Below are 56000 nucleotides of genomic sequence, written 5' to 3'. Positions count from 1 at the left end.
CGTCCGAAGCGGTCGGTGGGCCGATACTCCTGCCTTGAAGGAACCGATATGAAGATTGCCATGCTTGGTGCCGCCCTTGGCGCCGTGGTGCTTGCCGCGCCGTCCCATGCCACCACGCTCTCGGCGGCGGAATTGCTGAACCAGTTCAACCTGATCACCCGCGGCGATGTCGCCTCTACCTCGCATGTCGAGGGGCGCGCGCTGATCGGCGGTGATCTGTCGGGTACGTTCGAGACCGGGCTGAACACGCGGGCGGCGGATCTGCCGGTCTCGGAGTTCGACGCGCTTGTTGTGGTCGGCGAGCAGACCGGGATCGCCAAGGGGCTGAACGGCGGCGATGTGAGCATTGGCACCCTGTCGGGCATTGTCGATGTCAGCAGTGGCGGCACCCTGACCACCGGCGCGATCAACGTGCCGGAACGGTTTGCCGAGACGCTGGATGCGTTTTCGATCTCGCTGGCCGATCTGGAGGGCGGCAGCCCCGCGCTCTACGGGCAGACCCTGACGTTTCAGGCCGACCCGCTGAGCGATTTCACGGTGTTCGACATGCCCTTCAGCGCGCTGACGGCCGGGGTGAGCAGCATCGACTATGATCTCGCTGCGTCGGACACGATCGTGATCAACGTGTCGGGCACGACGGGCGCCTTTCCGAACAACAATGAAACCAAATCGCTGGGGCGTCAGGTGATCTGGAACTTCTTCGAGGCGACCTCGATCACGCTGGACCGCACCGTTGTCGGCTCGATCCTGGCGCCGTTCGCGGCGGTCACCGTCGGGACGCCTTATGAGGGCAGCCTTTACGCCGATCGCGTGCTCATGAACAGTGAAGGGCATTTGCAGCCCTTCAGCGGCGTGGTTCCGGTCGCGGCGGTTCCGCTGCCGGCGAGCCTGCCGATGATCAGCGGCGCGCTGGTGCTTCTGGGGCTGGCGCGGCGGCGCAAGGCCGCCTGATCTGACATGAAAAGACACGGATAGCGGCCTTCGGGCCGCTATTTTCGTTTGGGCGGATCAAAAAAGGCCGGAGACGAGGCTCCGGCCAGGAAGAGGTTACGTGACGGGGATCACGGCCTCCAGAACGGTTTTTCCGCTTCGCGCGAGACCTGATCGCGTGTCAGGCCGATGTCGCGCAGAATGGCATCGGGGATATGACCCAGGCGCTTGCGCGCGCGGCTGCGCTCATCCCACTGCATAAAGAGATAGGCCACGCGCACCGCCGCTTTCGAGGTTACCGGAAGAGTGGTGCGGGCCGCGAGCCGCTCCAGCAGGATCCAGGTCGAAGCGAGATAGTGTGACATTGGCGTATCTCCTTTATTGTATTGATACAAAACCTTTACTGTGCAAGTATCGCGTATCAAATTGTACTGAATGACGCTAGGAAAACATTGTAATGGATACAAACTGGCCGCCCGATCTGTCTTCGGCCTCCGGTTCGAAATACATTGTGTTGTTACAATCCCTGCGCGCGGCGATCCGGTCTGGCACCTTGCCGGCGCAGCACCGCCTGCCGCCGGTGCGGGAACTGGCCTGGCAACTCGGGATAACGCCCGGCACCGTTGCGCGGGCGTACAAGCTGGCCAATGACGAAGGCTTGCTGGATACGGCCGTGGGGCGTGGCACCTTTGTGGCGGGCGATGCCGACCGGGCGCCGGTCGTGGACGAGCCGTTGATCAACACAATTCAGGCCGATACGCTTGATTTCCGCGCCTGCCGGGTGGCCGATCTGGGGCAGGGGCGGGTGATCCGCGATATCCTGATGCGGATGGCGCAGGGCACCGGCAGCCGCTATACCGATTATCCGACGAGCGATACCGATCTGGCCGCGCGCAAGGCGGTGGTGGACTGGATCGGGCAGGACCGCGCCGGGCGGCTGGCGGCAGACGATATCGTGCTGGGATTTGGTGCGCAGAACGCGGTGATGATGGTGCTGCAGGCCTGCCTGAGCGGCCCGACGCCGGTGATCCTGACCGAAGAGCTGGCCTATCCGGGGGTACGCCACGCGGCGCGGCTGTTGCGGGCAAAGCTCGTCGGGGTGGCGATGGACCAGGAGGGTATCCGGCCCGACCGATTGGCCGAGGCCTATCGCACCCATGGCGGCCAGGTGCTTCTGACTGCGGCCGAGGTGCACAGCCCGACCACGACACGCACCAGCCACGCGCGGCGCCAGGAAATCGCTGATCTGGCGCGCAAATTCCAGCTTCAGATCATCGAGGACGATTGCCACCGCGTGGCCAACAGCGACATTCCGGGCTATCGCGCCCTGTGCCCGGAGCGCGGATGGTATGTGTCGTCGCTGACCAAATCGGTGTCGGCGACGTTGCGCTTTGGCTTTGCGGCCTGTCCTTCGGCCATGGCGCGGGCGGCGCGGCAGGTGGCGCAATCGTCCTTCTATGGCATGCCGCAGCCGATTCTGGACCTGTGTGCCGAGTTGCTGCGCTCTGGCGAGGCGGAGCGGATCCGGCAGGGGGTGGAAAAGATCAACCTGCAGCGGGTGCATCAGGCGGTGAACATTCTGGGGCAATGGGATATACGCTGGCGTTCCGATGTGCCGTTCATCTGGCTGCGCCTGCCGCAGGGCTGGCGCGGCTCCACCTTCGCCACCGCCTGCGAGGCGCGCGGCATCCGCATCAAGCCGGCCGATGAATTCGCGCTGCCCGACGGCGCCGCGCCCCATGCGGTGCGGCTGGCGCTGAACGCGATCGTGCCCCAGCCGCAGTTCGAGGCGGGGCTGAAGGAGATCGCCGCGATGCTGGCCAACCCGCCGCCCAACGTCGATCTCTAGGGCGCGGGGGTGCAAAAGCGGCGAATCCTCACCAATTTCATGGGGTAAAATAATACCGTAATTGCAAGCATCTGTTTTTCAATGATTAATCCGGCGCAAAGGCGCTTGACTGCGCGCGCGAAATCCTTAGAACACGTCCATCCTTGATACCGGGGGCCGTTTCGGCGCCTTCAGACCTTAGCCAATAGGGCACGACACATGAAAACCTTCTCTGCAACACCGGCAGACATCGACAAGAAGTGGATCCTGATCGACGCGGAAGGCGTCGTTCTGGGCCGTCTTGCGTCGATCGTCGCCATGCGCCTGCGCGGCAAGCACAAGCCGTCGTTCACGCCCAACATGGACATGGGCGACAATGTCATCGTCATCAACGCCGACAAGGTACAGATGACCGGCAAGAAGCGCGAAGACAAGAAATACTACTGGCACACCGGGCATCCGGGCGGCATCAAGCACCGCACCGCCGGCCAGATCCTGGAAGGCGCGCACCCCGAGCGTGTCGTGACCAAGGCTGTTCAGCGCATGCTGCCGGGCAATCGCCTGTCGCGCCAGCAGATGACCAACCTGCGTGTCTATGCGGGCGCCGAGCATCCGCATGAGGCGCAAGCCCCCGAAGTGCTGGACGTGAAGTCCATGAACCCGAAGAACACCCGGAGCGCATGATGGCCGACGAAATCAAATCCCTCGACGACCTGAACGAGGTTGTCTCTGGCACCAACGCCGCTGTCCTGATGGACATCGAGGCGCCGCGCGAACCCGTGCGTGACGAACTGGGCCGCTCCTATGCCACCGGCAAGCGGAAGGACGCGGTTGCCCGTGTCTGGATCAAGCCGGGTTCCGGCAAGGTCATCGTCAACGGCAAGGCGATCAACGCCTATTTCGCGCGTCCGGTGCTGCAGATGATCCTGCGCCAGCCGTTCACCGTTTCGGGCACCGAAGATCAGTTCGACGTGACCGCCACGGTCAAGGGCGGCGGTCTTTCGGGCCAGGCAGGTGCGGTCAAGCACGGCATCTCGAAAGCGCTTCAGCTTTACGATCCTGCGCTGCGCGCCTCGCTGAAGGCCGCAGGCTTCCTGACCCGCGACAGCCGCGTGGTGGAACGCAAGAAATTCGGCCGCCGCAAGGCCCGCCGGAGCTTCCAGTTCTCCAAGCGCTGATCGCCTCCGTACGGAGTGCACATTTACAAAGGGCCCGCATCATGCGGGCCCTTTTGCGTTTGGTCAGGCCTGAAATGCGCCCGTGCCGTGACAAGCCACAATATAGTCACAATTTTTCCAAAAATTTTCGACGGCTATCGCGCAGGGTGTGTCATAATACCGAACGGACAACTAGAGGAAGCCGGATGCGAATACTTGCAGTTGATGATGATGTTTTCATACTCGAACTGCTGCCGGTGGTTTTGTCGGATTTCGGATATGACGATGTCGCCGTAACGACCTCGGCCCAGCAAGCGCTTTCCATGATCGAGAGCGACGATCGCGGTTTCGATTGCCTGTTCCTGGACATCCACATGTCGGGCATGGACGGGATAGAGCTGTGCCGAAGGGTGCGGGCCATGCCGGGATACAAGACCACCCCCATCGTCATGCTGACGTCGATGACCGACAAGGCACATATCGACTGGGCCTTCGCGGCCGGGGCAACCGACTATGTGACCAAGCCGTTTGATGTCACCGAGTTGGGCGCGAGGGTGCGCGTCGCCGAAAAGCTGCATGCGGCCCATACCGCGGCGCTCGAGACCCCGGCGGAAGAGCCGGCCGAACCGGTGGAAGCCGGCATGGGGGGCAAGCCCGGCTTCGATGCGGCGCAGCGCCTGGAAGAGGTTGAGGGCACCGTCGAATCCGAGGCGCTGGCGAACTATCTGGGCCAGCTTTCAAAGGCGCGGCTCTATAATTCCAACATCTTCGCCATCAAGATCGACCAGGCAGAGGTCATTCACGCCCAGACAGGGCATTCCGAATATTACGAGGTGCTGAAAGCCGTTGGCGGCGCGATCGGCGATGCGCTCGGGCGCAGGGGGTTTTTCCTGATGTCCTACACCGGCAGCGGTGTTTTCGTGTGTATTTTTCAAAGCGAGCAGACCGAATCGCGCGATGCGCTCGAGCGTGATGTGCAGGACGCCATCGAACAGCGCGCCCCCGATCTGCACGGGGCCGTGGCGGCGCCGATCACCGTCTCGGCCGGCGAACCGCTGAAGCCGCATATCAGCTCGGCCAAACGGTCCGCACGCATCTTCCGGGTGGCGATCGCACGGGCCGAGGGTAAGCACGAAGAAAAAGCCGCGCTGCTTCAGGATCAGGCGTTCCGGCGCGTGATCTAGGCAGGCACGGGCCAAGCGCGCTATTGCGTGGCCAGCACGGTCGGCCCGTGGCCCAGGGCGGCGCCAAGGGCGGGGACAAGCCGATCGCCGAGATGCCGCGCCCCGACCGGGGAAAGGTGGCCATAATCGACAAGAAGCGTGGCCCCGTTCTGGATCGGGTCGCAGCCAACCCGGCCTGCGCAAAACAGCTGGCGCGTGTTCAGTACCGTCAGGTTTTCAGGCAGCGTGATCCCGGCGAGGGCGGAAAAGAACGCCGCGTCGGCGGTGTTGTCGCTTGATACGTGCGCTCCGGTATCCGCGCCGTGCCGGGCATAGGCCGTTTCGAATTTGGGAAATTCGGGCATGGGCGAAAACAGGATGACCTGATCGTAGCGTTCGGCCCAATAGCTGAACACGGCCTGAAGGTATGGGCCCTCAAGCTCATGCGGGTCCAGCCGGTTGGCCAGAAAGACCGTCCGGATGCCTCTCTCGCGCATGGCCGCGTGAAATTGTCGGAGCATCGGGGCGCAATAGGCAAAGGCGACCTTTTCGGGGATGAGCGGGCAGCCATTGGCGCTCATCTGCGCGACGCGGGCCCCGGCGGCGCGCAGCGCGTTGGCCTTGTCGGCCGCGTGGCTGTCGCCATAGACGGCGATGCGCGGCGTGCCCCCGTCCGGCGCGGGGCTGGTGCCGCAATCCCAGTTCTCCAGGAACCCGTCGATGCGGCTGTATTGCCCGCGCCCGCCGAAATGGCAGGTGCCGACGCGGATCTCGATATCGCGCTCGATATGCAGCGTCTCGATCTCTGTCAGGCGGGTGGCCATGTCTCCGGGCAGGCGAAAGCTCAGCCCGTGCCCCAGATGGCCGGCGGCGCCAAAGGCGATGAAGGCCGCGCCGATCACGCCTGACGCGGTGAACACGGCCCGGCGCGTCACCAGCGGCGCGGCGGATTTGTTGCGAAACGGCCGTTCGACAAAGCGCCAGCTGAGATAGCCGAGCCCGAGCGAGAGCGCCGCGAGCGCCGTCATCAGCGCCTGTTCCGGGGGCTGCAGGCTGCGGATGCGGGCAAAGGCGAAGAGCGGCTGGTGCCACAGATAGGCGCTGTAGCTGATCAGCCCGACACCGGCGAAAGGCGCCCAGGAGAGCAGCCGCGCGGCCCAGGTGCCGGGGGCGGCGAACAGGATGATCAACGCCGCGCCCAGAACCGGCACCAGCGCGTAGAAGGAGGGAAAGCGCGTGTGTTCGTCGAAGGCGAAAATGGCGAAGAGGATCATCGCCAGCCCGGCGAGCGAGAGCGTGCCGCTGCGCCTTTGCCCGGCGCCCAGTTGCACGAAGGCGCATATCGACCCGGCCAGAATCTCCCACGCGCGGGTCGGGGCCAGAAAGAAGGTGGCCACCGATTTCCCGCGCGAACCCCATTCGCTTAGCAGCAGGCTGACAAGGGCCATGGCGAGGATCGCGTAAAAGGCCGGCCTGCGGCCGAACCGCCAAAGCAGGAACAGCGCGGGCGGGAACAGCAGGTAATATTGCTCCTCCACCGCCAGGCTCCAGGTGTGCAACAGCGGCTTTTCCTCGGCCTCGGCCTGAAAATACCCGGTTTGCGACCAGAACAGCACGTTGGACACAAACAGCGTGACCGCGACCAGGCTTTGCGCGAATTCGTCGAACTGCCAGGGCAGCATCCAGGCCCAGGCAAAAGGGACGCAGGCCAGCATGACCACGAACAACGCCGGCAGGATGCGCCGGGCGCGGCGTTCGTAGAATCGCAGAATCGAAAACTCGCCTTCCGCCAGCTCTTTCAACAGGATCGTGGTGATCAGATAGCCCGAGATCACGAAGAACACGTCGACCCCGACGAAACCGCCGCTGAAGATGCTGAAGCCCGCATGAAACAGAATGACAGGAAGGACCGCGACAGCGCGCAGGCCGTCGATTTCGGGTCTGTAGTGCATTGAACCAAACCACCGGGCACAGAAAATTCTGTGCGAAGCTGCCGTGCCGAGGCGCAATGAGCAAGTCGCATGGCCGGTTGTATGGGGAACGGGCCGAGCCGGGGCGGGGATTGTTGAAAGATCAGACTCGAAGCGCCGGATTGTCGCAGATTGTTGCTGCCGCTGGTGGGCTCAATTGTCGGGCGGAATCAGCCCCAGTCCACGCAGATAGATGCCGATGCCGCTTTCCAGAAGCTCTTCGGGCGGGAAGGGCGCGCGCGCGCCGGGGGCGCCGCGGGCGTAAAGCTCGACCACACCGTGGCTCAGCGCCCAGATATGGGCCGAGAACATCGCGGCGGGCGGGCGCTTTTCCGGCGGGATGCGTTCCGACAGGTCGCTGGCGGCCTTCTCGAGGATGCCGTTGGCCCGGGCGGCGGCGCGCGCCAGTTCGGCATTGGCGTTGACCGAAACGCCGCTTTCGAACATCGCCATGTAATGGCCGGGGTATTTGCGGGCGAAGGCCAGGTAGGCGCGGCCCGTCGCCTCGAACGAGGCCAGCGCCGAGGGCTGGCCCTTGTCATAGGCAAATTGCATCAGATCGGCGAAAATCTCGTAGCCTTGTCGCGCGGCTTCGGCGATCAGATCCTCGCGGCCGTGGAAATGGCGATAGACGGCGGCCGGGGTGACGCCGGCGGCCTTTGCCGCCTCGGACAGGGTGAAACCCTGCGGACCCTTTTGCTCGATCAGCTCCAGTGCCGCCGCGACCAGCGCCTGTTTCAGGTTGCCGTGATGATAGCCGCGCTTCTTAGGCATCCCAGATCTCGGGCCCGCCACAGATTTTCGGATCGGGCGCGCCCACCACGGCGGCGTCCTTTCCGGCATAGTCGACGCAGGTCAGAACCTTGCGGATCGCGGCCAGCCGCGCCCGGCGCTTGTCATCCGAGCGGATGACGGTCCAGGGGGCGACGGGGCTGTGCGAAAATGCGAGCGTTTCCTGAATGGCGCTGGTGTAGGCATCCCATTTTTTCAGCCCTTCAACGTCGATCATGCTGAGTTTCCATTGCTTTAGCGGGTCTTTCTCACGCGAAAGGAACCGCCGCATCTGCTCGGCCCGCCCGACGTTCAGCCACAGCTTGACCAGATGGATACCCTCTTCGACAAGCATCGCCTCGAACTCGGGGAGCTGGGCAAAGAAATGGGCGCGCTGCTGCGGGGTGCAAAAGCCGAACACATGTTCGACGACGCCGCGATTGTACCAAGACCGGTCGAACAGCGCGATTTCGCCGCCGGCCGGCAGATGCTGGATATAGCGCTGGAAATACCATTGCGTCGCCTCTCGGTCAGACGGTTTGGGAAGCGCCACCACCCGCGCGACACGTGGATTAAGATTTTCGCGGAACCGCTTGATCGTGCCGCCTTTTCCGGATGCGTCGCGACCTTCGAACACAACCGCCACCCGCGCCCCGCTTTGCTTGACATGGGATTGCAGCTTTACCAGTTCGATCTGCAGCGCCTTCAGCGCATCGCCATAGGCGTCGCCGTCCATGCGTTCGTCATAGGGGTAGGTGTCGGACAGGATGTCTTTCTTGCCGCCGTCCAGCACGGCGCGGCGCAGGCTTTTGGGGGCCTCGTCATTGAAATATCTGCTGATGGCCCCGTCGAATGGCAGCGTCATTGTCTTCTCCTTGCCGTCATCGGGCCAGTATGGCGATTGGCGCGCGGGGCGCAATCGCCACGGCCGATGCGTCAGGCCGCGATCCGGCGGATATCGAACGGCGTGGTCTGGTAGATCTCGTTGATCCAGTTGCCGTACAGAAGATGCGCGTGGCTGCGCCACCGGTTCTGCGGCGGGCGCGCGGGATCGTCATCCGGGTAATAATTGTTGGGCACGTTGATCGCGGTCCCGGCGGCGACGTCGCGGTCATATTCCTGCTTCAGCGTGTCGCTGTCATATTCCAGATGGTTGAAGATATAAAGCGCCCGGTGCGCCGGATCCTCGACCAGGCAGGGCCCCACCTCATCGCTGCCGAGCAGGGTGGTCAGGCCGGGCGTGGCGTCGATCTCCGCCTGTCGGATTTCGGTCCAGCGGCTGACCGGGATCACGCAATCATCGGAAAACCCGCGCAGATAAGGCGAGGTGGGCGCGAGGTTGCGATGCCGGAAACAGCCGAAGGCCTTGTGGTCCAGCATGTGTTTCCGCACGCCGTGGAAATGGTTGATCATCGCCATGCCACCCCAGCACACGCCGAAGGTGGAATGCACATGGCCTTGGGTCCAATCGAAGACCTGGGTCAGCTCGTCCCAGTAAGTCACCTCTGTGAAAGGCAAATGTTCGATCGGGGCGCCGGTGATGATCAGCCCGTCGAACTTCTCGCCGCTGGCGCGCACCTCGGCGAAGGGGCGATAGAACGCCTCCATGTGTTCGGCGGCGGTGTTGCGGGTTTCGTGATCGCTCATCCTGATCAGGCTGAGTTCGATCTGCAGCGGGGTTGCCCCGATCAGCCGCGCGAACTGGGTTTCGGTCTGGATTTTCTTGGGCATCAGGTTCAGCAGCCCGATGCGCAGCGGCCGGATGTCCTGCAGCGCGGCGCGGCCCTCTTCCATCACCATCACCCCTTCGCGCGTCAGCACGTCGAAGGCGGGCAGGTCAGAGGGCAGCTTGATGGGCATGGAACCGGTTCCTGTTGCGGGGACATCGTCAGATAGGCCGAATCTCAGCGCGCCTCAAGGGCGCGGGCGATCATCGCCTCGAAATCCGCGGGCGAGCGGACATTGGCCACATCATGCGCGCAGACCTTCACGCCCCAGTGTTCGGCCATCGCCGCATAGCGCGGCTGGCGGTGGGCCAACGCGCGCGCATAGGTCCAGCGGACAAAGGCGTCCGGGTCAACGTCACCTTCCGAGATATTGTTTTCACTCAGGTATTCCTGCCAGGCGGCGTGGAGGAAATCGGGCTGGTAATACATCGGCTTTGGCGCCCTGTCGAACCGGCGGATCAGTTCTTCGGTATGGGCGGGGCTGCCTTCGATCCAGACCATCAGCAGGGTGTCGGACAGTGTTTTCAGCACCGCGTCGCCCGGATCTTCGGGGTTTGCGATCTCGCAGATCGAGCCGCCGGAATCGCAGACGAAATTGTCATAGCCATAGAGATCCCTGGCCCTCTCGATGAAATGGGGCGTGTCCAGCAGGGCTGCGATCTCGGCCGCGCGGTGCTGTTCCTGGCGTTTCATGTATTCGGCAAAGGGCAGGCCGCCCAGGTCCGGGTTGCCGGGCTTGCCCAGATAGGTGGAGAGCGGCGCCAGATTTTCGAAGGTGATGTTGGACTGGATGTAGACGCTGTCTGTCATCAGCAATTCGCGCAGCAGCGGCACGCGCATCGCCTCACGCTTGAAATTGTCGGCGATATGCTCGCCCATGTAGCGGGTGCCGATACGGTAATCGACCGAATAGTGAAACCAGCCGCCGGCCTCGCGCAGCATGTTCGACAGATGGGTCTTGCCCAGCCCCGACATGCCGAACAAAAGCACGCGCTTCTTTTCCGCCGCCAGCCAGTCTTTCGCCGTTTGATACACCATCACGCGCCCCCGTTTCCGTCCGGGTGTGGTAGCCAGCGGGGCGGGGGCGGTCAAATGATATCGCCCCCCCGCGCCCCGAGCGGCCCGAAGGCGGCTCAGAAGTTATAGGCGATCTTCATCCCCACCGCGACGGCGCTGTTGCCGCTGAATTCGCCAAGCGGCGCGCCGCTGACGACGGGGCTTTCCGTCGTCGCCTCGCCGATCCAGATGTAACGCGCGCCGCCGGTGATCTTCACGCTGCCGGTGCTGTAAGTGGCCGCGACCCCGAGGCTGGTGAACCCGTCGGTGGGGCCGAGGTTGCCGGCAAAGCCGCCCTGGGTTTCCTCGTATCCCAGCGTGACGGCGCCGGACCATGTGTCGTTGAACCGGCGGCCGAGGCCGACGTTGTAGGTGACCGTGTCATTGTCATAGGCAACCAGCGCCTCGCCGTAGTTGGCGGCATACACGTTGGGGGTGATGTCGAATGCGGTCCAGTCCACCCAGCGGATCTGCCCGAACAGCAGTGTGTCTTTGGCGATCCCGGTCTGGACGTCCAGATTGACCGATTGCGGAACCGTGGTGTCGAAAGAGGTATCGGCGGTGGCCACCCCCATCGCGGGATCGGTTTCCCGCGTGTTCAGCCCGTGGGTGATCTCGGAATTGTACGTCAGGGCGATGCGCATGGCGATCTCTGGCTTTTCCCAGGCCGCCCCGAGAACATATCCGAAATCAAAGGCGCGGTCGGTGTCGGTGGTATAGCCGTTGAACAGCGACACCTTGCCTGACACTTCCTGGCCCCGGATGCCGCCGATCAGGCTGACGTTCGACGGCAGGACATAGCGTATCAGCCCGGTGAGAGCGGCGGATTCGATTTCGGCATGGGAGCCGCTGCCGGAGCCGTAGATATAGGCAGGCGCCTCATAGGCGATATTCGCGCCGATCGGCCGATCAAGGATAAGCGCGACCGAGATGTTGGGCGACAGGTCGGACTTGAATCCCACTGCGCCGGTGTCATAGCCGCGGGCCACATCCCCGGTCGAGGCGCCGGCGGGAAAGGGCCCGATCGCGCTGGCCTGCGTGCCGCTGACATCGGGCGAGACATGGCCAATCGAAACCTCGGCATAGGTTCCCGGTTCGAACAGAATGGCGGTGGATTGCACCGATCTTTCCACGCCGCCCGCCCATGCGCTTCCACTGCCCAGAAACGCGGACAGCACACCTCCCATCGTTTTGTTCATTCAGTTCTCTCTCCCTGTTCGCAGAAGGACTTGTTCGTTGTCTGAGATTCGATTTGTCAATCAGTAACGCAGCGTCACCCCGCTGTCATGACGCTACGAACAGGCCGAAGAGTACAAAAATCAGGATTTTGAGCGGATGGGTCCATGCCCGGCGGCAAGAAGGGCCGCCACGGGGCGCGCGACGACTCGCGCTATCGCAGTGATGCGGAGACGACGATCAAAGCGCCAAGCAGAAAGGAGCCATACAGGACGGGGCGCTGGTGCAGCAGTTTTTTCGCGTAGCACTTTCCGCAATGGGCGCTCAACAGCCGCATTTTATGGCCGCAATACCGGCATCGGAAAACACGCGTGGTCAAGGCACACTCCCGCAGGCACGTTCTGTCACTCATCAAGTTTACCCGAAAGCCGGACCCGCATGCAAAGACCATGCACCGGCGCGGCGGGTGAATCAGCTCCTCTGCCCAAACAGGCTGCGCCGGGGCGTGAATTGTCGCATTAAGTTGCGGAGGCCCTTAGCCTCATTCCCATTCGATCGTGCCGGGCGGCTTGGAGGTGACATCATAGGTGACGCGGTTGATTCCCTTGACCTCGTTGATGATGCGCGTGGCGGTTTCGCCCAGAAACGCATGGCTGAAGGGGTAGTAATCCGCCGTCATCCCGTCGACAGACGTCACCGCGCGCAGGGCGCAGGCGAAATCATAGGTGCGCCCGTCGCCCATCACGCCCACGGTGCGCACCGGCAGAATGGCCACGAACGCCTGCCAGATCTCGTCATAAAGCCCGTGCTTGCGGATCTGGTCGATGTAGACCGCATCGGCCTGGCGAAGGATATCCAGCTTTTCGCGCGTGATCTCTCCGGGGCAGCGGATCGCGAGGCCGGGGCCGGGGAAGGGGTGGCGGCCGATGAAGCTGGCCGGCAGGCCAAGCTCATGGCCCAGGCCGCGCACCTCGTCCTTGAACAGCTCGCGCAGCGGCTCGACCAGCTTCAGCCCCATCTTCTCGGGCAGGCCGCCCACGTTGTGATGGCTCTTGATCGTCACCGAGGGGCCGCCGGAAAAGCTCACCGATTCAATCACATCGGGATAGAGCGTGCCCTGGGCCAGAAACTTCGCACCGCCCACCTCGCCGGCGTGTTTCTGGAACACGTCGATGAACAGCTTGCCGATCGTCTTGCGCTTGACCTCGGGGTCGGACACGCCATCCAGAGCGCCGAGAAACAGTTCCTGCTCGTCGGCATGGATCAGCGGCATGTTGTAATGGTCGCGGAACATGGTCACGACCTCTTGCGCCTCGTTCTGACGCAGCAGCCCGTGATCGACAAAAACGCAGGTGAGCTGATCGCCGATCGCTTCGTGGATCAGCACCGCGGCGACAGAGGAATCGACGCCGCCCGACAGCCCGCAGATCACCTTGGCATCGCCCACCTGTTCGCGGATCTGGCGGATCGCCTCGTCCTTGTAGGCGCCCATCGTCCAGTCGCCGGTGAAGCCGGCCAGCCGCACGAAATTCTCATACAGGGTCTTGCCGTTGGGGGTGTGATGCACCTCGGGGTGAAACTGCACGGCAAAGAAATTGCGGCTCAGATCGGCGGTGATCGCAAAGGGCGCGTTGGGCGATGTTCCGTAAACCTCGAATCCCGGCGCGATTTCCGAAACATGATCGCCATGGCTCATCCAGACCTGTTCCTTTTCCTCCAGGAACCAGCCGGTCAGCAGATCGATCCGCGCGGCCATAGGCGTGACATAGGCGCGGCCGAATTCGGCGGTGCCATGGCCGCGCTCCACCTTGCCGCCCAGCATCTGCATCATCACCTGCTGACCGTAGCAGATGCCAAGGATCGGCACGCCCAGATCAAACACGCTTTGCGGCGGGCGCGGCGAATTTTCGTCGATCACGCTGGCCGGGCCGCCGGAAAAGATCACGGCCTTGGGCGCGAAGTCCGCCAGAAAGGCGTCTGTCACCTTCTGAAACGGGTGGATTTCGCAATAGACATTCAGCTCTCGCAGGCGGCGCGCGATGAGCTGCGTAACCTGGCTGCCGAAGTCGATGATGAGAAGGCGGTCATGTGATGGGCTTGTCATGCTCCGGCTGATACGTCCGGGGCCGGATTCGCGCAAGGGGCACCGCGCCGCCGAAAAGGGGGCGCGGCACGCAAAACGCCTACCAGCGGTAGGTTACGCCAAGCGCGACCTCGTCTTGCGCCATATGCAGATCCACCGGCTGGCCCGGCGAAAGCACCGGGTTGGCGCCCGACACCGTGTTATCGAACGCATGGGTGTACGAGCCGGTGATGCCCCAATGCGCGTCCACCCTGTAGCTTGCCCCGACAGAGGCGTGCCATTGCGGCGTTGCCGGCGCCAGCACGTTCAAAAGCGCCTCTTCGCCATCAATGAATTGCGAGGCATAGCTGACACCGCCGCGCAAGGTCCATTTGTCGCTCGGGCGATAGACGCCGCCGATCCTGAACACATCCATGTCTTTCCAGCCGAAGCCCATGCCATCATCGCTGCCCAGCAGCGCGCCCAGCGCGGCGGCGGTTGCGTTGGTGTTGGAAATGGCGGCGACGTCGCCATAGAAGATCCGCTGATATTCGGCCGTCAGGGTCAGCTTGTCATTGCGCGCCGGTGTATAGGCCACCCCCAGTGTCGCCACGGCGGGAATGTCGAAATCGCCCTGTTCGGCGAACAGGCCGGAGTATTTCTCGAACGGTTCCATATACATGCGCGACCGATAGCCCAGCCCGATATCCCATTCCGGCGCCGGCTCCCACAGCAGGCCAAGGTTCAGGCCGCCGCCGGTGGACCAGTCATCGCCGTTATTGGTCACGCTGCCCGGATCGGATGAGAAACCGGCATTGTCGAACCCCTCCAGCCCGGTGGCGCTGAAGCGTTGCAGGGCGAAAACCGGCGCGATGCCAAGGGTCAGGGTTTCGTCCACCCGGTAGCTGTAGTTCATCGAAATAAAAAGCTGCTCGAGGCTCACCCCCAGCGGGGAGGTGCCGCCGAGGGCCGAAAAGACATTGCTTTCATATTCCGAATTCATGCCGCCGTTGCCGAACACGAAAAAGCCCAGCGAGCCGCGGTCGTTCAGTTAGAAATTCGCTCCGCCGCAGGGGATCACGAACACCGAGTTCCGGCTGTCATAGCTGCCATTGGCCAGCGGGCCGGTCCCCGAAGTCTCGAACCCGCGGTCGGGGGCGAACGTGGTCAGGCAGAAGCCCGCCTGATTTCCCACCTTCAGGCCCATCGCCGGGTTCCGGGCCAGGCCAAGCACCCCGGTCGGCACCGCGACGCCGGCCCCGGCCATGCCCTTGGAGCCGCCGCCATAGCCGTTGGCAATATAGCCGTTGGTGGCGCTGGCCGGGCCGGCCAGTATCCCGAGGGTGCAGCAAAGCCCTGCGGCGCGCGCAATATCTGCGCGCCGCGTATTGCGGATTGTCATCGTGGTCTCCTCCCTGAGTGCGGGCCTGTTTTTTGTGCCCGCTTCTTTTGGTCTTTCTAACGCAACTGCCGGTTTCGCCGGGGCCGCGATCTTCTCCCTGCCTTCAAAGATACACATTCGAATGTGTTATGTCATTCGTCTTGGCCGATGTCGCAGTTGGCCGGTATTGCGGCGCAAAATTTCCTTTGCCTGTCGGGAAATCCAAATAGACACTGTGCAGGCTGGGCGGCACGGGGATTGCGCAGCCGGATCTGCGGGAGCTGAAAAAGAGATGGCTGAGACCGAGGTGGCACGGACGGGCAGGCGCGGCCGGGGTGGCGGCGGGGCGGCACGGCGGGCCGAGCGCACCGCCGTGACAACCGATACCGCCCGGTTCATCGAGCGCAATATCCCGAATTTCGAGATCCTCAATGCCGAGGCGCTCGAGATCATCGAGGCCAATGCCGAAACCGTACTGGAAGAGATCGGCGTGAGCTTCTCGGAAAACCCCGGCGCGCTGAAGCTGTGGCGCGCGGCGGGGGCCGATGTGCGGGGCGAGCGCGTGCATATCCCGCGCGGGCTGGCGCGGCGGCTGTGCGCCACGGCGCCTGCGCGCTTTACCCAACATGCCCGCAACCCGGCGCGCAATGTCGAGATCGGTGGCAATTCGCTGGTGCTGGCCCCGGTCTACGGCCCGCCTTTCGTGCGCGACATGTCCGGCGGGCGGCGCTACGCGACGATCGAGGATTTCCGCACCTTCGTGAAGCTGGGCTATATGTCGAAATGGCTGCACCATTCCGGCGGTACCCTATGCGAACCCACGGATGTGCCGGTGAACAAGCGCCATCTGGATATGCTGCACGCCCATATGACGCTGTCGGACAAGCCGTTCATGGGCTCGGTCACCGAACCGTCGCGCGCGCAGGATTCCGTCGCGATGTGCGAAGTGCTGTTCGGCCGCGATTTCGTGGCAAGGAACACGGTGATGACATCGCTGATCAACATCAACTCTCCGCTCAGTTTCGACGCCACCATGATGGGCGCGCTGGAGGTATATGCACGGGCCAATCAGGCCTGCATCGTGTCGCCCTTCATCGTCGGCGGGGCAATGGCGCCGGTTTCGGTGGCCGGCACGCTGACACAGGTGCTGGCAGAGGTTCTGGCCGGGGTCGCCTATTCCCAGCTCGTGCGCCCCGGCGCGCCGGTGATCTTCGGCGCCTTCGTCGCCTCGATCGACATGAACTCCGGCGCGCCCACCTTCGGCACGCCCGAGGCCAGCCAGATCCTCTACGGCGCGGGGCAGCTGGCGCGGCGGCTGGGGCTTCCGTTCCGGTCGGGCGGGGGGCTGTGCGGTTCCAAGCTGCCGGACGCGCAGGCGGCCTATGAAACGGCGAACACGCTGAACGCGGCGCTTCTGGGCGGGGTGAATTTCATGCTCCACGCCTGCGGCTGGCTGGAAGGCGGGCTGGTGGCCAGTTTCGAGAAATTCGTGATGGATGCCGACCAGCTCGGCGTGCTGCACAAGCTGGCGGCCGGTGTGCCGGTGGATGTGCAGGCCCAGGCGATGGATGCGATCCGCGAGGTCGGGCCGGGCGGGCATTTCCTGGGCTGCGCCCATACCCAGGCGCATTTCAAGGATGCGTTCTGGCGCACCGATCTGCTGGATTACAAACCGTTCGAAACCTGGGACGAAGACGGCGCGCGCGATACCCAGGTGCTGGCCGCCGCGCGGGTGACGAAGCTGCTGGCGGATTACCGGCAACCTTCGCTGGACCCGGCCGTGGCCGAGGCGCTGGACGGGTTCGTCGCACAGCGCAAGGCCGCCCAGCCCGACGCCTTCGCCTAGGGGCGCGCGTCGGGGCGCGGCAACAGCCGGGCCTCTGCCATCAACGCGATCAGCACTTCGATATGGCGCGCGACCGAATAGGTCGCGTCGCCCGATTTGCGTGTCGCCTCCATCTGCTCTTCCTGCTCCAGCAGCGCGCCCAGCGATTGAAGCGGCGAGGGCAGGCGGACGCATTTCATCAGGCGCGAAAGATCCCGCTCGCGGCGATAGTCGGTCAGCCCGAACCGGGCGGCGCGGATCAGAAGGCGGGGGCGGCGGAGCGTCTTGAGAATGCTGAGCGGGTCGGACATGCGATACCTCTTTGAGTTCTGACCGCTGCAGAATGATACAACCTGGGCGCGTGTTGCATTTTGCGCCGTTTCACCGTTCGGAGGTTTCAGAGCCCTTTATCAATTAAATACAATCATAGGGATCGGCCGATTTGTTAAGGTTCTGGTAAGAAAGACAACCTTAGCGTGTATTTGGCTGATCTGAAGCCGGGCGTTGCCGCCAATCACAACCGGGGGAAATCTGTGATAGGGGACATCACGCATGACAGACCGCAGGCAATGCCCGGCCCGACCTGGGTGCCGGTTTCCGCCCAGTGGTACCTGGCGCATACCGTCGATCAGCGCCCGATCCGTGCCCTTGCGCGCGACAGCGGGCGCCACCCGTCGACGATCTTGCGGCACGTGCGTCGTATCGAGCAGCGCCGCGACGACCCTTTGATCGATTCCGCGCTGCTCCGGCTCGGCCGATCCCTTCTTTCCGTGGACAAATGTGAGGATGTCTCTGCCATGACAGCACCGATGCGACCTTCCAAAAGCCCTTCCGATGAAGCAACCGTGACCCGAGAGGCCAAGCGGATCCTGCGCCGCCTGTGCGAGACGGGCGCGTTTCTTGCGATCGCGCCGGATCTGGAAAAGGCGGTGGTGCTGAAGGAGGGTGCGAAGGGAGAGACGACGCGCATCGCCGTGGTGTCACGCGGGGTGGCCGAGGCGTTCGCGCTGAAAGACTGGATTTCGTGCCATACCCGCGGCCGGGTGACGACCTATCAGATCACCGGCGCCGGCCGGGCGGCGCTGAAGCGCATCCTGGCCGAAGAGCCGCGCGCGGTGGCAGGTTTTGCCGAGGCGCAGACCCCCTTCGGCGCACAGCACCGCGAATGGGCCGAGCGTCCGGTGATGGGCGCGGGCGATGAGGAGCCGCGCCAGCTGCGCTACAATCTGGCGGAATCGCCGCTCGCGCTGCTGGCGCGGCGCAAGGACAAGGGCGGCAATCCGTTCCTTACCTCGGATCTGGTCAGCGCCGGCGAACGGCTGCGTGAGGATTTCGAACTGGCCCAGATGGGGCCGCGCGTCACCCAGAACTGGGACAGGTTCCTGAGCGGCGGTGATCGCGGCGGTTTCGGCGGCGCGGGCGGCCCGGCGGACGGGCCGCGCGCCGCGCGCGACAGGGTGGCCGCGGCGCTGCGCGATCTGGGGCCGGGCCTGGGCGATGTGGTGCTGCGCTGCTGCTGTTTCCTGGAGGGGATGGAGGCCGCGGAAAAGCGCATGGGCTGGTCGGCGCGGTCGGGCAAGATCGTGCTGCGTATCGCGCTGCAACGTCTGCGCCGCCATTATGACGAGCAGAGCGGCGGGCGGGCGAACATGATCGGATAGGCTCAGCCCCCCACGATCATCCCGACCAGATAGGCGACAAGGGCGCAGACGCTGCCCACGGTCACGGTTTCGCCGATCGAGCGCAGCCGTGGCTCGCCCGTCGCGTTGCCGCGCAGCGCGCCCAGGGCGGCCAGCGCGGTCAGCGTCGCCAGCAGCGACAGGCGAAAGGTGTGATCCGTGGCCTCCATCAGGAAATAGGGCACGATCGGGATGACGCCGAAGGCGACGAAGGCCAGAAAGGTGACCAGCCCGTTCAGGGCCGGGGTCTCTCCGTCGGGATCGTTCAGGCCGGAGTCGTATTTCATGATCAGCTCGGCCATAAGCGTGGGCTGGCGCGCAATCAGCGCGCTGGCGGCATCGGCATCGCTCTGGCTCATGCCGCGCGCGTGTAGCAGCCGGCCGAGATGGGCGCGCTCGGCCGCCGGGTGGTCGGACATGCGGTGCAGCAGATCCGCCCTCTGGCCACGGTAGAGCTCACGCTGGGAGCGTGCGGACAGGAATTCGCCCAGCCCCATCGACACCGCATCGGCAAAGAGATTGGCCAGGCCGAAGATCAGCACCGCCAGCCCGCCGATCTGCGCCACGCCCTCGGCGCTGGCCCCGGCGAAACCGGCGACGATGGCAAAGGTGGTGACGATCCCGTCATTGCCGCCATAGACGATCTGTTTGAGGTATTCCTGAACCCGGCGCAGCGGCACGGCATCGGTCTGGCTTGGCATGGCTGTCTTCCACCGTTGGGCGCGCTCAGGATAGCCGATGGCGGGGGCGCGGCAAGATGGCTTCGTCACGCACGCGAAGGGCGCCCCGCGACGGGGCGCCCTTGCCGGCCTTCCGTACGCGCCTATTCGGCGGCGGCCCTTGCGCCGGCCAGTTCCCTCAGCGCCGCGCGGATGCCATCGCCGTAGGCGGGGCTGACCTTGTCATAATTCGCCAGCGCCCTGTCGATGATGTGCTGCGGCACGCCCTGCATCGATTCCGCGGTGTTCATGTAAAGCCGCGCGCGCTGATCGTCGGTCATCAGATCGTGCAGCGCCCGGGGCTGGCTGTAGTCATCGTTGCCGTCGCGGTGGTTATAGCGCGCCGCATCCCCCGAGATCTTCAGCGGCGGCTCCATGACCGACGGATCCTCTGTCGCGCCGCCCATCGAGTTGGGTTCGTAATAGGCATCCACCGCCCCGGTCTTCTGCCCGAAAAAGTTCATGCTGCCGTCCTTGTGATAGTGATGCACCGGGCATTTCGGCTGGTTGACCGGGAGCGCCTCGTAATGGGTGCCCAGCCGATAGCGATGGGCGTCGGCATAGGAAAACACCCGCGCCTGCAGCATCTTGTCGGGGCTGTGGCCGATGCCGGGCACAATGTTCGACGGGCTGAAGGCGGCCTGCTCGATCTCGGCGAAGTAATTGTCGGGGTTGCGGTTCAGCTCCATCACCCCGATCTCGATCGGCGGGTAATCGGCATGGGGCCAGACCTTGGTCAGATCGAACGGGTTATAGGGGGTTTTTTCGGCATCTGCCTCGGGCATGATCTGAACCTGCAGCGTCCAGCGCGGGAACTCGCCCGCCTCGATCATGCCGAACAGCGCCTCCTGATAGCCTTCGCGGGTTTTCCCGACGATCTCCTCTCCCTCGCGGTTGGTGTAGTGGCTGTGGCCCTGCTGGGTCTTGAAGTGGAACTTCACCCAGAACCGTTCGCCCGCGTCGTTCCAAAGCGAATAGGTGTGGCTGCCGTAGCCGTTCATGTTCACCGGGGTCCGGGGCAGGCCGCGGTCGGACATCAGGATGCTCACCTGATGCAGCGATTCGGGGCTGAGCGACCAGAAATCCCACATCGCCGTGGGCGAGCGCAGGTTGCTGCGCGGATGGCGTTTCTGGGTGTGGATGAAATCGGGGAACTTATAGGGGTCGCGGATGAAGAACACGGGCGTGTTGTTGCCCACCAGATCCCAGTTGCCTTCCTCGGTGTAGAACTTCAGGGCAAAGCCGCGCACGTCACGCTCGTGATCCGCGGCGCCCATTTCACCGGCCACGGTGGAAAACCGTGCCAGCATGGGGGTTTCCGTGCCGGGCTGCAGCGCCTTGGCGCGGGTATATGCCGAAATGTCCCCGGTGATGCGCAGCGTGCCGAAGGCGCCCCAGCCCTTGGCGTGAACGACCCGCTCGGGGATGCGCTCTCGGTTCTGGTGGGCCAGTTTTTCGAGCAGCTGGTAATCCTGCATCAGCAGCGGGCCATGGGCGCCCGCGGTCAGGGAATTCTGGTTGTCGGCGATCGGTGCGCCGGCTGTGGTCGTCAAGCGTTTGGTGTCGGACATGGGTGCCTCCCGGAACAAATTCGATGCCAGACTTGTGCCAGAGTTTAGCTATAATTAGAAATTGCATTTAATTACCGTTTTGATAACATATCATTATGAATATCACCTTCCGGCAGCTCAGCTATTTCATCGCCCTGGCCGAGGCGCGCAACTTCGGCCGCGCGGCGGCGCAGATGCATGTGTCGCAGCCGGCACTCTCGGTTCAGATCAAGGAGCTCGAGGCGCAGCTTGGCGCGCAACTGGTCGAACGGCAGCCGCGCAAGATCGTGCTGACCCCGGCCGGGCACGAGTTGTTGCGCCATGCCCGCAGGATCATGGAGGAGATGCGCGCGTTGCAACTTTCGGCGCGCTGGCAAAAGGGGCTGGCGGGCAAGCTGACGCTGGGCGTGATCCCGACGGTGGCGCCCTATCTCATCCCGGTGGCGCTGCCGCTGCTGCGCACGCGCGACACGTCGCTGGAACTGGGCGTGCGCGAGGCACGCACCGAACGGTTGCTGAATGATCTGGGCGAGGGGCTGCTGGACGCGGCGGTCATCGCCATTCCCAGCCATATGGATCATCTGGTCGAGGAGGCGCTGTTCGAAGACCGGTTCCTGCTGGCCGGATCAGAGGCGCAGCTTTCGGCGCTGGACGGGCAGACCGAGGGGCTGAAACCCACCGAGCTGAACCCGGACCGGCTGCTGTTGCTGGAAGAGGGGCATTGCCTGGCCGATCAGGCGCTGGAGGTGTGCGCGCTCAAACGGTCGCAGACGCGGGTCGATCTGGGGGCGTCGTCGCTGGCCACGCTGTGCGGGCTGGTGGCAGAGGGGTTCGGGCTGACCTTCCTGCCCGAGATCGGGCTGAAAAGCGAAACCGCCTCGACAGGGCACCTGGCGATCCGCCGGTTCGAAGAGCCGCAGCCGCGCCGCACCATCGGTCTTGTCCGACGGCGTTTGTCGCGTGATGACGGATGGTTCCGGGATCTGGCAGAGATTCTGCGCGAAGCGGGCGAGAGCCTGCTGGATCAGGCGCGCCGGGCCTCTCCGCCCGGCGCGTGATGGCGAAGGCTCAGGCGGCCTTTTCGCTGGCGTCGGATTTCAGCCAGTTCAGAACGGTCTCGGGCGAGGACACGCCATAGGGGTCTTCGCCGTGGTTGTCGCACAGGCCGGGCTCTTCGAACCATGCCTCGACCACGCCGTCATTGATGACGGCGGCATAGCGCCACGAGCGCATGCCGAAGCCCAGGTTGTCCTTGTTGACCAGCATGCCGACACGGCGGGTGAACTCGCCCGAGCCGTCGGGGATGACCTTGACGTTGTTGATACCCTGGGCCTCGGCCCATTTGTTCATGACGAAGCTGTCGTTGACCGACATGCAGTAGATCGCATCGATGCCCTGCTCGGCGAAATCAGCAAAGCCGTTCTCGTAGCCGGGAAGCTGATAGGTGGAGCAGGTGGGCGTGAACGCACCGGGGAGCGAGAACAGAACAACCCGCTTGCCCGCGAAATAGTCGGAAGTGGTCTTGTCTTCCCACTTGAACGGGTTGGGTCCGCCGATGCTGTCGTCGCGGACGCGGGTGTGGAAGGTCACTTCGGGCAGTTTGTAGCCGGGGTTCATGGCGGATCCTCTCTCAGTTGTTCCCTGCCGCGCGACTCGGTTCTGCGGGTGCAACGCGGCGCTGCGGCATTGATTAGAACGATTCCAACTAAGTCTCAATCTCTGTTCCCCGGTTTTCGCGGTTCAACCCGGCTATGCGAAATCGGGCGTTACATTTTGTGCAGGGACGGTTAAGTAAAGAGCAGCAAAGAGGTGTTTCATGCGCGATCTGAAAATCCCGGGGCAGCGTCATCCCGAAAAGGCGCACCGGCCCGATACCCAGCAGCCGCGAAAGCCTGATTGGATCAGGGTCAAGGCCCCCACCTCTCAGGGCTATCGCGAGACCCACAAGATCATGCGCGAGCACAAGCTCGTCACTGTCTGCGAAGAGGCCGGCTGCCCCAATGTCGGTGAATGCTGGTCGCAGGGCCATGCCACCATGATGATCATGGGCGAGATCTGCACCCGCGGCTGCACCTTCTGCAACGTCGCCACCGGGCGGCCCGACACGCTGGATGTGTTCGAGCCGGGCCGGGTGGCCGATGCGGTGAAAAAGCTTGGGCTGAATCATGTGGTGATCACCTCGGTGGATCGCGACGACGTGGATGATGGCGGGGCCGAGCATTTCGCCCAGACCATTCGCGCCGTACGCCGCCAGGCGCCGGACACCACGATCGAAATCCTGACCCCCGATTTCCTGAAATGCGACGCGCAAGCGCTGGAAGTGGTGGTCGCGGCCAGGCCGGACGTCTTCAACCACAATCTTGAAACCGTGCCGGGGCTCTATCCGCAGGTGCGCCCCGGCGCGCGCTATTTCCACTCGCTCCGGCTGTTGCAGCGGGTCAAGGAGATCGACCCGGCGATGTTCACCAAATCCGGCATCATGGTCGGCCTCGGGGAGGATCGCCAGTCGGTGCTTCAGGTGATGGATGACATGCGCGCGGCGGATGTGGATTTCCTGACCATCGGCCAGTATCTGCAGCCCACGCCCAAGCATCACGTGGTAGACCGTTTCGTAACGCCCGATGAATTCAAGGCCTATGAAAAGGCCGCCTATGGCAAGGGCTTCCTGATGGTTTCGGCCACGCCGCTGACGCGGTCGTCCTATCACGCGGGGGATGATTTCGCGCAGCTTCGCGCGGCACGGCTGAAAAAGCTGGGTCGCGTCTAGCCCGCGTCACTCGACCGGCGGAACCGCTTTCAGATAGGCCGCGATCGCCGCCCGGTCTTCGGCCGGAAGTTTGGCCAAATTCTCAATGACCGGGGCCATGTGCCCGCCGGCGGTATCGAATTCCGGGGTGAAGCCGGTTTCAAGGTAATAGGCGATATCCTGCGCCGACCAGGTCAGCCGCGCCGGGGTGATGTTGGGAATGGTGCCTTGCCCGCCGGGGTTCGGCGCGCCGCCCAGCCAGGCATCGCGCCTTGCCCCGCCCAGCGCGTTGCGCGGGGTGTGGCATTCGCCGCAATGGCCCAGCGCCTCGACCAGATAGCGGCCGCGCATCAGTTCAGGTGTCAGGTCACCTTCCATCACCCAGCCCTTGTTCGCGAACAGGAATTTCCACCCGCCCAGCAACCGGCGGATGGTGAAGGGGAAAGACAGCTCATGCGCCTCGCTCGGGGTGGCGACGGGCGGCAGCGTGTCGAGAAACGTCTTCAGATCGACCACATCCTGCGGCGCGGCATTGGCGTAAGACGTATAGGGGAAGGCGGGGTAGTAATGCGCGCCCTCGGGCGAGACGCCGCGCATCATCGCATTGGCAAGCTCGATCACGCTCCACCCGCCGATGCCGACCCGAGGGTCGGGCGAGATGTTGGGCGCGCGGAAGGTTCCGAAATCGCTTGGAAAGCGCTGGCCGCCGCCAAGTTTAAGCTTGTCGTCGCCACTGGCGTTTTCCGCCGCATGGCAAGAGGCGCATCCGGCGGCCCAGAACACCTGTTCGCCGCGCGTGCGATCGCCTGTCAGCCCCGCGAACTTGTCCGGGGGTACGGTGCCGGGCGCGGTGATCCACCAGAACAGGGCCAGACCGGCGGCAAACACAATGACAAGAGCGGGAAGGGCGCGGCGCATCGGGGCCTCGTTTCAGGGCAGTGTCGGGGCGCGCGGTGGCCGCGCCGCCCCGGGGCGTTTTATTCCGGCGCGCGGTAAACCTTGTGGCAAGCGCCGCAGGCGCCGCCCAGCGGGCCGATCGCCGCGCGCAGCCCGTCGATACCGGTGCCGGCGGCAGCTTCCATCGCGACGGCAGCCTCGACCAGCGCCTGGCTCTTGGCCATCACGTCGGGAAAGTTGTCCCAGATCGCGGGCAGGGCACGGGTTTCCGCCGCCATGCTGTCAGACCCTTCGGGCCAGAGGGTCGACTGATCCAGAGAGGTCAGGGTGACGATATTCGATGCGGCCCCGCCGGCAATATCGGCGTTATATTCCACATCGCCCTTCGCCATGGCGCCGAGAATGCCAAGGTTATATGCGTAAAGGTCCATGTGCGCCTGGCGGGCCTTGATCGCCGCCTGCACCGCCATGTCTTCATCGCTGGCGCCGAGGGCGGCACCTGCCAACAGCGAAAGGCCAAGCGCGACGCCGAAAATCTTTGTTGAAGTACCCATCTGGATCTCCTTGAAAAAATTCCTGTGGGGAACAGTTTAGCTGTGAGAATATTTAACACCATTCGTCAAAAACGCAGCGGGCCGGTTAATAAATGCACAAGGAAAACTGGGACGACCTGCGATATGTGCTGGCGGTGGCGGAAGCCGGAACGGTCAGCGCCGCCGCGCGGCAGCTGGGAGTGAACCACGCCACCGTCCTGCGCCGCATCGCCGCGTTCGAGGAGCGGCACGGCGCGCCGGTGTTTCAGCGCAGCGGGCAGGGCTATACGCTGCGGGCGGATCGTCTGCGCATGCTCGATGCCGCGCGTGAGGTGGAAAACGCGGTTCTGGCGGTCGGGCGGCTGATCCGCGGGGCCGAGGCGCCGCTGCGCGGCGATGTGCGCATCACCTCGACCGATACCTTCTGTCACGCCATCCTGCCGTCGATCATGGCAGAGATTCAGGCCGGCGCGCCCGAGCTGCGGCTGACGCTTCTGTGTTCGAACGATCATCTGGATCTGTCGCGGCTTCATGCCGACATTGCCGTGCGCCCGTCGCCGGAGCTGCGCGACGGGCTGGTGGGGCAGGTGGCCGCCCATCTCGGCGTTGCCGTCTACGCTGCCCCGGGCGCGCCGGACAGGTGGCTTGGCGTCGCCGGCGCGCTGACGCGTTCGCGCGCGGGGGAATGGGTGAAGCAGAAGATGCACGCGGGCGATGTTGCGGGGGCCGCCGACAGTTTCATCGTGCTGCGAGAGATGGCGGCGCAGGGCCTCGGGCGGTCGGTGCTGCCCTGTTGCCTGGGCGACCCCGATCCGCGCCTCGTGCGTCTGGGCGATATCGTGCCGGAGCCGAGCGTGGAGATCTGGGTGGCCAGCCATGAGGATCTGGCCGATGTGCCGCGCATCGCCGCGGTGCGCAGGATGCTGGTGGACGGGCTCGCGAAGCGGGCCCGGGTGCTGTCGGGCGCGCCCGGCGCCGGTGGGGCAGGAAGCGGCTAGGCTTCTTTCGCTTCCGTCAGCACCGCCATCCGCCGCAGGGCAAGCGCATAGCCCTGAAGGCCGCACCCCGCGATCACCCCGTCGGCGCGCAGGCTGACATAGGAGTGCTGGCGAAAGCTTTCACGCTTGTGCACGTTGGAGATATGAACCTCCAGCACCGGCCCGTCGAAGGTGTTGAGCGCGTCCAGAAGCGCGACGGACGTATGGGTGAACGCGGCGGGGTTGATGATGATCCCGGCGGCGGCGTCGCGGGCCTCGTGGATCCAGTCGACGATCTGCCCTTCATGGTTTGACTGAAGCAGGCGGATCTCCAGCCCCAGGTCCTTGCCCAGGGTAGTGCAATCGGTTTCGACATCGGCCAAGGTGCCCCGCCCGTAGATCTCGGGCTGGCGCTGGCCCAGCAGGTTCAGATTCGGGCCGTTCAGAATATAGATCAGCTTGCTCACGTGACTTTTCCCTCTTCGCCGCCCGGTATGCTCCCTGTCCTGCACAGAAACCGGTTTCCATGCAAGATCAACCCGCTGAAACCCGCGCGCGGCGGATAATCCGGCCACAGGCCCCGCTCTGCGACCATGAAGCACGTCGAAAACCGGGGCCGCGACAGGCAGTGTGGCCCCGAGGCCCTGACACGTGAGGACACCCGATGTTCAAACTGCCGCAGAAGGCGCGCTTCGGCGAGCAGACGCCGCCGGCGATCTTTCCGCCGATCTTCGGCCTGCTGGGAATTGGCCTGGCCTGGCGGCGGGCCGAGCCGGTGTTTCAGGCCCCACCCGCGGTATCGCAACTGATTCTCGGGGCCGTGTCGCTGCTGTTCCTGTTCGCGCTTGGCGCCTATGGGCTGAAGGTGATCCGCCGCCCGGCCGTGGTGGCCGAGGATCTGCGGGTGCTGCCCGGCCGCGCCGGTCTGGCGGCGATGGTGCTGAGCGTCTATCTGATGGCGGCTGTGCTCTTGCCGATGAGTCCGCGCGCGGCGGGGGCGGTGCTGCTGGCCGGTCTGGCGGGGCACGCTGCGCTGGTCTGGCTGGTGATCGCCGCGCTTTTGCGCGGCCCGGAAGAGCAGCGCCAGGTCACGCCGGTGTGGCATCTGCAATTCGTCGGCGTGATCTTCGTGCCGCTGGTGGCGATCCCGCTTGGCTATACCGGCCTGTCGCGGTTCATTTTCTATGGGGCGGGCGCCTTCGCGCTGGCGATTCTGGCAATCAGCGTGGCGCAGATCATCCGCCGCGACCCGCCGCCGCCCCTGCGCCCGCTGATGGCGATCCACGTGGCGCCCTTCAGCCTGCTGGGCGCGGTCGCCCTGATGCTGAACGAGCGTCTGCCGGCCCTGATCTTCGCGGCGCTGGCCACGGCGATCCTTGCGGCGCTGCTGATCCGCGCGCGCTACATCGCGGCGGCGGGGTTCAGCCCGCTGTGGGGCGCCTTCACCTTTCCGCTGGCGGCCTATGCCTCGTTGATGCTGGCGCTGGCCGGGGCGGGTGAGGGCGAGCCGTTCCGGTTCGCGGGCGGCGTGACGCTTGTGGCCGGCACGCTGATGATCCCGGCGATCGCGGTCAAGGTGATGCAGGCCTGGGCCAAGGGCGGGCTGGCGGTGAAAACCAACGCGGCGCGGGCCTGAGGGCGCATTGGGGCTTTTCTTTCCGGGCGGGCCGTGAAATAGGGAAGCGCCAAACGAAAACTCCCAAGGAGTACCCCATGGAGATTCGCGAGGCGCTCACCTTCGACGATGTTTTGCTCGTGCCTGCGGCCAGTTCGGTTCTGCCGTCAACGGCCGATACGTCTACCTTCGTGACCAAATCGATCCGGCTGAACATCCCTCTGCTCAGCTCGGCCATGGACACGGTCACCGAGGGCCGGATGGCGATTGCCATGGCCCAGGCCGGCGGCATGGGGGTGATCCACCGCAATCTGACGGTGGACGAGCAGCAAAAAGAGGTGCGCCGGGTCAAGCGGTTCGAAAGCGGGGTGGTCTACAACCCCATCACGCTGCGCGCCGACCAGACGCTGGCGGATGCCAAGGCACTGATCGAACGATATAATTTCACCGGCTTTCCGGTGGTGGACGCGGCCGGCCATGTGGTGGGCATCGTCACCAACCGCGATATGCGCTTTGCCTCGGACGACAGCACGCCTGTCAGCGTGATGATGACGTCGCAGAACCTCGCGATGCTGCGCGAACCCGCCGACCGGGCCGAGGCGCTGAGCCTGATGCGCGCCCGCCGGATCGAGAAGCTTCTGATCACCAATGACAAGGGCAAGCTGACCGGGCTGCTGACGCTGAAGGACACCGAACAGGCCGTGCTGAACCCGCAGGCCTGCAAGGACGAGCTTGGCCGGTTGCGCGTGGCTGCCGCGACCACCGTGGGCGATGCGGGCTTCGAACGCTCCGAGGCGCTGATCGACGCGGGCTGCGACCTGATCGTGATCGACACAGCGCATGGCCATTCCGAAGGCGTGGCCAAGGCGGTGGAGCGGGTCAAGAAACTGTCGAACGCGGTTCAGGTGGTGGCCGGCAACGTCGCCACGGGCGAGGCCACCCGCGCGCTGATCGGGGCGGGCGCGGATGCGGTGAAGGTCGGCATCGGGCCGGGCTCGATCTGCACCACGCGGATGGTCGCCGGCGTGGGCGTGCCGCAGCTGACGGCGATCATGGATTGCGCCGCCGCCGCGCGCAAAGAGGGCGTGCCGGTGATTGCCGATGGCGGTATCAAGTTTTCCGGCGATTTCGCCAAGGCGATCGCGGCGGGTGCGTCCTGCGCCATGGTCGGCAGCATGATCGCCGGCACCGATGAAAGCCCCGGCGAGGTCATTCTCTATCAGGGCCGCAGCTATAAATCCTATCGGGGCATGGGCAGCCTGGGCGCGATGGCGCGCGGGTCGGCCGACCGGTATTTCCAGAAGGATGCCGCGTCGGACAAGCTGGTGCCCGAAGGGATCGAAGGGCAGGTGGCCTACAAGGGCTCGGCCGGCGCGGTCATTCATCAGCTGGTCGGCGGTTTGCGGGCGGCCATGGGCTATACCGGCAACGGCACGGTCGCCGAGATGCGCACCCAGAGCCGGTTCGTGCGGATCACCGGCGCCGGGCTGAAGGAAAGCCATGTGCATGACGTGCAGATCACGCGGGAAAGCCCGAACTACCGGATCATGTAGGCATTCAAATGGGTTATGCCTGCAAGATAACGTATAACGCAAGGTTCGGGCGGCTGTGAAACCCGCCGCCCGCATTGCCGCCGCCATCGACATTCTCGACGGGGTTCTGGCCGGCGCCCCGGCCGAAAAGCTGCTGACAACCTGGGGCCGGCAGAATCGTTTCGCCGGGTCGAAAGACCGCGCCGCGATCCGCGATCATGTATTCGACGCGCTGCGCTGCCGCCGCTCTTTCGCGGCGCTCGGCGGGCGAGAGACCGGGCGCGGGCTGATGCTGGGCGCCCTGCGCGCCGCCGGGGTTGATCCGGCAGAGGTGTTCTCGGGCGAGGCCTATGCGCCCCCGCCGCTGAGCGACGCCGAGCAGGCGCTGACCGTCACGCCCGCCGATCTGCCCGAAAACGTGGCGCTGGATTGCCCCGACTGGCTTGCGCCGCTGCTGCGCGGCAGTCTGGGGCCGGATTTCGCGCCGGTCATGCAGGCGTTGCGCCAGCGGGCACCGGTGTTCCTGCGCGTCAACCTGAGGCGCGGCACTCGCGACGAGGCAATGCAGACCCTCGCGCAAGAGGGCATCACCACCACGCCGCACCCGCTGTCGCCCACGGCGCTGGAGGTGCGGACAAACCCGCGCCGGGTTCAGACCAGCGCAGCCTATGCCTCGGGGCTGGTGGAGCTTCAGGATGCAGCGTCGCAGGCGGTGGTCGACATGCTGCCGGTGGCGGCTGTCCAGCGCGTTCTGGATTACTGCGCCGGGGGCGGGGGCAAGACCCTGGCCATGGCCGCGCGCGCCGACGCCCGGTTCTTCGCCCATGATGCCCAGCCCCGGCGTATGCGTGACCTGCCCGCGCGGGCGGCGCGGGCCGGGGTGTCTGTGACGATGCTGGCGCCGGATGAGCCCGAGGCCGCCGCGCCATTCGACCTTGTGCTGTGCGATGTGCCCTGTTCGGGCAGCGGCGCCTGGCGGCGCAGCCCGGAAGGCAAGTGGATGCTTCAGGAGAGCGACATGGCGCAACTGCTTGCCGTGCAATCGGAAATTCTCGACCGCGCCGCGCCGCTGGTCGGGCCGGACGGGCATCTGGCCTATGCGACCTGCTCGATACTCGATGCGGAAAACGGCGATCAGATCAGCGCCTTTCTGGCGCGGACACCGGGCTGGAAACAGATCGCGTCACGCCGTCTGACCCCGCTGGATGGCGGCGACGGTTTCTTTGTGGCGGTGCTGCGGCGGGGATGATGCCCGCCCCGGCACAGCCTTGAATCACCTGCGTTAAGAGCCGCTTAACCTTATCACGCCGAAATGGACCGGACCCGAATCGCAACGGAGGCAGATGGTGTCCATCCCGGCGCACAGTCCCGGCCCAATGCTGCGCATCGCGGCCGCCCTTTCGGCGCGGCGCGTGCGGATGATGCTGGCCGCGCTGGCTTGTCTGGCCGGTGCCTTCGTGTCGCGCGACAGCGCGCCGGGCGGAGTGCTGGCCGCGGCGGGCCTGTCGCTCGCGACGCTGGTGGCGCTGGCGTGGATCCTGCCGCGGTTCGGCCCGCGCCCGCCCGACCTGCGCGCACTGGCTGCGTTTTCCGAAAACGATCCGGTTCCGGCCTTTGCCACAGATGGGGATGGCGCCGTTATCTATCGCAACCCGGCGGCGGGCACGCGATTCGGTGCCGGGCGGCACGAAACGCTCGTGCGCGCGATGGGCGAGCTTTTCGCCAATACCGCCTCGGTGATCCATCGCCTGCAGTCCCGTGCCGACGCGCAGGGCGCCGCGCGCGAAGACGTGGTGACGCGGCGCGGGCATGTCCGGGTCTCGGTTCATTCCGCGCAATCCGGCACCTTCTTCTGGCGCTTCGACGAGATGCAGGAGCGTGGCACCACACGCGCAGCAGAGGGGTTGAGCCTGCCGCTGATGACGGTCGGCCGGAACGGTACGGTTCTGTTCATGAACGAGGCGCTGCGGCGGGTTCTGGGCACCCGCGCCCGTTCGGTGGACGAGGTTTTCGCCACGCCGCCGGCACATCCCGGCGATCTGGCCCGGCTTCGCGGCGCCGATGGCCCGGTAGACGCAAGATGCGTCGAGATCGAAGGGCAGAACGGCCGCAAAGAGGTCTATCTTCTGCCCTCGGGCACGGTCGCGCCGGCGGCCGAGTTCGACGGCGAAGCGTTCGATGCGCTTCCGGTGGCGCTGTTGCGGCTTTCGCGCGATGGCACGGTGAGAATGGCGAACCGTCTGGCGCGTGATCTGCTTGGCCAGCCCGGCGGTCCGATCAACCTTTCCGATCTGGTCGAAGGTCTGGGCCGCTCGGTGCTGGATTGGCTGGCGTCGGTGCCCGAAGGCCCGGCCGCCCACCGCTCCGAGGTGTTGCGGGTGCGGCGCAGCGCCGAAGACGTGTTCCTGCAGATCACGCTGGCGCCCGCCGAACCCGGCCAGGACGGCCTTGTCGCCGTGCTTCACGACGCGACCGAGCTGAAAACGCTGGAGGCACAGTTCGTTCAGAGCCAGAAGATGCAGGCCATCGGGCAGCTGGCGGGCGGTGTGGCGCATGATTTCAACAACCTGCTGACCGCGATCACCGGCCATTGCGATCTGTTGTTGTTGCGGCATGATCAGGGCGATCCGGATTACAACGATCTGATGCAGATCAACCAGAATGCCAACCGCGCCGGCAGCCTTGTCGGGCAGTTGCTGGCCTTCTCGCGCAAGCAGACCCTGCGGCCCGAGGTGCTGGATCTGAGCGATACGCTGACCGACCTGAGCCATCTGTTGAATCGCCTCGTGGGAGAGCGGGTTTCGCTGACGGTGTCGCATGACCCGGCGCTGGCACCGATCCGGGCCGACAAGCGCCAGCTGGAGCAGGTGATCATGAACCTTGTGGTCAACGCGCGGGACGCGATGCCCACCGGCGGCGAGATCAGGATCGAGACCGCGCTGCACCACATGAAGCAGGAGCTGCGCCGCGATCGCGCCGTGGTGCCGCCCGGCGACTATGTGCTGATCCGGGTGGTGGACGAGGGGCAGGGTATCCCGGCGGACAAGCTGTCGAAGATCTTCGAGCCGTTCTTCACCACCAAGCGTGTCGGCGAAGGGACGGGGCTTGGCCTGTCGACGGCCTATGGCATCGTCAAGCAGTCAGGCGGGTTCATCTTCGTCGACAGCGTGCCGGGCTCGGGCAGTTGTTTCACGATCTACCTGCCGGTTCTGGGCCCGGTCCTGCCGGACGCGCGGGCCGGCGACCGCGCGGATCTTCTGCCCGCCCTGCCAAAGGTTGCGGCCGCCGAGCCGTGCCCCGATGACAAGGGGCCGCGCGCGGCCGGTGACGGGCTGGCGGATCTCGTATCAGGCGCCGCGCGGAACGGCGCGGCCCCGAAAACGGCCGCAGAAGCGGCGCCCAGGCCGGGAGAGGGCGTTGTTCTTCTGGTCGAGGACGAGGCGCCGGTTCGGGCCTTCGCCTCGCGCGCATTGCGGATGCGGGGCTATACGGTGCTAGAGGCCGCAAGCGCCGAGGAGGCCCTGCAAACCCTGAGCGATGACGCCATCCGGGTCGACGTGTTTGTCACCGACGTGGTGATGCCCGGAATGGACGGGCCAAGCTGGGTGCGGCGGGCATTGGAGGATCGCCCGGACACGCGGGTTGTCTTTGTGTCTGGCTATGCCGAGGATGCGTTTTCCGACACGCAGCCACGGATTCCGAACTCGGTGTTTTTGCCCAAACCCTTCTCTCTGGCCGAACTCACGATGACGGTGCGCGACCAGTTGCATTGAGCCGTCCGTCTCATGCCCCGTGGGCGCCGTTCCGGACAGCCGCATGAAGCGCGAAATCCGCCTCCAATTGTGTCCGGAGCCGGGCCTCTGTTTCTGTGGAAAGCGCAAGGGGGCGTTCGGGCGAGACATTGCGCTGGGGCGGCGGTGATACCGGAAACCCCAGGCGTGCCGACAGGAAGGCCAGCAAGGCCTCCGGCGCCTCATAGGGCAGCAGCGTATCAACGATGACCTTGCCATTGCCGTTGGTCACGAAGCGAAACTGAGAGCCGACGGCCGCATGGGCCGGCGGGGCGTCGGACAGATAATCCAGAACGAACCGGTCAAAACTGATGCGGGCGGTGGAATTGGGCCGGCCGCTCAGCCCCGGCCGCCCGCGATACCGGTACCAGCTGCCCAGCCAGTCGAGCGGGTCGCGCAGAACCGCGACGGTGGTCAGCTTTTTCGCGCTGTTCTGTTCCAGCACCGGCCGCAGCCGCCGCCGGAACCGGTCGGCCGTCATATGTTTGAGCGCGGGCGGGTTGCGGATCACCAGATCGGCCCGTTCCCCGAGCGCCGCCGCAAGGGCCTGTGTCCCCGTCTTTGGCACCGCCAGCAAGGCCAGCCCCGCCTCCCAGAAAACCATCATCGCCCGATTGCCCCGCTTTTTCTTAAATTTCGGCATTTTGCGTAAACTACTCTTTAACCAACGATGGCTGAACATAGTTTTAAGAGAAACTTCTTGAAATGTTCTCTTTTTGATCTCATAAGGGTGAGAACAAGAGGCGAACAAGAGCAACGATTGCCGCCCCCGCGCGGCTGTGGAATAAGGATGCAGGACAATGGCCACGGCGGACCTTCTTACCATGAGTGACAAGCGCAATTCCGACAAGCAAAAGGCGCTGGACAGCGCGCTGGCGCAGATCGAGCGGCAGTTCGGCAAGGGGTCGATCATGAAGCTGGGCGGCGACAACCCGGTGACGGAGATCGAGGCGACCTCGACCGGATCGCTGGGTCTTGATATCGCGCTTGGCATCGGCGGGCTGCCGAAGGGCCGGGTGATCGAGATCTATGGCCCTGAAAGTTCCGGCAAAACCACGCTGACGCTGCATTGCGTGGCCGAAGAGCAGAAAAAGGGCGGGGTCTGCGCCTTTGTCGATGCCGAGCACGCGCTGGACCCGCAATATGCGAAAAAGCTGGGCGTCAACCTGGATGAGCTTCTGATTTCCCAGCCCGACACGGGTGAGCAGGCGCTGGAGATCGTCGATACGCTGGTCCGCTCCGGCGCGGTCAGCATGGTGGTGGTCGATTCGGTTGCCGCGCTGACCCCGAAATCGGAGCTTGAAGGCGATATGGGCGACAGCAGCGTCGGCGTCCATGCGCGCCTGATGAGCCAGGCAATGCGCAAGCTGACGGGCTCGATCTCACGTTCCAACTGTATGGTGGTCTTCATCAACCAGATCCGCATGAAGATCGGCGTGATGTTCGGCTCGCCCGAAACCACGACCGGTGGCAATGCGCTGAAATTCTATTCCTCCGTCCGGCTGGACATCCGCCGCATCGGCTCGATCAAGGACCGGGACGCGGTCGTGGGCAACCAGACCCGCGTGAAAGTGGTCAAGAACAAGGTGGCGCCGCCGTTCAAGCAGGTGGAATTCGATATCATGTATGGCGAAGGCATTTCCAAGACCGGGGAACTGCTTGACCTTGGGGTCAAGGCCGGCGTGGTGGAGAAATCCGGCGCCTGGTATTCCTATGGTGACGAGCGCATCGGCCAGGGCCGCGAGAATGCCAAGACCTTCCTGCGCGAGAACGGCGAGATGGCGATGGAGATCGAAGACAAGATCCGCGCGGCGCATGGTCTGGAATTCAACGGATCCGACGACGATATTCTGGAAGCCTGACCCCTGGCAGCATGATCACGCGAGAGGCCGGGGCCGCGCCCCCGGCCTTTTTCTTGCTGTGGACAGGCCCCGCATGCGGCGATAAACGGGGCTGATCCGCCAAGTTACGCCGCGAAAGGCCAGAAGAGCATGCCGAGCCTGAACGAAATCCGTTCGACCTTTTTGAACTACTTCGCCAAGAACGGCCATGAGGTTGTGGAAAGCTCCCCCCTCGTGCCGCGCAACGACCCGACGCTGATGTTCACGAACTCGGGCATGGTGCAGTTCAAGAATCTGTTCACCGGGGTGGAGCATCGCGACTACACCCGCGCGACCAGTGCGCAGAAATGTGTGCGCGCGGGCGGCAAGCATAACGATCTGGATAATGTGGGCTATACGGCGCGCCACCATACCTTCTTTGAAATGCTCGGCAATTTCTCGTTCGGGGATTATTTCAAGGAAGAGGCGATTCCCTATGCGTGGGAATTGTTGACCAAGGAATTCGGGATCGACAGGAACAAGCTTCTGGTCACGGTCTACCACACCGATGACGAGGCCGCCACGATCTGGAAAAAGACCGCAGGGCTGTCGGATGACAGGATCATCCGCATCCCGACCAATGACAATTTCTGGATGATGGGTCCGACCGGCCCCTGCGGCCCCTGCACCGAGATCTTCTATGATCACGGCGATCAGATCTGGGGCGGCCCGCCGGGCAGCGCCGAAGAGGATGGCGACCGCTTCATCGAGATCTGGAACCTGGTCTTCATGCAGAACGAGCAGTTCGCCGACGGCTCGATGAAGGCGCTGGAGATGCAGTCGATCGACACCGGCATGGGGCTGGAGCGGATCGGCGCGCTGCTGCAGGGCAAGCATGACAACTATGATACCGACCTGATGCGCAGCCTGATCGAGGCGTCGGCCAATGCCACCTCGACCGAGCCGGACGGGCCGGGCAATGTGCATCACCGGGTGATCGCCGACCATCTGCGCTCCACCTCTTTCCTGATCGCCGACGGGGTGATGCCCTCGAACGAGGGGCGCGGCTATGTGCTGCGCCGGATCATGCGCCGGGCGATGCGGCACGCGCATCTTCTGGGCGCGCAGGATCCGCTGATGTACCGGCTGGTGCCGGCGCTGGTCACGCAGATGGGCGCGGCCTATCCCGAGCTGGGCCGGGCGAAGGCGCTGATCGAAGAGACGCTGAAGCAGGAGGAAGGGCGGTTCATCCAGACGCTCGAGCGCGGCCTGCGGCTGCTGGATGACGAGCTGGAGAAGCTGCCCGAAGGGTCTGACCTGCCGGGCGAGGCGGCGTTCAAGCTGTATGATACCTACGGGTTCCCGCTGGATCTGACGCAGGACGCGCTGCGCGAAAAGGGCCGGGCGGTGGATACCGCCGGGTTCGATGCGGCCATGGCCGGGCAGAAGGCCAAGGCGCGCGCAAGCTGGGCGGGGTCGGGCGAAACAAGTGATGCGGCGATCTGGCTTGATCTGGCCGAAGAGCACGGCCCGACCGAGTTTCTGGGCTATGACACCGAGCGGGCCGAGGGCCAGGTGATAGCCGTGGTCCGCGATGGCGCGGCGCTGACGGCGGCGGAACAGGGCGACAAGGTGCAGATCGTCGTCAACCAGACCCCGTTCTATGCGGAATCGGGCGGCCAGGTCGGCGACAGCGGCACGCTGAAGACCGAGAGCGGCGCGGCGCGCATCACCGACACGCGCAAGACCGCCGGGGTGTTCATCCATTTTGCCGAGGTGACGAAGGGGCGCATCCTGCCCGGCGAGGGCGCCGAGCTGGAGGTTGATCACGCGCGGCGCGCGGCGATCCGCGCCAACCATTCGGCCACCCACCTGCTGCACGAGGCCCTGCGCGAGGCGCTTGGCCCGCATGTGGCGCAGCGCGGGTCGCTGAACGCGGAGGATCGGCTGCGGTTCGACTTTTCGCACGCCAAGGCGCTGAGCCCCGAGGAGATCGAGAAGGTCGAGGCCGAGGTGAACGCCTTCATCCGCCAGAACACCCCGGTCGAGACCCGGATCATGACACCGGACGATGCCCGCGCCATCGGCGCGCAGGCGCTGTTCGGCGAGAAATACGGCGACGAGGTGCGCGTGGTGTCGATGGGCCGCGCGCCCACCGGCAAGGGCGCCGATGGCAAGACCTGGTCGATCGAACTGTGCGGCGGCACCCATGTGAAACAGACCGGCGATATCGGCCTGTGCGTGGTGCTGGGCGACAGTGCCTCCAGCGCCGGTGTGCGGCGGATCGAGGCGCTGACCGGGCAGGCGGCGCTGGATTACCTCTCGGCCCAGGACGAACGGCTGAGCGAGGTCGCCTCTGTGCTGAAGGCGCAGCCGGCCGAGGTTGTCGAACGGGTAAAGGCGCTGATGGACGAACGCAAGGCGCTGACCAACGAAGTGGCGCAGCTGCGCCGTGACCTGGCCATGTCGGGCGGCGCGGCCGAAGCGCCGGAATCGCATGATATCAATGGCATACCGTTCGTTGCTCAGGTTCTTTCGGGCGTGTCGGGCAAGGATCTTCCGGCGCTGATCGATGCGCATAAGGCGCGGATCGGGTCGGGCGCGGTGCTGCTGATCGCCGATGCCGGCGGCAAGGCGGCGGTGGCCGCGGGCGTGACGGAGGATCTGACAGGCCGGGTCTCGGCCGTCGATCTGGTGAGGGCCGCAGTGGCGGAACTGGGCGGCAAGGGCGGCGGCGGCCGGCCTGACATGGCGCAGGGCGGCGGCAAGGATGCCGCGAACGCAGAGGCCGCGATCAGCGCCGCCGAAGCGGTGATCGGGGGATAGGATGGGCGCGCTCTGGATTGCACATGTGACCGTGACCGACGAAGAGGCCTATGGCCGCTATGCGGCGCTGGCGGGCCCCGCGATCACAAAGCACGGCGGCAGCTTCATCGCCCGTGGCGGGCGCTATGTTCAGCTTGAGGGCACCGACCGGCCCCGCAACGTGGTGGCGCGGTTCGCCTCGGTCGAGGCGGCCGAGGCCTGTTACCACAGCCCCGAATATCAGGAGGCCCTGAACCACGCGCGCGGCGCGTCCGAGCGCGAACTGGTGATCGTCGAAGTCAGCTGATCGCGGGCCGCGTCCGGGCCTTGGCCCGCGCTTGCCGCCGCTTGCGCCAGATCAAGGGCGGCATCCGGCCCGGCGTTATACTCCCCCTTGCTACCAGCGCCCTCGTGGCCCGCGGTTGTGCGGGTCGCGATGCGGCCGACAAGTGGGGAGTAGTCTCATGCGCAACAAGCTGCGAGAGCCCGTCGCGATCAGCGGTGTGGGCTGTTCACGTTTTGGCGATCTTCTGGAAACCCCCGAATTGAAGGGAAAAACCATTCAGGAACTCACCGCCGACGCGGTGAAAGAGGCGCTCGACGATGCCGGACTGACGGGGCAGGATGTCGATGCGGTGTTTGCCGGTAACGCGATGACCCACAGCTCTCAGCTGCCGGGAACTTATTCGCAACTGTCGAAATGGACCGGCACCCAGTTCAAGAGCGGTGTGCACTTCGAGGCCCAATGCTCGACAACCAATGTCGGGGCGGCGATGGCTGCGATGGCGATTGCCGCAGGGGTCTACGATACGGTTCTGGTCTACGGGCTGGAAACGACCCGGACCAAGGTGAAAGGCTACAGCCCCTACGAGCGCGAGCCGATTTCGCATCAGAAAACCTGGCTCTGGACGGACATGGCCGTGAACCAGGCCTATGGTGTACCGCAGGGATACGATATCTTTTCCGCCTATAACGGTCTGGTGGGTTTGGGCTATTGCCGCAAATACGGCATTTCGATCGAGGACTTCGATCGCGGCATGTTCGAGATCTGCCGCACACGGCGCCAGCACGGGGCGATGAACCCGAAGGCGAATATCCAGGAAACGCTGGAGGATGCGGCCAAACGCAAGGGGTTCGATGATGTCTACGCCTATTGGCAGTCGCCCGAAAGCAACCCTTTCGTGGCGTGGCCGTCGCGCCTGCTGAGCCTTGTGACGACCGCCGACGGGGCCTCGGCCATGGTGCTGACACGGGCCGATCTGGCGAAAAGCGGCAAGTCGCAGCCTGTCGAGCTGAAGGGGTTCGGCATCAGCTACAGCGATCTGCCATGGTACGGCGAGGATCCCACCTATTGGGAGTTCGACAAACGCGCGGTGGATGCGGCGATGGGAATGGCCGAGATCAGCGCCAAGGACATCGACTATCTGCACACCCATGACTGTTCGCATATCTCGGGCGTCTGCACCGCCGAAATGATCGGCTATCTGGAGCCTGGCACGATGCTGACCGCCGCGCGCGACGGGCGGTTGCGGTATGACGGCGACCGGCCGATGTCGACCCATGGCGGCCGCCATGCGTTCGGCCACGCCTGGGGCGCCAGCGCCGGCAGCGATACCTATGAGGCCGTGCTTCAGATGCGCGGCGCGGCCGGGGCGCGGCAGATTGCCAAGCCGCCCGAGATCTCCGTCATTCACACCCACGGCTACGCCATGATCGGCACCGTGATCGTTCTGGGAGGGATGTAAGATGCAAGCCACTGCTGAACAGCCGAGCATGATCCGCTGGTACTACGAGGGTCTTTCGGCCGGCGTCTACCGCGCCATAAAATGCGCCGATTGCGGCAAACTCACCTTCCCGCCGACGGGGTGCTGTGAGCATTGCGGAAGCTGGAATGTCGAGGGGGTGGAGCTGAGCGGCGAGGCCACGCTGCTGTTCGCCAGCCACAACATCACGCCCGCCTGCCACCCGCGGTTCGAAAAGATCGCCCCCTATGTCTATGGCCATATCCAGCTCAAGGAGGGGCCGATCGCGCAGGCGATCGTTCGGGGTGTCGATCCGACACCCGAGGATCTGCAGGCTCTGTTCGAGAAAGGCCCGGTGCCGGTTCAGGCCGCGACGCTTCAGATGGATGACCTGCCGGTCATCGTCTTCGACATCAAGGCCTGAGAACGCGCCGCGCGGCGGGGGTTACCCCGCCGCCCGTGCATGGCGCTTGCGCTCGTGCGGATCGAGATAGCGCTTGCGCAGCCGGATCGCGTTCGGCGTGACCTCGACCAGTTCGTCATCGTCGATATAGGCGATAGCCGCCTCCAGCGACATCTTGACCGGCGGCGTCAGGCGCACCGCTTCGTCGGTACCGCTGGCGCGGACGTTGGTCAGCTGCTTGCCCTTCAGCGGGTTCACCTCGAGATCGTTCTCGCGGCTGTGCTCGCCGATGATCATGCCCTGATAGACCGGTTCCTGCACGCCGATGAAGAACTTGCCACGGTCTTCGAGCTTCCAGATCGCATAGCCCACCGAAATGCCCGATTCCATCGAGATCAGAACCCCGGCGCGACGGCCCGGAATCGGGCCCTTGTGCGGCGCCCAGTCGTGGAACACGCGGTTCAGAACCCCGGTGCCGCGGGTATCGGTCAGAAACTCGCCGTGATAGCCGATCAGCCCGCGCGACGGCACATGGGCGATGATCCGGGTCTTGCCGGCACCGGCGGCTTTCATTTCCACCAGCTCGCCCTTGCGCACGCCGGTCAGCTTTTCGATCACGACGCCGGAATATTCGTCATCCACGTCGATGGTGACTTCCTCGACCGGCTCCAGCTTGACGCCGTTCTCTTCGCGGAACAGCACCTGCGGACGCGAGATCGACAGCTCGAACCCTTCGCGGCGCATGTTCTCGATCAGAACGCCCATCTGCAATTCGCCGCGCCCGGCCACTTCGAAGGCTTCGCCGCCGGGGGTGTCGGTCACCTTGATGGCGACGTTCGATTCCGCCTCCTTCATCAGCCGGTCACGGATGACGCGGCTCTGCACCTTCTTGCCGTCCTTGCCGGCCAGCGGGCTGTCGTTGATGCCGAAGGTCACGGTGATGGTGGGCGGGTCGATCGGCTGGGCCGGGATCGCCTCGGTCACCGAGGGGGCGCAGATCGTGTCGGCCACGGTGGCCTTGGTCATCCCGGCCAGGCTGACGATATCGCCGGCCTCGGCCACGTCGATCGGCTGTTGGCCCAGGCCCCGGAAGGCCAGAATCTTGGTGACGCGGAAGTTTTCGACAAGGCTGCCGTCGCGGGCCAGCGCCTTGACGCTCTCGCCCGGCTTCAGGGTGCCGCTTTCGACGCGGCCGGTCAGGATGCGGCCGATGAACGGGTCCGAGCCCAGCGTGGTGGCCAGCATGCGGAAGGGTTCGTCGCGATGCTGCTGCTGCGCCGGGGCGGGCACGTGTTTCAGGATCAGGTCGAACAGCGCGTGCAGATCCTTGCGCGGACCGTCCAGTTCCATGTCGGCCCAGCCGTTACGGCCCGAGGCATACATATGCGGAAAGTCGAGCTGTTCATCGGTGGCGCCGAGGTTGGCGAAGAGGTCGAACACCTCGTCCAGCGCGCGCTCGGGCTCGGCGTCGGGCTTGTCGACCTTGTTGAGCACCACGATCGGGCGCAGCCCGAGGGCCAGCGCCTTGGAGGTCACGAATTTGGTTTGCGGCATCGGGCCTTCGGCGGCATCGACCAGCAAGACGACGCCATCGACCATCGACAGGATGCGCTCGACCTCTCCGCCGAAATCGGCGTGGCCGGGCGTGTCGACGATATTGACGCGGTGGCCATTCCATTCGACGCTGGTGGCCTTGGCCAGGATGGTGATCCCGCGCTCACGCTCCAGATCGTTGCTGTCCATCGCCCGTTCGGTCGTGGCCTGGTTTTCCCGGTAGGTGCCGGATTGTTTCAGAAGTTCGTCGACAAGTGTGGTCTTGCCGTGGTCAACGTGCGCGATGATCGCGATATTGCGAAGGTCCATGGGGGCCTGCCTGCATAAAGAAAGAAGAGATTGGCGCCGCGATACATGCTGCGCCGGCAAAAGGCCAGAGGCGAAACGCCGCTTAGTGCGGTGTGGCCTTCGAGAAGAGGTGGATGATGACGATCCCGGCGATGATCAACCCCATGCCGAGCGCGGCGGGAAGGTCGATGCGCTGCCCGAACAGCAGCCAGCCCATGCCGCCGATCAGCACGATGCCCAGACCCGACCAGATGGCGTAGACCACGCCCAGCGGCATCACCTTCAGCGCCAGCGACATGAAGTAGAACGACAGCGTGTAGCCGGTCAGCATGATGGCGGTGGGCACCGGCCTGGTCAGTTGGTGGCTGGCCTGAAGGGCGGTGGTGCCAATGGTTTCGGTCACGACGGCGATCATCAGAAAGATGTAATGTACGGGCATGGGCGGGGCCTTAGCGGGCGATATAGCGGTCGCGGCGATGATTGGTGGCGATGATGATGTTCAGCACCACCGCGCCCAGAAGCGAATAGAGCACCGTCGCGATCGGGAGCAGGAACAGCGCGAGGATGAACACGCAGGCGTCGAAGATCAGTTGGGTCCAGCCCGCCTTGAACCCGGTCTTGTCCTGCAGGTACAGCCCCACGATGCCGACCCCGCCCAGGCTGGCACCGTGGCGGAACAGCGCCAGCAGCCCGGCGCCCGCCGTGACCCCGGCCAGCACGGCGGCGGCGGCGGGATCGAGCCGCTCGAAGGTGATCAGATGGGGCAGCAGTTCGGTGAACAGCGACATCAGCCCCACCGCGCAGAAGGTCTTGAGCGTGAATGCCCCGCCCAAACGGCGCAGCGCCAGCCAGTAGAACGGCAGGTTGAGCGCAAAGAAGAAGGCGCCGAAGCTCCAGCCGCTGACATAGGAGAGCAGCAGCGACAGCCCGGCGATCTGGCCGGTGATCAGCGATGCGCCATGCAGCAGATGCACCGAGAGCGCCACAAGGGCGGTGCCCACCAGCAGGCCTTGGGCGTCTTCCAGCGGGGTGTGGATCTTGGCGTCGGACATGATGCTGCAGGTCACCCCGAATCTGCTCGATTGTCCAGAGGGCGCGCGCCGCTCTCAGTCGGCGATATAGCGGTCGCGCCGGTGGTTGAAGGCGATGACGCCGTTCAGCACCGCCGCCCCGGCCAGCGAATAAAGCACGACGCGCGTGTCGAACAGGAACAGCGCGCAGAAAAAGATCAGCGCATCGACGATCAACTGGACATATCCGGCCCGAAACCCCGTGCTGTCCTGGATCATCAGCGCGATAACGCCCAGCCCGCCCAGGCTGCCCTTGTGGCGAAAGACGGCCAGCAGGCCCAGCCCGGTCAGCACCCCGAACATCACCACGCCTAGGGCGGGGTTGAGATGGGCGACGGTGAACCCCAGCGGCAGCTTTTCGGTCAGCACCGAAAGAGCGGTGACGCAGCCGATGGATTTGAGGGTGAATTCCAGCCCGAGCCGTTTGTAGGCGAACCAGTAGAAGGGCAGGTTGATCGCGAAGAACACCAGCCCGAACGACAGGCCGCTGAGATAAGAGACGATCAGCGCGATGCCCGCGGTCTGCCCGGTCAGAAACCCCATGTAGGTCAGCAGGTTGATGCCGATGGCGCAGATCAGAATGCCGATCGACAGGCCCTGCGCATCCTCCAGCGGCGTATGCCGGGCGGAATCGGATGTCGGAATCGGAACAGGGGCGGGGCACATGGCGATATTAGGGCAGAACTGCTGCCATTTTTCAAGCGCCGGAAAAGCAAAGGGCCGGGAAAAACCCGGCCCTTTCCGTTCGGTCAGGTGGCCGTGATCAGCCGGCCAGCGCCTTGTTCAGGTTTTCGTCGACCTTTTCCAGGAAGCCCATCGTGGTCAGCCATTTCTGATCGGGGCCGACCAGCAGCGCCAGATCCTTGGTCATGAAGCCGCTTTCGACCGTGTCCACCACGACCTTTTCCAGCGTCTCGGCAAAGTTCATCAGCGCGTCGTTGCCATCCAGCTTGGCGCGGTGCTTCAGGCCGCCGGTCCAGGCGTAGATCGATGCGATCGAGTTGGTCGAGGTTTCCTCGCCCTTCTGGTGCTGGCGATAGTGGCGGGTGACGGTGCCGTGGGCGGCCTCTGCCTCGACCGTTTTGCCATCGGGCGTCATCAGCACCGAGGTCATCAGGCCGAGAGAGCCGAAGCCCTGCGCCACGGTATCCGACTGCACGTCGCCATCGTAGTTCTTGCAGGCCCAGACATAGCCGCCGTTCCACTTCATGGCGCAGGCGACCATGTCGTCGATCAGGCGGTGTTCATAGGTGATGCCGGCGGCCTTGAACTTCTCTTCGAACTCTTCCTCGTAGACCTTCTGGAACAGATCCTTGAACCGGCCGTCATAGGCCTTGAGGATGGTGTTCTTGGTCGACAGGTACACCGGCCAGCCGAGGCTGAGACCATAGTTCATCGAGGCGCGGGCGAAGTCGATGATCGAGCTGTCGAGGTTGTACATCGCCATGGTGACACCGGAAGAGGGCGCGTCGAACACCTCTTTCTCGATCTCGGTGCCGTCTTCGCCGACGAATTTGATCGTCAGCTTGCCCGCGCCGGGGAACAGGAAGTCGGTGGCGCGGTACTGATCGCCGAAGGCATGGCGGCCCACGACGATCGGCTTGGTCCAGCCCGGCACAAGGCGCGGCACGTTGTTGCAGATGATCGGCTGGCGGAAGATGACGCCGCCCAGGATGTTGCGGATCGTGCCGTTGGGCGAGCGGTACATGCGCTTGAGCCCGAATTCCTCCACCCGCGCCTCATCGGGGGTGATGGTCGCGCATTTCACGCCGACGCCGATTTCCTTGATCTTCTCGGCCGCGTCCACGGTGATCTGGTCGTCGGTGCGGTCACGCTCCTCGATGCCCAGATCGTAATAGAGCAGATCAATGTCGAGATAGGGCAGGATCAGTTTCTTCTTGATGAAGTCCCAGATGATCCGGGTCATCTCGTCGCCGTCGAGTTCGACAACGGGGTTTTCGACTTTGATCTTCGTCATGGGCTGGCCCTCTTGTTTCTGGGTGAATCGCTTGCACGCGTCATAGCGCAAAGAGGGGCGTTGGGAAAGGTGGTATGCAAAGGTATACAGAGGTGGCGCGCCGTTTTGGAAAACCAGCCCGCAACTGTGGCGGTTGCGCGGTTTGTTGCCCATCAGGCGGAGCGTCTGCCGTTTGAAGCATGAACGACATGAACCGCGTCTAGAGGTCTGGCGCAGACATATTCGTCTTTATTAGTGATTGTATGAATGGGGAACAGTATGGCCCAAAAGACATTTACCGTCGAAAGCAGCATCGCGGAATCGCCGATTCAGCCCGAAATTGTCCGGGGGGCGGTGTTGGTGCCGGGCCTTCCCGCGCTTGGCCGGATCGAACAGGTCGTGCTGAATTTCACCACCGAAATGCTGGGGCAGGCGCTGGTCGTGAATTATGGCTCTGGCTATGGATACGGGGGGCTGTCCAGCACCCTTGCGGTCGAGTTCAGCCCCGGCAGCCAGGCGCCCGAATTCGACGATTTCGTGGTTTCATCCAGCAATATCGGACCCGAAGCCTTCATGGCCCCTTATGGCTATGGGCTGCCTTATACCTATGCGTTGCAAACCACCGGGCCGCTGTTGCTGGAGGCCGGGCTGGCGCAGCCCAAGGCGGGGTTCGAGGTGAACGTGGCCGTCAGCGGCCTGCATTCCCCTACCTTCAACGGTGCGCCGACCTTTGCCTCGATGTCGGTGGATTCGGCGCGGGCGTTCGTGGCCGCCAGCTACAGCTATGGCGCCAGGACCTATTCGAATGATGACAACAAGATCGCCGGCACCAAGTTCGACGACTTTGTGGATCTCGGCGGCGGAGACGACGACTTCACCGGCAAGCAGGGCAACGACGCCGCCCTTGGCGGCAAGGGAAACGATCGTCTGGAGGGCGGCAAGGGGGCGGATGTCCTGCGCGGCGGCGGCTCCGGGGATGTGTTGCTGGGCGGCGGCGGCAAGGACAAGCTTGATGGCGGCAAGGGGAGCGACATGCTGACCGGCGGCAAGGGCAATGACAGGATGTCAGGCGGGGCCGGGGCCGACAGCTTCGTTCTGCGCAAGGACAACGGCCAGGACGTGATTCAGGATTTCGACCCCGCCGAGGATACGCTGCTGCTGGAAAGCGGTCTGCGCAAGGCGTTCAAATCGGCCACGGTGACCGCGGGCGATCTGCATGTCGACCTGCCGGGCGCGTCCGATCTGATCCTGCGTGATGTCACCAACGTGGCGCAGGTTCTGGAGACGATCGAAATCCTGTAAGCCGCGCCCGTCCGGGCGCCGCGCCGCGTGTTGTGTTTCCGGTTGTGTTTCCGGGCGGGCGTCTGTCGGATCCTCGACAACGCCCGCCGCGGGCTCGTCAGCGCGTGTTTTCCGTCAGCCGCCGCCGCACGTAGCTGTCCACGTTGTCGATCAGCGTGTCCATATGCGGGTCTTCGAAGAAATGCCCGGCGCCTTCCACCTCCTGATGGGTGATGGTGATGCCCTTTTGCTCGTGCAGCTTGTCGACCAGCGCATGGGTATCGGCCGGGGGCGCCACGCGGTCGGCGCCGCCGTTGATGATCAGGCCGGAACTGGGGCAGGGCGCCAGGAACGAAAAGTCATACATGTTGGCGGGCGGCGAGACCGAGATGAAGCCGGTGATCTCGGGCCGGCGCATCAGCAGCTGCATGCCGATCCACGCGCCGAAGCTGAACCCGGCGACCCAGCAATGCTTGGCGTTCTGGTTCATCGACTGCAGATAGTCGAGCGCCGAGGCGGCATCGGACAATTCGCCGATTCCCTGATCGTATTCGCCCTGACTGCGGCCCACGCCACGGAAATTGAACCGCAGAACGGTGAAGCCCATGTTGTAGAACGCGTAGTGCAGATTATAGACGACCTTGTTGTTCATCGTGCCCCCGAATTGCGGGTGCGGGTGCAGGATGATCGCGATCGGGGCGTCTTTTTCCTTTTGCGGGTGATAGCGGCCTTCGAGCCGTCCTTCGGGGCCGGGAAAGATGACCTCGGGCATATATGTCTCTTTAACTGCGGGGCCTGATCGGAATTCTTGACGAATTCCCTCAGACAACCTAGAACAATTCTAAATCCGGACTGTGCTCCGGTTTCGGGTGGATAGGGAGGTAATAACCCTGACCCCCGCCGTCAACCATTTGCGAGGGGTCATCCCATGAAACTCAGCACCAAAGGGCGTTATGCCATGGTTGCACTGGCCGATCTGGCCCTGCAGCCCGACGGCGCGCTGACCTCTCTGGCCGAGATTTCGCGCCGCCAGAACGTTTCGCTGCCCTATCTGGAGCAGCTGTTCGTCAAGCTGCGCCGCGCGGGATTGGTGGAATCGGCGCGGGGGCCGGGCGGCGGATACCGGCTGGCCAAGGCCCCGGCGGAGATTCGGGTGGCCGATATCCTGTGCGCGGTGGACGAGACCGTGAGCGCGATGCACACCGGCGCGGGCGCGTCGGGCGGGCTGTCGGGCACCAAGGCGCAATCGCTGACCAACCGGTTGTGGGAGGGGCTGTCGGCCCATGTCTATGTGTTTTTGCACCAGACCCGCCTTTCCGATGTCATCACCAATGAGCTGACCCCCTGCCCGGCGGTGCCGACGCTGTTCACCGTGGTGGACGAGGTATGAACCGGACCGCCCGCCAAGGGCCGCGTGCCGCGGCAGGTTTTCGGGGGCGCGCGCCTGGCGGCGCGCGGTGCCTCCGGCGGGAGTATTTGCGCCGAGAAGAAGCCAGGGGGCGGGGATGAGCGGCCGGGCCTATCTGGATCACAACGCCACGACGCCGCTGCGGCCCGAGGCGCGCGCGGCGATGATCGGTGCGATGGATGTGCTGGGCAACCCGTCTTCGGTTCATGCCGAGGGGCGGGCGGCCAAGGCGCTGGTGGAGCGCGCGCGCGCGCAGGTGACCGCCGCCTTTGGCGCGGACGGGGCGGATGTGATTTTCACCTCTTCGGCCACCGAGGCGGCCGCGCTGGCGCTGGCGGGGCGCGGGCTGAGCGCGGGCGGGATCGAGCATGACGCGGTGGCGGCCTGGACCGGGCCTGTGCTGCCGGTCGACAGCATGGGGCAAGTGCGTGTGGAGGATCCCGCGCAGAGCTGCGTTCAGCTTGCAAATTCGGAAACCGGTATCTTGCAGGAACTGCCCGAGGGGCTGGCGGTTTCGGACATGACACAGGGGTTTGGCAAGCTGCCGGTGGCCTTCAACTGGTCCGGCGTCGGCATGGCGCTGATTTCGGCGCATAAGCTTGGCGGCCCGAAGGGTGTCGGGGCGCTGGTCGTGCGGCGCGGGACCGAGGTTTCGGCGCGGATTCGCGGCGGCGGGCAGGAGATGGGGCGCCGTTCGGGCACCGAGAACGTGACCGGCATCGCGGGCTTTGGGGCCGCGGCCGAGGCGGCGGCGCGCGATCTGGCCGCCGGCGTCTGGGACAGGGTGGCGGAGTTGCGCGACAAACTGGAAGCCGCCATTGCGGATGGCTCAAAAGAGACTATTTTTGTCGGGAAAGACGCGAGACGGCTGCCCAACACATCCTGCTTCATCACGCCCGGCTGGAAGGGCGAAACGCAGGTGATGCAGATGGATCTGGCCGGTTTCGCGATCTCGGCCGGTTCGGCCTGTTCCAGCGGCAAGGTGAAGGCCAGCCGGGTGCTGGCGGCGATGGGGTTTGACGAGGCGATGGCCGGATCGGCGATTCGCGTCTCGCTTGGCCCCGATACGACCGAAGACGAGATTCAGAGATTCGCACGCGCCTGGCTGGCGCGGCATGAGAAATTTCGCGCCCGCGCGGCGTGACAGGGAACACAGGATCAGCGCCCCCGTGGCGCGGAGAGGGAATGCGATCATGGCAACCGTGAAAGACACCGAGGTTCGGGAAGGCGTGGACCGTGAAACGGTCGAGACCGTGCAATCCATGGCCGGAAAGTACAAATACGGCTGGGAAACCGAGATCGAGATGGAATATGCTCCCAAGGGGCTGAACGAGGATATCGTTCGCCTGATCTCGGAAAAGAACGAAGAGCCCGAATGGATGACCGACTGGCGGCTTCAGGCCTATCGCCGCTGGGAAAACATGGAAGAGCCGACCTGGGCGATGGTCGACTATCCTGAAATCGACTTTCAGGATCAGTTCTATTACGCCCGCCCCAAGAGCATGGATGTGAAACCGAAGTCTCTGGACGAGGTCGATCCGAAGCTGCTGGCGACCTATGAAAAGCTGGGCATCCCGCTGAAGGAGCAGATGTTGCTTGCCGGCGTCGAGGGCGCTGAAGACATGCCTGCCGAGGGGCGCAAGGTTGCCGTTGACGCGGTGTTCGATTCCGTTTCCGTCGGCACCACCTTTCAGGCGGAGCTGAAGAAGGCCGGGGTGATTTTCTGCTCGATCTCAGAGGCGATCAAGAACCATCCCGAACTGGTCAAGAAATACCTTGGGTCGGTCGTGCCGCAATCGGACAATTTCTATGCCACGCTCAACAGCGCGGTGTTTTCCGATGGCTCTTTCGTCTATGTGCCGCCGGGCGTGAAATGCCCGATGGAGCTGAGCACCTATTTCCGCATCAACGCCGAAAACACCGGCCAGTTCGAGCGCACGCTGATCATCGCCGACAAGGGCAGCTATGTGTCCTACCTGGAAGGCTGCACCGCGCCCCAGCGCGATGTGGCGCAGCTTCATGCCGCGGTGGTGGAGATCGTGATCGAGGAAGACGCCGAGGTGAAATATTCCACCGTCCAGAACTGGTTCCCCGGTGACGAGGAGGGCAAGGGCGGTATCTATAACTTCGTGACCAAGCGCGCCGATTGTCGCGGGGATCGCGCCAAGGTGATGTGGACGCAGGTTGAAACCGGCTCTGCCGTGACGTGGAAATACCCGTCGTGCATTCTGCGCGGCGATGACAGCCAGGGCGAGTTCTACTCCATCGCCATCACCAACAACATGCAGCAGGCCGATACCGGCACCAAGATGGTGCATCTGGGCAAGAACACCAAGTCGCGCATCGTGTCGAAGGGGATTTCGGCGGGCAGGGCCCAGAACACCTATCGCGGCCTGGTGTCGATGCACCCGAAGGCCACGAACAGCCGCAACTATACCCAATGCGACAGCCTGCTGATCGGCGACAAATGCGGGGCCCATACGGTGCCCTATATCGAGGTTCGAAACAGCTCTTCGCGGGTCGAGCATGAGGCGACGACCTCGAAGGTGGATGACGACCAGCTGTTCTATTGCCGCTCGCGCGGGATGGACGAGGAAGAGGCCGTGGCGCTGGTGGTGAACGGGTTCTGCCGCGACGTGCTGCAGGCGCTGCCGATGGAGTTCGCCATGGAGGCGCAGCAGCTTGTGGCGATCTCGCTGGAAGGGTCGGTGGGGTGATGCCACGCGTGGCGATGAGGCCGGAGAGGGATATCAGGACATGATCGTAACCACCACGCCCTCTGTCGAGGGCCGCAAGATCACCGCCTATCACGGCGTCGTCGTGGGCGAGGCCATTCTGGGCGCCAACGTGTTCCGCGATCTGTTCGCGGGCATCACCGATATCATCGGCGGCCGGTCCGGTGCCTATGAGCAGAGCCTGGCCGAGGCGCGCGGCACCGCGCTGCGCGAGCTGGAAGAGCGCGCCGCGGCCGTGAGCGGCAATGCGGTGGTCGGCGTCGATCTGGATTACGAGGTGATCAACAACATGCTGATGGTTTCGGCCAGCGGCACGGCTGTCACACTGGGATAAGGCGAAAAATGACGCGTTTTCTATCGAAAACCTGCCACATTTCGGCGCCAGTTTCACCGCAACACGCGGTCGGAGGCAGGGATGACCATGAATGTGAACAAGGCGGGGTTCGAACAGCGGCTGGCCCGGATCAGCTCGGGCCGTCAGTTCGTGCCGGACGGCGTGGTCGTCGCGCGGCCCCGGGCGGTGCCGGCGAAAAAGGCGCCGCGTCTTGGCAACGCGCTCTACCCGCTGTCGATCGTCATGGCGTTTTTCCTGGGGCTGTTCACCCTGTTCGCCTCGCGCTACGTGCGGTTTCATCTGCTGGGCGGCGCGGGCGCCGGGGCGGATGTGCTGGCGGATTATCTGGCGATGGATATGGCGATGTCGATGGTCGTGTCTTTCGTGATCCGCATGGCCACCAACATGAAATCGCCCGAGCATCTGGCGGCAAAGGGGTTCGGCATCGGGCTTGCGGCGCTGTGCATGCATATGGCCGTGCATCGCGCGCCCGGCCTGTTCGCGCTGATCTTCAGCGATGCCTGGGTGCGCGGCGTGATCGCCAGTACGCAGCCCAATTCTATCCTGTTCCTGACCATCGGCGGCTGAGCCGCGCCTTCGCGCCGCCGCACAAATCTGGTGCCGTGCCGCAAGCATGGCGCCCTTGCGCACAGCTGACACCTTCTGGCGCCATCGCCTCATCGGCATGGCGCGCCGCCGGCCTGCTGCCGGCCCAAAGATATTCCGGAGAGAAAAATGCTTGAGATCAAAAACCTGCAGGTCAAACTTGAAGAAGAGGACAAGCAAATCCTCAAGGGCGTCGATCTGACGGTCGAGCCGGGTTCGGTTCATGCCATCATGGGGCCGAACGGCTCTGGCAAATCGACGCTGAGCTATGTGCTGTCGGGCCGCGGCGGCTATGAGGTGACGGGCGGCTCGGCAATGCTAGACGGGGAGGACCTGCTGGAGATGGAGCCTGAAGAGCGCGCCGCGGCGGGGCTGTTCCTGGCGTTCCAGTACCCGGTCGAGATCCCCGGCGTGGGCAACATGACCTTCCTGCGCACCGCCGTGAACGCGCAGCGCAAGGCCCGTGGCGAAGAGGAGATCAGCGCCGCCGATTTCCTGAAACTGGTCCGCGCCAAGGCCAAGACGCTGAAGATTGATGCCGATATGCTGAAACGCCCGGTCAACACCGGCTTTTCGGGCGGCGAGAAGAAGCGCAACGAGATCCTGCAGATGGCGATGCTGGAACCCAAGATGTGCATCCTCGACGAGACCGATTCAGGGCTGGACGTGGATGCGATGAAGCTGGTCTCCGAAGGCGTGAACGCGCTGCGCGACGGCAAGCGGGGCTTCGTGGTTATCACGCATTATCAACGGCTTCTGGACCATATCAAACCTGACGTGGTGCATATCATGGCCGCTGGCCGCATCGTCAAGACGGGCGGGCCCGAGCTGGCGCTGGAGGTCGAGCAAAACGGCTATGCCGATATTCTGGCGGAGTTTGCGTGATGGGCCTGCCACAAGCAAAACTGGATAGCACCGAGGCGCGGATCGCCGCCCTTTCGCCGCTGACGGGCGCGGCCTGGATCGAGACGGCACAGGCCGGGGCGCTGGCCCGGCTGCGGGCGATGGGCTTGCCGGGGCGGCGGGATGAATATTGGAGATACACGAACCCGACCGGTCTGAACGCCCCGCAGGCGGCCGCCGCTGCGGTGTTTTCTGTTTCGGATGAAAGCCCGATTTACGGCAATCTGGATACGCTCGATATCGTCTTTCGGGATGGTGTCTTCGATGCGGGTGCGTCGGACGAGCTGTCGCTCGAAGGGGTCGTGATCGAGCGGCTTGGAGAGGCCGCGCTTGCCGATATCCATTGGGCGAAAGACGTTTACGGCGTGTTGGAAGAGCGCGGGCAGGCGCCGGTTCAGCGCCCCTTGGCCGCGCTCAACACCGCCTTCGCGCATGACGGGATCCTGCTCCGCGCCACCGGCGTGGTGAAAAAGCCGATCCGGTTTGTTTATCTCCATGAATCAGAGACATCCGATGCGATGCTGCACCATGTGATCAAGGTGGAGGAGGGGGCGGAACTGACCGTTCTGGAAAACGGACCGGCGGCAGCACGGTTCAACAAGGTGATGGAGGTGGAGGTCGCCGACAAGGCCGCCTTCCACCATATCCGCGCCCAGGGCCGTGATCACGAGCGGCAGGCGGTCACCCATATCTTTGCCCGGCTCGGGGCCGAGAGCCTGTTCAAATCCTTCACCATGACAGCCAATGGCGTGATGACCCGCAACGAGGCGGTGATCGAGCTGACCGGGAATGACGCCTCGGCGCATATCGCGGGCGTGGCGTTGGGCGACGGCGATTTTCACCATGACGACACGGTGTTCGTTACCCACGACGCAGTGAATTGCGAAAGCCGTCAGGTGTTCAAGAAGGTGCTGCGTAACGGTGCCACCGGCGTGTTTCAGGGCAAGATCCTGGTCAAGGCGGGGGCGCAGAAGACCGACGGCTACCAGATCAGCCAGGCGCTGCTGCTGGATGACAACGCGCAGTTCCTGGCCAAGCCGGAACTGGAGATCTATGCCGACGACGTGGCCTGTTCGCATGGCTCCACCTCGGGTGCGCTCGACGAGGATGCGCTGTTCTATCTGCGCGCCCGCGGGGTGCCCCGGAGCGAGGCGACCGACATGCTGACGCTGGCGTTTCTGGCCGAGGCGATCGACGAGATCGCCGCTGCCGAAATCGCCGCCGAAATTCTGGACCGGCTCGAAGGCTGGCTTGCACGGCGCCGGGGATAGGCCGGGGATAGATGGCGATCACAACCGAGATCCTGAAAACCTATCGTGCGCCGCGCGCGGCGCTGCGCCGGCAGCTTGACGGCGGCCCGCGCGAGGATCGCGCGCTGGTCTATGTCTTCACGGCCTGTCTGCTGGTGTTTCTGTCCACCCTGCCGCGCCTTGCGCGCGAGACGCATCTGAACCCCGAGATCCCGCTGGACGCGCGCATCGGCGGCGCGCTTCTGGGCTGGGTCTTCATCGTTCCGCTGGCGCTTTACGGAATTGCGGCGGGCAGTCATCTGATTGCCCGGCTGCTGGGCGGGCGGGGCAGCTGGTTCGGCGCGCGTCTGGCGCTGTTCTGGGCGTTTCTGGCGATCTCGCCGCTGTGGCTGTTGCACGGGCTGGTGGCAGGGTTCATCGGGTCGGGCGCCACGCTGACGGCGGTTTCAAGCCTCGTGACCTTCGGCTTCCTTTACATCTGGGGCGCAGGCCTTATGGAAGCCGAAGGACATGGCCATGCGGAGAGGCAGGTATGAGCGAGACGCTGATTTCCCTGATCGGGCTGGCGCGCGACACGGTGCTGCGCCCGCAGGATGGCGCGCGGCGGGTGCTGGCGCTGCCGTATCCGCGCGCGCTGTGGTGGCAGGCGCTGGCGCTGGTGGTGATCCTGGGTCTGATGATGACCTATCTCAGCAACGCGCTGATCCCGGCCCCGGCCGATCCGATGATGGCGTTTTTCAACGACGCGCCATTGGTGACCGCACTGATCGCCTTTGGCGCCACGTTGGCGATGGTGATCTGCATTCACCGCGTCGGGCGGGCGCTGGGGGGGCATGGCAGCTTTGAAGGCGCGCTGCGGCTGACGGTCTGGCTTCAGGCGGTGATGCTGCTGTTCAACGCGGTACAGATCTTCTTTCTGATCGCCCTGCCGCCCTTCGCGGTGCTGATGGGCTTTGTGAACATCGGCCTGACCCTGTGGCTGCTGACCAATTTCGTCGCGGTGCTGCACGGGTTCAAATCGCTGTTCCCGGTGTTTCTGATGATCCTGCTGACGGGGTTCGCCCTTGGCCTGACCTTCTTCATGCTGCTCTCGATGACCGGGGCGCTCATGGTACCGGAGCTTTATGATGTATGATGTCAACGCCATCCGCCGTGATTTTCCGATCCTCGCGCGCGAGGTGAACGGCAAGCCGCTGGTCTATCTCGATAACGGCGCCTCGGCGCAAAAGCCGCAGGTGGTGATCGACGCGATAACGCAGGCCTATTCGATGGAATACGCCAACGTGCATCGCGGGCTGCATTACCTGAGCAATCTGGCGACCGAGAAATACGAGGCCGTGCGCGGCAAGGTGGCGGCGTTTCTCGGCGCGAAGGACGAGAACGAGATCGTCTTTACCTCGGGCACGACCGAGGGCATCAATCTTGTCGCCCATGGCTGGGCGATGCCGCGGCTGCAGGCGGGCGACGAGATCGTGCTGAGCGTGATGGAGCATCACGCCAATATCGTGCCCTGGCATTTCCTGCGCGAGCGGCAGGGCGTGGTGCTGAAATGGGTGGATGTGGACGCCAATGGCGATCTCGATCCCGAAGCGGTGATCGCCGCGATCGGCCCGAAGACCAGGCTGATCGCGCTGACCCACATGTCGAATGTTCTTGGCACGGTGGTCGATGTGAAACCGATCGTGGACGCCGCGCATGACAGGGGTGTCGCGGTACTGCTCGATGGCTCGCAGGCGGCGGTGCACCGGCCGGTGGATGTGGATGCGATCGGGGCCGATTTCTATGCCATCACCGGGCACAAGCTGTACGGCCCTTCCGGGTCGGGCGCGATTCATATCCGCAAGGAGCGCATGGCCGAGATGCGCCCATTCATGGGTGGCGGTGACATGATCCGAGAGGTGCACAAGGACAGCGTGACCTATGCCGAGCCGCCGATGAAGTTCGAGGCCGGAACCCCCGGAATCGTTCAGCAAATCGGGATGGGCGTGGCGCTGGACTACATGATGGGGCTGGGCATGGAGAATGTCGCCGCGCATGAGGCCGCGCTGACCGCCTATGCGCGCGACCGGCTGGCCGGGCTGAACTGGCTGAACGTGCAGGGCAATTCGGCGGGCAAGGGCGCGATATTTTCCTTCACGCTCGATGGTCCGGCCCATGCCCATGACATTTCCACCGTGCTCGACAAGAAGGGCGTCGCGGTGCGGGCGGGGCATCACTGCGCCGGCCCGCTGATGGACCATCTGGGGGTGACGGCCACCTGCCGCGCCTCTTTCGGGCTCTACAACACCACGCAGGAGGTCGACCGGCTGATCGAGGCGCTGGAGCTGTGTCACGAGCTGTTCGCCTGAGCCCGCAGCAGGGCAGGCGGACGCCGGGCGGAAGGGGGCCGGGAAAGGGTTTGCAGCCCCGCACGCTTTCCCCTATATGACGGCACGAGAGCTGCCCCGTGGCGCCGCAAGGGGTGTTTCCCTGCGACAGGCGGATACGGGGGGGCGGGAGTAGAAGGTAAAAAGTAGCGCGAAAGCAATCTCTTGCGGATACGGACAAGTTTCCGGTTGCAAGGTCTGGCCCTTCGCGTAAGCAGTATGCAGGCATTCCGGGATTTTCGAATCTCACTGCGCACCCATAGCTCAGCTGGATAGAGCGTCGCCCTCCGAAGGCGAAGGCCTCAGGTTCGAATCCTGATGGGTGCGCCATTTCACTTCTCTCGGCTGAAATCTCCCCCGCCCCCTTGAAGGGTCAGGAACTATTCGGGATTC

The 56000-nt window shown here is 64.4% G+C and carries 54 protein-coding genes and 1 tRNA gene; 31 read left to right on the top strand and 24 right to left on the bottom strand.

Annotation, left to right across the window (positions count from 1 at the left end; all coding sequences use genetic code 11):
• Nucleotides 1-48: 48 nt before the first annotated feature.
• Nucleotides 49-951 carry a collagen-binding domain-containing protein gene (locus GGR17_RS10515; protein ID WP_054538938.1) on the top strand — a complete coding sequence of 301 codons (903 nt, stop codon included), beginning with the start codon at nucleotides 49-51 and terminating at the stop codon, nucleotides 949-951.
• A 110-nt stretch (nucleotides 952-1061) separates the two neighbouring features.
• On the opposite strand, the gene GGR17_RS10510 is transcribed toward GGR17_RS10515, so the two are convergent.
• Nucleotides 1062-1295 (bottom strand): DUF1127 domain-containing protein, encoded by a 234-nt coding sequence (locus tag GGR17_RS10510; protein WP_054538937.1) that lies wholly within the window; start codon nucleotides 1293-1295, stop codon nucleotides 1062-1064.
• Nucleotides 1296-1387: 92 nt separating this feature from the next.
• Here GGR17_RS10510 and GGR17_RS10505 point away from each other — a divergent pair, with 92 nt between their 5' ends.
• From GGR17_RS10505 to GGR17_RS10490, 4 genes are all read left to right on the top strand, one after another.
• On the top strand, nucleotides 1388-2779 hold the full coding sequence (locus GGR17_RS10505) for an aminotransferase-like domain-containing protein (protein ID WP_054538936.1): 1392 nt from the start codon (nucleotides 1388-1390) through the stop codon (nucleotides 2777-2779).
• Between the two features lie 198 nt (nucleotides 2780-2977).
• Complete coding sequence (rplM, locus tag GGR17_RS10500; protein WP_037207521.1) at nucleotides 2978-3442, top strand: 50S ribosomal protein L13; 465 nt, start codon at nucleotides 2978-2980, stop codon at nucleotides 3440-3442.
• On the top strand, nucleotides 3442-3936 hold the full coding sequence (rpsI, locus tag GGR17_RS10495; protein WP_054540390.1) for a 30S ribosomal protein S9: 495 nt from the start codon (nucleotides 3442-3444) through the stop codon (nucleotides 3934-3936). Before rplM ends, rpsI begins: the two co-directional genes overlap by 1 nt.
• A gap of 185 nt (nucleotides 3937-4121) precedes the next feature.
• The gene (locus GGR17_RS10490) at nucleotides 4122-5099 is read left to right on the top strand and encodes a response regulator (protein WP_054538935.1); all 978 of its coding nucleotides are present in this window, start codon (nucleotides 4122-4124) and stop codon (nucleotides 5097-5099) included.
• A gap of 20 nt (nucleotides 5100-5119) precedes the next feature.
• Here GGR17_RS10490 and GGR17_RS10485 read toward each other — a convergent pair whose 3' ends face one another.
• From GGR17_RS10485 to GGR17_RS10445, 9 genes are all read right to left on the bottom strand, one after another.
• The gene (locus tag GGR17_RS10485; RefSeq protein ID WP_054538934.1) at nucleotides 5120-7030 is read right to left on the bottom strand and encodes an acyltransferase family protein; all 1911 of its coding nucleotides are present in this window, start codon (nucleotides 7028-7030) and stop codon (nucleotides 5120-5122) included.
• A gap of 171 nt (nucleotides 7031-7201) precedes the next feature.
• A complete protein-coding gene (locus tag GGR17_RS10480; protein WP_054538933.1) occupies nucleotides 7202-7822 on the bottom strand; it encodes a TetR/AcrR family transcriptional regulator in 621 nt (206 codons plus the stop codon).
• Entirely contained in the window at nucleotides 7815-8684 is an 870-nt protein-coding gene (gene ppk2, locus GGR17_RS10475) for a polyphosphate kinase 2 (RefSeq protein WP_054538932.1), read from the bottom strand. Before ppk2 ends, GGR17_RS10480 begins: the two co-directional genes overlap by 8 nt.
• A gap of 71 nt (nucleotides 8685-8755) precedes the next feature.
• Nucleotides 8756-9679, bottom strand: a complete 924-nt coding sequence (metA, locus tag GGR17_RS10470) for a homoserine O-acetyltransferase MetA (RefSeq protein ID WP_037207527.1) — start codon at nucleotides 9677-9679, stop codon at nucleotides 8756-8758.
• 44 nt (nucleotides 9680-9723) lie between these two features.
• Nucleotides 9724-10584 carry a hypothetical protein gene (locus GGR17_RS10465; protein ID WP_054538931.1) on the bottom strand — a complete coding sequence of 287 codons (861 nt, stop codon included), beginning with the start codon at nucleotides 10582-10584 and terminating at the stop codon, nucleotides 9724-9726.
• Nucleotides 10585-10679: 95 nt separating this feature from the next.
• A complete protein-coding gene (locus GGR17_RS10460) occupies nucleotides 10680-11801 on the bottom strand; it encodes a hypothetical protein (RefSeq protein ID WP_054538930.1) in 1122 nt (373 codons plus the stop codon).
• Nucleotides 11802-12319: 518 nt separating this feature from the next.
• Entirely contained in the window at nucleotides 12320-13882 is a 1563-nt protein-coding gene (guaA, locus tag GGR17_RS10455) for a glutamine-hydrolyzing GMP synthase (RefSeq protein ID WP_054538929.1), read from the bottom strand.
• A 79-nt stretch (nucleotides 13883-13961) separates the two neighbouring features.
• Nucleotides 13962-14891 carry an OmpP1/FadL family transporter gene (locus GGR17_RS10450; RefSeq protein WP_255353461.1) on the bottom strand — a complete coding sequence of 310 codons (930 nt, stop codon included), beginning with the start codon at nucleotides 14889-14891 and terminating at the stop codon, nucleotides 13962-13964.
• Nucleotides 14892-15242: a hypothetical protein gene (locus GGR17_RS10445; RefSeq protein ID WP_054538927.1), complete on the bottom strand. Its 351-nt coding sequence runs from the start codon at nucleotides 15240-15242 to the stop codon at nucleotides 14892-14894.
• Nucleotides 15243-15513: 271 nt separating this feature from the next.
• Between GGR17_RS10445 and GGR17_RS10440 the strand changes: the two genes are divergently transcribed.
• The gene (locus GGR17_RS10440; protein WP_054538926.1) at nucleotides 15514-17067 is read left to right on the top strand and encodes a trimethylamine methyltransferase family protein; all 1554 of its coding nucleotides are present in this window, start codon (nucleotides 15514-15516) and stop codon (nucleotides 17065-17067) included.
• On the opposite strand, the gene GGR17_RS10435 is transcribed toward GGR17_RS10440, so the two are convergent.
• On the bottom strand, nucleotides 17064-17357 hold the full coding sequence (locus tag GGR17_RS10435) for a DUF6477 family protein (protein ID WP_037211324.1): 294 nt from the start codon (nucleotides 17355-17357) through the stop codon (nucleotides 17064-17066). The genes GGR17_RS10440 and GGR17_RS10435 overlap by 4 nt on opposite strands.
• A 258-nt stretch (nucleotides 17358-17615) precedes the next feature.
• Between GGR17_RS10435 and GGR17_RS10430 the strand changes: the two genes are divergently transcribed.
• Nucleotides 17616-18707 (top strand): DUF6456 domain-containing protein, encoded by a 1092-nt coding sequence (locus GGR17_RS10430; RefSeq protein WP_054540389.1) that lies wholly within the window; start codon nucleotides 17616-17618, stop codon nucleotides 18705-18707.
• A 2-nt stretch (nucleotides 18708-18709) separates the two neighbouring features.
• Here the strand turns inward: GGR17_RS10430 and GGR17_RS10425 are convergent, their stop codons facing one another.
• Complete coding sequence (locus tag GGR17_RS10425; RefSeq protein WP_054538925.1) at nucleotides 18710-19426, bottom strand: VIT1/CCC1 transporter family protein; 717 nt, start codon at nucleotides 19424-19426, stop codon at nucleotides 18710-18712.
• Nucleotides 19427-19548: 122 nt separating this feature from the next.
• Nucleotides 19549-21015, bottom strand: a complete 1467-nt coding sequence (locus GGR17_RS10420; RefSeq protein WP_054538924.1) for a catalase — start codon at nucleotides 21013-21015, stop codon at nucleotides 19549-19551.
• Between the two features lie 95 nt (nucleotides 21016-21110).
• On the opposite strand from GGR17_RS10420, the gene GGR17_RS10415 reads away from it, so the two are divergent.
• Nucleotides 21111-22052, top strand: a complete 942-nt coding sequence (locus GGR17_RS10415; protein WP_054538923.1) for a hydrogen peroxide-inducible genes activator — start codon at nucleotides 21111-21113, stop codon at nucleotides 22050-22052.
• Between the two features lie 10 nt (nucleotides 22053-22062).
• Here GGR17_RS10415 and GGR17_RS10410 read toward each other — a convergent pair whose 3' ends face one another.
• Nucleotides 22063-22611, bottom strand: a complete 549-nt coding sequence (locus GGR17_RS10410) for a peroxiredoxin (RefSeq protein WP_054538922.1) — start codon at nucleotides 22609-22611, stop codon at nucleotides 22063-22065.
• Between the two features lie 199 nt (nucleotides 22612-22810).
• Between GGR17_RS10410 and lipA the strand changes: the two genes are divergently transcribed.
• A complete protein-coding gene (gene lipA, locus GGR17_RS10405) occupies nucleotides 22811-23761 on the top strand; it encodes a lipoyl synthase (RefSeq protein WP_054538921.1) in 951 nt (316 codons plus the stop codon).
• 6 nt (nucleotides 23762-23767) lie between these two features.
• Here lipA and GGR17_RS10400 read toward each other — a convergent pair whose 3' ends face one another.
• Nucleotides 23768-24658, bottom strand: a complete 891-nt coding sequence (locus tag GGR17_RS10400; RefSeq protein ID WP_054538920.1) for a c-type cytochrome — start codon at nucleotides 24656-24658, stop codon at nucleotides 23768-23770.
• 59 nt (nucleotides 24659-24717) lie between these two features.
• Nucleotides 24718-25191, bottom strand: coding sequence for a c-type cytochrome (locus GGR17_RS10395; protein ID WP_054538919.1), 474 nt, complete (start codon nucleotides 25189-25191; stop codon nucleotides 24718-24720).
• Between the two features lie 92 nt (nucleotides 25192-25283).
• Between GGR17_RS10395 and GGR17_RS10390 the strand changes: the two genes are divergently transcribed.
• Entirely contained in the window at nucleotides 25284-26168 is an 885-nt protein-coding gene (locus GGR17_RS10390) for a LysR family transcriptional regulator (RefSeq protein ID WP_054538918.1), read from the top strand.
• Here the strand turns inward: GGR17_RS10390 and aroQ are convergent.
• Nucleotides 26165-26614 (bottom strand): type II 3-dehydroquinate dehydratase, encoded by a 450-nt coding sequence (gene aroQ / locus GGR17_RS10385; protein ID WP_054538917.1) that lies wholly within the window; start codon nucleotides 26612-26614, stop codon nucleotides 26165-26167. The genes GGR17_RS10390 and aroQ overlap by 4 nt on opposite strands.
• Before the next feature lie 197 nt (nucleotides 26615-26811).
• On the opposite strand from aroQ, the gene GGR17_RS10380 reads away from it, so the two are divergent.
• From GGR17_RS10380 to GGR17_RS10365, 4 genes are all read left to right on the top strand, one after another.
• On the top strand, nucleotides 26812-27783 hold the full coding sequence (locus GGR17_RS10380; protein ID WP_054538916.1) for a TDT family transporter: 972 nt from the start codon (nucleotides 26812-26814) through the stop codon (nucleotides 27781-27783).
• A gap of 77 nt (nucleotides 27784-27860) precedes the next feature.
• Nucleotides 27861-29315, top strand: a complete 1455-nt coding sequence (gene guaB, locus GGR17_RS10375) for an IMP dehydrogenase (RefSeq protein WP_054538915.1) — start codon at nucleotides 27861-27863, stop codon at nucleotides 29313-29315.
• 55 nt (nucleotides 29316-29370) lie between these two features.
• Nucleotides 29371-30543, top strand: coding sequence for an RsmB/NOP family class I SAM-dependent RNA methyltransferase (locus GGR17_RS10370; protein ID WP_054538914.1), 1173 nt, complete (start codon nucleotides 29371-29373; stop codon nucleotides 30541-30543).
• A gap of 94 nt (nucleotides 30544-30637) precedes the next feature.
• On the top strand, nucleotides 30638-33067 hold the full coding sequence (locus GGR17_RS10365) for an ATP-binding response regulator (RefSeq protein ID WP_082386589.1): 2430 nt from the start codon (nucleotides 30638-30640) through the stop codon (nucleotides 33065-33067).
• Between the two features lie 10 nt (nucleotides 33068-33077).
• Here the strand turns inward: GGR17_RS10365 and GGR17_RS10360 are convergent, their stop codons facing one another.
• Nucleotides 33078-33692 (bottom strand): hypothetical protein, encoded by a 615-nt coding sequence (locus GGR17_RS10360; protein ID WP_082386744.1) that lies wholly within the window; start codon nucleotides 33690-33692, stop codon nucleotides 33078-33080.
• A 193-nt stretch (nucleotides 33693-33885) separates the two neighbouring features.
• Between GGR17_RS10360 and recA the strand changes: the two genes are divergently transcribed.
• The 5 genes from recA to GGR17_RS10335 all read left to right on the top strand — a co-directional run bounded on the left by recA (nucleotide 33886) and on the right by GGR17_RS10335 (nucleotide 39876).
• The gene (gene recA / locus GGR17_RS10355; protein ID WP_054538911.1) at nucleotides 33886-34947 is read left to right on the top strand and encodes a recombinase RecA; all 1062 of its coding nucleotides are present in this window, start codon (nucleotides 33886-33888) and stop codon (nucleotides 34945-34947) included.
• Nucleotides 34948-35076: 129 nt separating this feature from the next.
• On the top strand, nucleotides 35077-37731 hold the full coding sequence (gene alaS / locus GGR17_RS10350) for an alanine--tRNA ligase (protein WP_054538910.1): 2655 nt from the start codon (nucleotides 35077-35079) through the stop codon (nucleotides 37729-37731).
• A 1-nt stretch (nucleotide 37732) separates the two neighbouring features.
• Nucleotides 37733-38017 carry a DUF1330 domain-containing protein gene (locus GGR17_RS10345; protein ID WP_054538909.1) on the top strand — a complete coding sequence of 95 codons (285 nt, stop codon included), beginning with the start codon at nucleotides 37733-37735 and terminating at the stop codon, nucleotides 38015-38017.
• 157 nt (nucleotides 38018-38174) lie between these two features.
• Nucleotides 38175-39455: a thiolase family protein gene (locus GGR17_RS10340; protein ID WP_054538908.1), complete on the top strand. Its 1281-nt coding sequence runs from the start codon at nucleotides 38175-38177 to the stop codon at nucleotides 39453-39455.
• A gap of 1 nt (nucleotide 39456) precedes the next feature.
• Nucleotides 39457-39876, top strand: a complete 420-nt coding sequence (locus tag GGR17_RS10335; protein WP_054538907.1) for a Zn-ribbon domain-containing OB-fold protein — start codon at nucleotides 39457-39459, stop codon at nucleotides 39874-39876.
• 21 nt (nucleotides 39877-39897) lie between these two features.
• Here the strand turns inward: GGR17_RS10335 and typA are convergent, their stop codons facing one another.
• From typA to GGR17_RS10310, 5 genes are all read right to left on the bottom strand, one after another.
• Nucleotides 39898-41718, bottom strand: a complete 1821-nt coding sequence (typA, locus tag GGR17_RS10330; RefSeq protein WP_054538906.1) for a translational GTPase TypA — start codon at nucleotides 41716-41718, stop codon at nucleotides 39898-39900.
• Between the two features lie 82 nt (nucleotides 41719-41800).
• Nucleotides 41801-42136 carry a DMT family transporter gene (locus GGR17_RS10325; protein WP_054538905.1) on the bottom strand — a complete coding sequence of 112 codons (336 nt, stop codon included), beginning with the start codon at nucleotides 42134-42136 and terminating at the stop codon, nucleotides 41801-41803.
• Nucleotides 42137-42146: 10 nt separating this feature from the next.
• Nucleotides 42147-42749: a YitT family protein gene (locus GGR17_RS10320; protein WP_054540388.1), complete on the bottom strand. Its 603-nt coding sequence runs from the start codon at nucleotides 42747-42749 to the stop codon at nucleotides 42147-42149.
• A 54-nt stretch (nucleotides 42750-42803) separates the two neighbouring features.
• Nucleotides 42804-43433 (bottom strand): YitT family protein, encoded by a 630-nt coding sequence (locus tag GGR17_RS10315; protein WP_054538904.1) that lies wholly within the window; start codon nucleotides 43431-43433, stop codon nucleotides 42804-42806.
• 97 nt (nucleotides 43434-43530) lie between these two features.
• Nucleotides 43531-44745 carry an NADP-dependent isocitrate dehydrogenase gene (locus GGR17_RS10310; protein ID WP_037206667.1) on the bottom strand — a complete coding sequence of 405 codons (1215 nt, stop codon included), beginning with the start codon at nucleotides 44743-44745 and terminating at the stop codon, nucleotides 43531-43533.
• Nucleotides 44746-45003: 258 nt separating this feature from the next.
• Between GGR17_RS10310 and GGR17_RS10305 the strand changes: the two genes are divergently transcribed.
• Entirely contained in the window at nucleotides 45004-46026 is a 1023-nt protein-coding gene (locus GGR17_RS10305; RefSeq protein ID WP_054538903.1) for a calcium-binding protein, read from the top strand.
• A 97-nt stretch (nucleotides 46027-46123) separates the two neighbouring features.
• Here GGR17_RS10305 and GGR17_RS10300 read toward each other — a convergent pair whose 3' ends face one another.
• On the bottom strand, nucleotides 46124-46777 hold the full coding sequence (locus tag GGR17_RS10300) for an alpha/beta hydrolase (protein WP_037206669.1): 654 nt from the start codon (nucleotides 46775-46777) through the stop codon (nucleotides 46124-46126).
• Between the two features lie 156 nt (nucleotides 46778-46933).
• Between GGR17_RS10300 and iscR the strand changes: the two genes are divergently transcribed.
• The 11 genes from iscR (at nucleotide 46934) to GGR17_RS10245 (ending at nucleotide 55937) form a co-directional block, all read left to right on the top strand.
• Entirely contained in the window at nucleotides 46934-47395 is a 462-nt protein-coding gene (gene iscR, locus GGR17_RS10295; RefSeq protein ID WP_054538902.1) for a Fe-S cluster assembly transcriptional regulator IscR, read from the top strand.
• Between the two features lie 115 nt (nucleotides 47396-47510).
• Nucleotides 47511-48557, top strand: a complete 1047-nt coding sequence (locus GGR17_RS10290) for a cysteine desulfurase family protein (RefSeq protein WP_054538901.1) — start codon at nucleotides 47511-47513, stop codon at nucleotides 48555-48557.
• A gap of 49 nt (nucleotides 48558-48606) precedes the next feature.
• Entirely contained in the window at nucleotides 48607-50130 is a 1524-nt protein-coding gene (gene sufB, locus GGR17_RS10285; protein ID WP_054538900.1) for a Fe-S cluster assembly protein SufB, read from the top strand.
• 40 nt (nucleotides 50131-50170) lie between these two features.
• Entirely contained in the window at nucleotides 50171-50482 is a 312-nt protein-coding gene (locus GGR17_RS10280) for a heavy metal-binding domain-containing protein (RefSeq protein WP_054538899.1), read from the top strand.
• 81 nt (nucleotides 50483-50563) lie between these two features.
• On the top strand, nucleotides 50564-51070 hold the full coding sequence (locus GGR17_RS10275) for a hypothetical protein (RefSeq protein WP_157445558.1): 507 nt from the start codon (nucleotides 50564-50566) through the stop codon (nucleotides 51068-51070).
• Between the two features lie 147 nt (nucleotides 51071-51217).
• Complete coding sequence (gene sufC / locus GGR17_RS10270; RefSeq protein ID WP_054538897.1) at nucleotides 51218-51973, top strand: Fe-S cluster assembly ATPase SufC; 756 nt, start codon at nucleotides 51218-51220, stop codon at nucleotides 51971-51973.
• Nucleotides 51973-53262, top strand: a complete 1290-nt coding sequence (sufD, locus tag GGR17_RS10265; RefSeq protein WP_054538896.1) for a Fe-S cluster assembly protein SufD — start codon at nucleotides 51973-51975, stop codon at nucleotides 53260-53262. Before sufC ends, sufD begins: the two co-directional genes overlap by 1 nt.
• Nucleotides 53263-53273: 11 nt before the next feature.
• Complete coding sequence (locus tag GGR17_RS10260) at nucleotides 53274-53777, top strand: YIP1 family protein (RefSeq protein ID WP_054538895.1); 504 nt, start codon at nucleotides 53274-53276, stop codon at nucleotides 53775-53777.
• On the top strand, nucleotides 53774-54376 hold the full coding sequence (locus GGR17_RS10255; RefSeq protein WP_037206689.1) for a Yip1 family protein: 603 nt from the start codon (nucleotides 53774-53776) through the stop codon (nucleotides 54374-54376). Before GGR17_RS10260 ends, GGR17_RS10255 begins: the two co-directional genes overlap by 4 nt.
• On the top strand, nucleotides 54369-55589 hold the full coding sequence (locus tag GGR17_RS10250; protein WP_054538894.1) for a cysteine desulfurase: 1221 nt from the start codon (nucleotides 54369-54371) through the stop codon (nucleotides 55587-55589). The genes GGR17_RS10255 and GGR17_RS10250 overlap by 8 nt, the downstream gene beginning before the upstream one ends.
• A gap of 271 nt (nucleotides 55590-55860) precedes the next feature.
• Nucleotides 55861-55937 (top strand) — tRNA-Arg (locus tag GGR17_RS10245).
• Nucleotides 55938-56000: the final 63 nt, after the last annotated feature.

The sequence above is a fragment of the Actibacterium naphthalenivorans genome (genome assembly GCF_014196965.1).
Taxonomy (GTDB): domain Bacteria; phylum Pseudomonadota; class Alphaproteobacteria; order Rhodobacterales; family Rhodobacteraceae; genus Actibacterium_A; species Actibacterium_A naphthalenivorans.
The sequence above is the reverse complement of the archived record's forward strand: the minus strand, read 5'-3'. Positions and strand labels throughout refer to the sequence as shown.

Bases quoted from the DNA above. Each gene is read 5' to 3' on its own strand.
- GGR17_RS10515 (WP_054538938.1), top strand. From the start codon at position 49: ATGAAGATTGCCATGCTTGGTGCCGCCCTTGGCGCCGTGGTGCTTGCC.
- GGR17_RS10510 (WP_054538937.1), bottom strand. From the start codon at position 1,295: ATGTCACACTATCTCGCTTCGACCTGGATCCTGCTGGAGCGGCTCGCG.
- GGR17_RS10505 (WP_054538936.1), top strand. From the start codon at position 1,388: ATGGATACAAACTGGCCGCCCGATCTGTCTTCGGCCTCCGGTTCGAAA.
- rplM (WP_037207521.1), top strand. From the start codon at position 2,978: ATGAAAACCTTCTCTGCAACACCGGCAGACATCGACAAGAAGTGGATC.
- rpsI (WP_054540390.1), top strand. From the start codon at position 3,442: ATGGCCGACGAAATCAAATCCCTCGACGACCTGAACGAGGTTGTCTCT.
- GGR17_RS10490 (WP_054538935.1), top strand. From the start codon at position 4,122: ATGCGAATACTTGCAGTTGATGATGATGTTTTCATACTCGAACTGCTG.
- GGR17_RS10485 (WP_054538934.1), bottom strand. From the start codon at position 7,030: ATGCACTACAGACCCGAAATCGACGGCCTGCGCGCTGTCGCGGTCCTT.
- GGR17_RS10480 (WP_054538933.1), bottom strand. From the start codon at position 7,822: ATGCCTAAGAAGCGCGGCTATCATCACGGCAACCTGAAACAGGCGCTG.
- ppk2 (WP_054538932.1), bottom strand. From the start codon at position 8,684: ATGACGCTGCCATTCGACGGGGCCATCAGCAGATATTTCAATGACGAG.
- metA (WP_037207527.1), bottom strand. From the start codon at position 9,679: ATGCCCATCAAGCTGCCCTCTGACCTGCCCGCCTTCGACGTGCTGACG.
- GGR17_RS10465 (WP_054538931.1), bottom strand. From the start codon at position 10,584: ATGGTGTATCAAACGGCGAAAGACTGGCTGGCGGCGGAAAAGAAGCGC.
- GGR17_RS10460 (WP_054538930.1), bottom strand. From the start codon at position 11,801: ATGAACAAAACGATGGGAGGTGTGCTGTCCGCGTTTCTGGGCAGTGGA.
- guaA (WP_054538929.1), bottom strand. From the start codon at position 13,882: ATGACAAGCCCATCACATGACCGCCTTCTCATCATCGACTTCGGCAGC.
- GGR17_RS10445 (WP_054538927.1), bottom strand. From the start codon at position 15,242: ATGACAATCCGCAATACGCGGCGCGCAGATATTGCGCGCGCCGCAGGG.
- GGR17_RS10440 (WP_054538926.1), top strand. From the start codon at position 15,514: ATGGCTGAGACCGAGGTGGCACGGACGGGCAGGCGCGGCCGGGGTGGC.
- GGR17_RS10435 (WP_037211324.1), bottom strand. From the start codon at position 17,357: ATGTCCGACCCGCTCAGCATTCTCAAGACGCTCCGCCGCCCCCGCCTT.
- GGR17_RS10430 (WP_054540389.1), top strand. From the start codon at position 17,616: ATGCCCGGCCCGACCTGGGTGCCGGTTTCCGCCCAGTGGTACCTGGCG.
- GGR17_RS10425 (WP_054538925.1), bottom strand. From the start codon at position 19,426: ATGCCAAGCCAGACCGATGCCGTGCCGCTGCGCCGGGTTCAGGAATAC.
- GGR17_RS10420 (WP_054538924.1), bottom strand. From the start codon at position 21,015: ATGTCCGACACCAAACGCTTGACGACCACAGCCGGCGCACCGATCGCC.
- GGR17_RS10415 (WP_054538923.1), top strand. From the start codon at position 21,111: ATGAATATCACCTTCCGGCAGCTCAGCTATTTCATCGCCCTGGCCGAG.
- GGR17_RS10410 (WP_054538922.1), bottom strand. From the start codon at position 22,611: ATGAACCCCGGCTACAAACTGCCCGAAGTGACCTTCCACACCCGCGTC.
- lipA (WP_054538921.1), top strand. From the start codon at position 22,811: ATGCGCGATCTGAAAATCCCGGGGCAGCGTCATCCCGAAAAGGCGCAC.
- GGR17_RS10400 (WP_054538920.1), bottom strand. From the start codon at position 24,658: ATGCGCCGCGCCCTTCCCGCTCTTGTCATTGTGTTTGCCGCCGGTCTG.
- GGR17_RS10395 (WP_054538919.1), bottom strand. From the start codon at position 25,191: ATGGGTACTTCAACAAAGATTTTCGGCGTCGCGCTTGGCCTTTCGCTG.
- GGR17_RS10390 (WP_054538918.1), top strand. From the start codon at position 25,284: ATGCACAAGGAAAACTGGGACGACCTGCGATATGTGCTGGCGGTGGCG.
- GGR17_RS10380 (WP_054538916.1), top strand. From the start codon at position 26,812: ATGTTCAAACTGCCGCAGAAGGCGCGCTTCGGCGAGCAGACGCCGCCG.
- guaB (WP_054538915.1), top strand. From the start codon at position 27,861: ATGGAGATTCGCGAGGCGCTCACCTTCGACGATGTTTTGCTCGTGCCT.
- GGR17_RS10365 (WP_082386589.1), top strand. From the start codon at position 30,638: ATGGTGTCCATCCCGGCGCACAGTCCCGGCCCAATGCTGCGCATCGCG.
- GGR17_RS10360 (WP_082386744.1), bottom strand. From the start codon at position 33,692: ATGATGGTTTTCTGGGAGGCGGGGCTGGCCTTGCTGGCGGTGCCAAAG.
- recA (WP_054538911.1), top strand. From the start codon at position 33,886: ATGGCCACGGCGGACCTTCTTACCATGAGTGACAAGCGCAATTCCGAC.
- alaS (WP_054538910.1), top strand. From the start codon at position 35,077: ATGCCGAGCCTGAACGAAATCCGTTCGACCTTTTTGAACTACTTCGCC.
- GGR17_RS10345 (WP_054538909.1), top strand. From the start codon at position 37,733: ATGGGCGCGCTCTGGATTGCACATGTGACCGTGACCGACGAAGAGGCC.
- GGR17_RS10340 (WP_054538908.1), top strand. From the start codon at position 38,175: ATGCGCAACAAGCTGCGAGAGCCCGTCGCGATCAGCGGTGTGGGCTGT.
- GGR17_RS10335 (WP_054538907.1), top strand. From the start codon at position 39,457: ATGCAAGCCACTGCTGAACAGCCGAGCATGATCCGCTGGTACTACGAG.
- typA (WP_054538906.1), bottom strand. From the start codon at position 41,718: ATGGACCTTCGCAATATCGCGATCATCGCGCACGTTGACCACGGCAAG.
- GGR17_RS10325 (WP_054538905.1), bottom strand. From the start codon at position 42,136: ATGCCCGTACATTACATCTTTCTGATGATCGCCGTCGTGACCGAAACC.
- GGR17_RS10320 (WP_054540388.1), bottom strand. From the start codon at position 42,749: ATGTCCGACGCCAAGATCCACACCCCGCTGGAAGACGCCCAAGGCCTG.
- GGR17_RS10315 (WP_054538904.1), bottom strand. From the start codon at position 43,433: ATGTGCCCCGCCCCTGTTCCGATTCCGACATCCGATTCCGCCCGGCAT.
- GGR17_RS10310 (WP_037206667.1), bottom strand. From the start codon at position 44,745: ATGACGAAGATCAAAGTCGAAAACCCCGTTGTCGAACTCGACGGCGAC.
- GGR17_RS10305 (WP_054538903.1), top strand. From the start codon at position 45,004: ATGGCCCAAAAGACATTTACCGTCGAAAGCAGCATCGCGGAATCGCCG.
- GGR17_RS10300 (WP_037206669.1), bottom strand. From the start codon at position 46,777: ATGCCCGAGGTCATCTTTCCCGGCCCCGAAGGACGGCTCGAAGGCCGC.
- iscR (WP_054538902.1), top strand. From the start codon at position 46,934: ATGAAACTCAGCACCAAAGGGCGTTATGCCATGGTTGCACTGGCCGAT.
- GGR17_RS10290 (WP_054538901.1), top strand. From the start codon at position 47,511: ATGAGCGGCCGGGCCTATCTGGATCACAACGCCACGACGCCGCTGCGG.
- sufB (WP_054538900.1), top strand. From the start codon at position 48,607: ATGGCAACCGTGAAAGACACCGAGGTTCGGGAAGGCGTGGACCGTGAA.
- GGR17_RS10280 (WP_054538899.1), top strand. From the start codon at position 50,171: ATGATCGTAACCACCACGCCCTCTGTCGAGGGCCGCAAGATCACCGCC.
- GGR17_RS10275 (WP_157445558.1), top strand. From the start codon at position 50,564: ATGACCATGAATGTGAACAAGGCGGGGTTCGAACAGCGGCTGGCCCGG.
- sufC (WP_054538897.1), top strand. From the start codon at position 51,218: ATGCTTGAGATCAAAAACCTGCAGGTCAAACTTGAAGAAGAGGACAAG.
- sufD (WP_054538896.1), top strand. From the start codon at position 51,973: ATGGGCCTGCCACAAGCAAAACTGGATAGCACCGAGGCGCGGATCGCC.
- GGR17_RS10260 (WP_054538895.1), top strand. From the start codon at position 53,274: ATGGCGATCACAACCGAGATCCTGAAAACCTATCGTGCGCCGCGCGCG.
- GGR17_RS10255 (WP_037206689.1), top strand. From the start codon at position 53,774: ATGAGCGAGACGCTGATTTCCCTGATCGGGCTGGCGCGCGACACGGTG.
- GGR17_RS10250 (WP_054538894.1), top strand. From the start codon at position 54,369: ATGTATGATGTCAACGCCATCCGCCGTGATTTTCCGATCCTCGCGCGC.